Raw genomic sequence first — 55231 nt, forward strand, 5'->3', positions numbered from 1 at the left:
GATTATATATAGGACTTATCTATGAAATTTTTTGATGAAAATTACTCACAAGAAAGACCTACTCGTAGCAAATGTTTAAGAAAAAAGTATAATTTAAAGCAAACCGACTTGGACTATAAAGAAATTATTTTCTAAGATATTACCAAGTTTGTTGATGATTTGTTTTACCACTGCTTCAGCTCTATTATATTTAGAGATTTAGAAACTGTAGATAGAAGTGAAATAATTGAGATAAAGAAAAGCCTTTGAAATCAGTATTTCAAAGGCTTTTTTTCTTTTATTCGTTCTTAAACAAAAAATCGATCTTCTGTTTTTATGAGATTCACAGTTTCTCTGATATCTAACTGATCCGTATAAAGGAAATGCTCCTGAGTAATATTTTTAGCTAGAAACTCTTTTCTAGATTTGATTGATAAGTCACCCGTTCTTTCTATTTCATTTCTGGATAGGTCCCTTTCTTTAAGCTTTTCTTCTTCTGCCAGCAATACACAGTATTTTAATCTTGTTTGTCTGGCCTTTAAAAAATCTGTAATTTTTTTGATTTGTTCCTCGAATATGACATAGTCTATGATGATAGTCATGCTTCTATTAAGTAAATTGCTGGTAAGACTAATGATATTGTCCCAGAATAAATCCATGTAGTAGCCATCGTCTTCCCAAGGTGCTACTAAGCCGCTTTTAACCATTAAATAAATCATGTCGCCTTCTATCACAGCACTCTTGTCAAAAGAATAGGCTAATTCTTTACTGACACTACTTTTTCCAACACCTGGAGGACCCGAAATGATATAAACACAATTTTCCAACCTAATACCTCTATACTCTACATACTTGCTCATATTATAGCATTTTTTGGAAAAAGATAAAAACGATGATTCATATACAAATTGAATACTCTAAGCAGCAAACTGCCTAGAGTATTCTGGTTTATGTCACTAGCAGGTCTCGAAAAGAATTATGCCTCCTCTTTCTGTCTGAGTTCAAAGAGATCTTCCACTTTAAGGTTAAAAACTTGAGCAATTTTGAGAGCCATTTCCAGCGAAGGATTGTAACGGTTATTTTCCAAGTGCAGAATTGTCTCGCGTCGCATGCCGATGAGGTCGGCTAACTCCTGCTGGGTCATGCCTGTCGACTCACGAACAGATTTGAGATTAGTAATAATCTTGCTTTCTTTGGCCATGCTTATCCTCTCCGTTCCAAGATAAAATAGACAACCGCAAAGATGAAAATCAAGGCAGCTATGCTAATAAAGATCTGGCCCATGTAAAGAGTGAGAGACCCCATATACCCAATGATAACTGCTAGAATCATCAGTGCGCCTAGTATAAAAACAAACATCAAGCTAGCTGCCTTGGCTAAATTAGCATAAAAGCGTTCGTCCGGAGTTTCCTTGACATTTTTCAAACAGAAAAAACCAAATACAATCACTTCAATAACGAGGCCAATTCCCAAAATCCATTCTTTAATACCAGAACTTTCGCTTGGGTTCGCAACCCAAATTCCTACTGTATAAAAAATGCTTGCTGCCAACACAAGTATCGCGTAAAGCTTAGCAGACAAGTCAAAAATAATCTTTCCCTTACCTTTCTGACTCTTATGAGGCCGTGGTTTCTTATGTAGCCAGCCCCAAATAGCTACAATTTGACCTAACACTGAAATACCAGTAATAACTAACTTGGGTCCCCAACTAAGATTAGAACCAAATAAAACAGTAAAATCAATAAAGAGAGCTGCGGCAATCATTGCAATGAGGCCACCCGTTTTTTGACTTTTTTTCATGATAGACTCCTTTCCTTGTGTTAGAAATATTTAACACTCTTTATGTTATAAATATATCACATTTCAATTTGGAAAGCAAGAATTTATGTGCCAAGGTGGCAATTATTTGAAAAAATTCTATATTAAAAGCCCTCGCCAGATAAATAACTAGCAAGAGCTTGTGTTTCTTTTGATTATTCAAGAGTAGCAGACTCCCTTATTCCATCTCTCTGAGATAGTTCAAAGCTTCGTTGAAAGTTTTGACAGGGACGATTTTCATTTTACTCTTGATTTTGATAGAAGCACGAAGTGCCTCATGGTAGTTAGAGCGCAGCTTGGGATTGTACTGGGCAATATCGGCATCAATGGTGTCATCAGGGACAAAGAAAATCTCAGCGCCTGCCTTATCTGCAGCCATGACCTTCATCTCTATCCCGCCAATCCGGCCAACATTTCCCTTGTGGTCAATCGTTCCAGTACCAGCAATAGCTTTTCCTTTGGTAATGTCTTCAGACACGAGCTGATTGTACAGCTCTAGACTGAACATGAGTCCACCAGAAGGACCTGCTACACCGTTGCTCTTAAACTTCGTCAGAGGATTCATGGCAACACTGGCTTTAGAACCCAATGCAATCCCCAAACCAGGCTTACCAGTTGTCTCATCCACAATCACAGGACCGCTAGCCAAACCGATTACACCATTACGGCTGTACTCAATTGATACCACATCGCCGACTGGCCGCTGCTCCATCTGATCAACGATGTCGTATGGGCTAGTGTAAGTCTGATTGTCAATCTTTAAAATCACATCACCTTTCTGCAGCTCCTGAGCTAACGGCGTCTCTTGGCTGACAGCATCCACAAAAATCTCTTTATGTCTAATCTCAACAGTACGACCAGCCGCTTGATAAGCTACCTGCAAGGCATTGAGATGGGAAGACCCCATAGTGCTGTTCTCTCGCTCTTCCCGTCCCTTCTCCTTATCAAAATAGTTTTCAGGTACAGAAACATACTCTGTTTCCAGCCTGTAATTAGGCAGCAAAGTCAAAAAGAGACTGAACACCCGGGCATCGGAAACACCGACAGCCATGACATAGATTTGACCTTTTCCTTGACTAGTTCCTCCTTGAACTTGGACAAAGTCTTTGGCATTCAAAGCCGGTCTCAAGGTCTCCACTTGATAAGGCAGGGGGATAAAGCCAATCCCAGTTAGCACCAAAGCTGTTATTAAGATTCTTGTTACTGATTTCATATCCTTCCTCTTGTTTCTATAAAGTTATTGTCTGGACTTGCGACTTCCTGACTTAATCACCAAAATCCACCACCTCTGTGTCATTTTCCATCAGAGTATCGGCAAAAACTGTCCGAACAACCAGAACAAATACACAGTAAAAGCTACTGAAAACTAGGACAGGAATCATCTGAATCAGGCCGAGTAAATCATCCAGTTCCCCCAGCAAGGGACCAATATACTGCCTTATCAGATCCATCAGGAGATGAGTACCCAAGCCAATCAACCCACCAAAAGAAGCGAGAAAAAAGCTGAGCAGAACATAACGACCCCTGCGCTCCTTCATCAGTAGGACTGACTTTCTCAAACAGCCATAAAAAGAAAGCGGCTTGGCCAGATTGTCCCTGGAGCTAGTATCCTGAATGATATAAGACAGCAAAAAGAAGTGCGAATCAACCAGATAAGTGAAGAGCAGGTAAAAAACCATGAACAAGAAAGGAAAGAGAAACTGGAAAATCACAATGGCCTCTGGACTTACTGCTCTCCGATAAAAAGCAAAGAGACTAGCCACCCCAAGATTGATGCCGATTGCCGACCAACCCATGTACAAAATCAGAACCTGGACTGCACTGACAATGAAGGAATAAAAGAGGCGAGTAAGCAAGCCATCTGAGATACTGTACCAAACTGCATAGCCAAAATAGAGCTTAACCATCTGCGGATTTCGTATCACTGTCAAGGCAAATTTATTGACGTAAGCAAAACCGAAGGCAATTATAAATGCCAAACAGGTCAAGACTAAAATGGACCGGTAAGACCAACTCGAAACCAGCGGAAAAAGAAACCAGCCCAGCACTGCAAGCGGGATTCCGACCAGCAAAAGGCCTTTCAGCCAAACAAAATAATACTCTGTAACAAAAATCCAAGCTTCTCTGAAAACCCTTGTTACTTTTACATCATTCATCGTTCATTATCCTAAATCCTAAAACCCTTTCTAATTTTTTCATAAATATTAATCTCCAAAATTAACTATTTCCCGATCATAAGACATCAGGATGTCAGCCATAACCGAGCGAGCTGCCAAGGCATAAATCAGCAAAAAACCATTAATCATGCTAGCAATCATTCCCACAACATTAGACACGCCATCGCCAAAAAGTAAACTCAAAACTTCTATTAGACCCAATACTACAGGAATAAGCTTTAAGACAAGCTCTACCAGTAAGTAACGCCCCCTCTGACCATTCATACGAGAAAAAGACTTGCCCAAGCTACCAAAGGCAGACAGAGGACGCAAAAGGTTATCAGAGGAGTTGGTATCTTGAATAATATAAGGCAACAAGAAGAAGTGAGAGACTATAAAATAGCTGTAAAACAAATGGAATACCAAGTTAAACATTGGTGCTATCAAAAAAAACAGGAAGAGCATGCTAGCTATCTTCTCTTGGTTATTTGCAACCCAAATCATCCAAGTTTCCATAATCTCTTGAAAATTTGCATCTGACATCAAGACATTATAGGAGTATACTAAAAGAAGTAACATAGCCAAGAAAAAGATGAAGACATAAATAGACATAGAAAGCAAACGCCCAAAAAAGCCATCAGAAATACTGTAGCCAACAGCCCTCCAGAAGTTTCGCTGCACCATCTGCGGATTACGAACCATGGTCAAGGAAAACTTATGGATATAAGCAATCACAAAAGAACATAGAAATCCTAGCATAATTATACTTGGAAGAAATGTAGAAGTCAATGGAGAAAAAAATAGAATTAACAGCCCTAGAATAAAAAATGGCAGTTGAATGATAGCAAGCCCTGCTGTCCATACAAAAAAGTAATCAACAGTCAGTCCCCAGGCTTCCTTTAACACATCGCTTACGTCAAACTTTCTTTTCATAAAACCCCTAATTAAGTCATTTTTCGCCATAAAAGACAATGTAGATGTAGCAGAAGCAATTTTTTTATTTTTTAGTCCCGTGAAGATGATTAAGAATTTTTAGAGCCTCAGAGAGCAGCAAAAACTCCGTCAATCGCCTCACCAAAAGAAATTCTTTCTATAATAAAGCAAGCTGAGACACAATTGTCCCAGCCACCTTAACCTTTTTTCAAAAAATTTCGAATACGAATCATAATCTTGCTTGACCAAGTTTTGTCAGATGCGTATCTTACATTGATAGCAGCCATGCTCTTACCATTGTAGAACTGACCGCCAGGCTTGAGATAGTGCTCGCTGAGATAGCGGGCAACTGTATCTATACCATCGTCAAATGTTGCGAAATTTCCTGCACTGGAAAAAGGACTGGAGTCATAAGCCATGAAACCAAACAGGTTGTGCTTGGCCTGAGCAATCTGACTGCGGCCGTAATCCGATTCGTGAATAGCCAGCCCTACGAGAAAAATTGCATTAACTCCATGATCTTTCTCTGCTTTTTTGAAAGCTTTTCCCAATCCAGCCATCGGCGTGCCAGCCAAACGACTATCAATGAAATCGGCTGACACTGTGCTAGGCACTGTTACATCTTCTGAAAAGACGACTGCTCCTGTTTTCTTGGCCTGAAACTGATCTGACACCTGCACTAAAGACGGATCCAGACTGGCCTTTTCATTTGCCTCTAGGCGGCTGACAGGCAGCACACTGCCTGAAAGGACAGTAGCTGTCGCTAATGCTATGATAACTTTTTTCTTCCTAAACATTTTTTCTATCCATTTCTATTGTTGCTTTTGGTTTCCTAGATTCCTCCCCAGAAATATAGGATGACTGCCATGATGCTCATAGCAGGACCAAAAGGGACTTCTTCTTTCAACTTAAATTTGAATTTCTTAAAGATGGTTGCGATTAAGAGAATCGCTCCAGCTACAAAGAAAGAACCATATCCCAAAATCAGCGTATTCAAGGGGCTAAACCAACTGCTCAGGGCAGCCAAGTAAAGAATGTCTCCCATCCCGAAAGCTTCTTTCTTGTAATAAGCCTTGGCCCCAAAATAAATGAGAGAGTAGAGTCCAGCGCCGACTAGCAGCGAAAAGAGCAGTTCCCAATTGAATTCACTGGTAAAAAACGTAACAGCCATGCGGCCCAGCCAGAAAACCAGCAGAACCGAGTCCGAGATGTACTGAGTATCAAAATCGATATAACCGATGATGAGACAAAGCGACACCAAGAGGCAGGCTGAAACAACCATCCATGGCCCCTGATATTGAAAGATCAGATAAGAGGCCAGCCAGAGCATACCCGTCAGGAGCTCCACAATGAGATAGCGCGGTGAAATCGGCTCCTTGCAGTGATTACATTTAAAGCCCTGCATGATAATCGACACAACCGGAATCAGCTCCACCGAAGTTAAGACATGACCGCAGGACGGACACATAGATCGACCCTTGGCAATGCTCTTTTCCAGTGGCACACGGTAGATGACGACATTGAAAAAGCTCCCAAATACGACACCTAATATAAATACTAAACTTGCAATCATAATTTTTCCCTTTTTATACTCTTTGAAAATCTCAGGTGACTATGTCAAACTTCGACCTCCCTTGAGTATCACTTAGATGCCAGAATGATGGATACTTGCCCCTCCTCCAAACTTAATGAAAATACCATATCTGTTTCTGTATTATTTTGAATGGTCAATTCGGTCAAACCTTCAGCAGGCGTTCCGATGTTGAAATACTGTCCTCGATAGGAAATAACATTGGTCCGTGAAAAGGCGAGCTGCTGAATGGCATCTACAATCTGCTCAGCACCCTGACCGTAAACTTCTTTATTATCTTTACCCTTGACTAGCAGATAGCCAGACTCTGCATTCAAAGCGCCCAGCAACTCTGAGATAGACTTGGTCTCGCCAGGAGCCAAGTAAACATTCTGCAGCTTGTAAAAGGCTGTCTTCATGTTTTGAGCTTGGGCAGCGTTAGTCGGCAGTGGTACTTCCTTACGCTCTATAAAGTGCGTATATTGGCTCAGAAGCTCACTTTGATCTTCTGCTTCAACAGGCGTACTCTCAACCTTGACATCATCAAATTTACCAGTCTTGGCAATCTCCTCAGATGCTTGGATAAAAGCAGCAGGGTCAATCTTATAGCCATTAGACTTGTCTCCCACCTTTACATTAGACTCGCCGTCCATGACCAGATGATTGGTCGTTGGAAGCTGACTGAGAACATCAGGATGGGCAGCCAAGACATCATTTAAAGGTCTGAGCCAAAAAAGACGATTAGGATAGATGGAAATCTGCAGGTTTTCCTTGGTATCGAAAAACGGTGTAAACTTATCCCAGACGGTCTTAGCTGAGATATTATCCAGCCGCTTGAGCTCTTCTTCTGTGAAATAGCTCAGTCCTAAAAATCGCATATCTACAGAGAAGTGTTGCCCTGTAGACAGCTGAAATGTAGCCTTATAGGGCAGTTCTCTGTAAACTTCAATCTCAGCTTCGCTCCGAGAGCGTACCTTCATAGAGGGACGGCCATTGATACTCAGGTCAATCGTTGGATTAAAGACAAAAATGACATAAAATAAACTACCCAGCAGAAAGGCAGCAAGTGTCGCTGCTGGAAGTAGTTTTTGATATTTTGATGAAACCTTTCTTTTTCTTCTTGACATGAATCTCATCCCAACCTTATACTACGCATTCAGCTAAGCGGATAAGGAATTTACGGTCGATACGGCGAAGAAAATCAATGATGTCATCTGAAACAGTATCTCCGGCATTCAGGATAACTCCTCCATCTGCATTAACAAGATCTTTTTGCAGTGTTTTGCCTACCAAAAGACGTTTTTGCCGATCGATAAAGTCGTTAACAGCTTTCTTTGCTCCTGATTCTTCTTCAGCAACTGGAGCTGTGCTGATAGTTGTTTCTACTTCCTCAGCAGGGGCTGCCAATACTTCTTCCAAAGCAGCATCCAGACTCAGCGCTGCATCTGTTTCTTCAACTTCTTCTTCAGCTGGAGCTGTTGTTTCTTGTACCAAGTCTTGAACTTCTGGTTCTTCTGCTGTCTCTACGACTGCTTCAGAAAACTCCAACTCAGGAGCAGCAGCTCCTAGACCTACAGCAACCAAGGCCTCTGTCAAATCTGTCGCAGCTTCTTCTTTTACATCTACTTTTTCATCTACAACTGGCTCGAATACAGGTGCTTCAGCAACTACTTCCTCAATTTTTTCGGCAGGTTTTGCAGCTTCAGTCTCATGGAGCAGATCTGCTGCAGCCAGACGGCCCATTTCTACATCTGCTTCAAGATGAGGAGCTGTCTTTTTTTCATCATTGAGGATGATGTACTCTTTACCAATCATCAAGATGCGTGATTTAGGAATCTGAATTTCCTCGCTGGCATCTTCAGAATTAACCACCAAGTAACCAATTTCATTCTTTTCGTCAATATGATAGTCAACAACAGTTCCCACCTTGTTTCCATCAATTGTGATGACGATTTCGTCAAAGACGCTACCCTGCTTGTCGTTTAAGACCTTCAGATCTGCCTCTTCCAGTTCCTGAAAGACTGAGCTGTTCTCTACCATGACCGCAAAGTCACCGATGCCTTGGATGTTCTTGCTAGACAGCAAGGCAAAAGGCTGTTCAGACTGCTTTGACTTAATGACAAAAGTCAGATTGACCCCCTCGTCAACAAAGACTTCATGGACTTCACCCAGTCCCATCCCTTTTTCAATCTCAATGACAACGGTCCCTGTGATTGTTTTACAACTTTTCATAATTTCCCCTAAAACCCTTCTAATTGATTACAATCAATTGTATGTTTATATAGTATTAATTTTTCACGATTTTGTCCAACATGTTGAACGCTTCTTGACGAAGATTTTGATCTGAGCTGCCTTGGACAATTTCTTTCAGATAACTCTCAGCTTCTTGAACTGCATTAGAAGCCAATAATTCCTGACTTTCCAGTAGAAGGAATTGGAAATAGACTTCTTTATCTCCCGCAGTTGCTGCAGCTGGTCTTGCTTCTGCTGCTTCCTCAGCCTTGAGGATGTCAGTGATTTTCTGAAGCAAATCTTCTTCTGTCTCATCTGTAGCCGGAACGACCGGAGCTGCTTTGATTTGTGCTTCCTCAGCTTTGAGGATGTCAGCAATTCCCTTGAGCAGGTCTTCTTCTGTCTCATCTGCAATTGCTTCTTGAACAGGCTCAGCCTGTGTCCAAAGAGCGTCTTCAGAAACTGATTGAACAACTGTTGGTTCAGCAGCTGCTTCAAACTCAAACGTTTCTGCTGCAGGTGCGAAGTTACTTTCTTCCTCCCAAGTCTCTGCCACTTCAGCAGTCAAATCTTCCTCTTCAGATCCCAGCAAATCATGCTGAATCTGACTGAGAATATCTTGATAACCCTGAATATCAGCACGATCACGGCTAACCATAGACTCTTCAGAAGCAGAAAACTCTGGCTCTGCAGCTGCTTGACTGAAGGCGGAATCCATCTTAGCTTGTGGCTCAACATCCGACTCAGCAAAGAAGAGAGATTCTAAGCTGTTTGCTGCTCTCGACTCTTCTGCTCTAACTGGCTTGATATCTCCCGTAGCAGCAAAAACATCTTCCAGGCTGTTGCCTACTTCTTCTGCCACTGGCTGCTGAGCTTGTTCTTGCTCAGTGAAGAATTCTTCCTCATCTTGAGAAACAACACCTGTCACCTCAACCGCCTGCGGTCTGAAGTTGCCATAGCTAGACTCAGTATAGGACATCGGTCTAATCTTAGACAGAACAGCTGTCTCAAAGGCTGGATCATCTATATCTGTATAGCCTTGATTGCCGGCTGCATTTGCTTCCGTAGGCTGAATCAGAGAGTTGGCCACCTTAATCTTAGTAGAGCCCTTGCGATGATGAAGCAGAGACTGCAAAAATTCATCATTGGCCTTTTGTGATCTGTGGTCCATACCCACCATACCGACCTCAGCTGCCGCTAGCTGACTGTTTGGCTCATATTCTCCAAAGGCAGGAGCTGTAGCCAAGTTATCAACAGGGTAGAGAGGTTTTACTTTCTCAAATCTTGTCATATCTTTTTTGATAGAACGGTCTGCTAGAGTGCGACCAGAAGCAGATACTCTCTGCCTTGCCGGACTTTCCTCAGCCTGAACCCTTTCTTTACTTTCCTTTCTCATCCTACCGGTTGAAGCATTGGAAAAGTTCAAATCTCTAGCAGATGACAAGCCTGCGCTCGTCGCTTCCACTTTCTTGCGTGTGCTCTTGGCGTGCTTCTGGCTTCTGCTTCGCGCAGAAGCAGTTGCTCTCTTCTTGACTGGAGCTAGCTCCTGTGAAAAGAGCAGCACCATATAGACAGCCAAGGCCAAGGCACAGAGTCCAACAAAGGCTATGCCGGGAACTTGTTGAAAGAGGAATGGAGCACCAATCGCAAATAGCATGACCCATACTACGAGAAAAAGGCGCTTTATTAAAGAAATCCTAGAAACAAATAAAATGCTAATCGTATGCAGCGCTATAAGCCCTGCTCCAAAAGGTAAAAAATATGCCATTTGAGTATTTTCGACACCCCCCACTTTCTAAATGATATTAAACTTTTTCAATGCAAAACCAGTCTTGATTTTGTTTTTCCATAAACTCCATTAAAACCCAAAATAGACTCGGGCGTCTATTCTGAGTTTGCTTGTATTATACTTCAAATATCTCTATGTTTTAGTTTACTATAAATGCACCGTGAATACTAGTCTAATAACTTGGTTTTTAGCATTTTTTTAAGAAAAAATTTAGTCATGCTCTTGAAATTTTAAATCATAGACTGATTTGGTATTTTTTCAAAGTGTTTTAGCTAACTACCAAGTTATTCACAGATAGGTTATCCAGCTTCATAGTTGTTTCAGGGCTTTCTCCGCTCGGAGTTTCAAAGTAGTAACCCACAATAGTCATTGGATAGCTGAATCCTGGAATGTTTTCAGGATCGAAGCTGACTTCGCGCCAGCCAGTCCAGCTGTTTGGACGAATGACATGAAGGTAAATTTTCTGCCCGCTGGCATTCTTGACAATCAAGCCAATCTTGCCCTGCCATTGATTAGACAGAGATAGAGAGAAGCTGATAGCATCAGGCTTATTGTTCAAGGATACATACGGTGCTGCAAATTCCATTTCATACATAGTAGAAGACTTGGTTGCTGGAATCTTAACCACATTGGAACCTGAACCCTCAAGAAAGTCCGTATTGTCAACTGTCACATCATATTGATTGCTGCCGCCTGACTGAATCAGCTTCAGTGGTGATTCAAAGCGGTAGATAGTTGATGAATTGTAATAAGCTGACAGACCATCGTTCCGACTAGACTGAGTGCTAAGCTGCTCCAGATAAGACGGAGCTAGATTGGTACTGCTGTTAGCATTCGCGCTGCTAGTTGTATTGGTTGTTGCGGCCCCCAAACTGCCCTTATTGCCGGTTGCATCTGTGCCGCCACCAGCTGTTGTTACAGATATAGAGCCTGCCTGCCAAGTCGGAATCGCAAATGGAGACTCCCAGTTAGCAAACTGAATAGGCGTCTTATCGACATTACTCTCCAGAGTCACATAGCGCTCGACGTCTTTAACTTGATAGAAACGCAGCTTGATTTTACCACTGGTTAGATCAGGGTTTTTGTTTTCCTCTGTGCTAGATAGACTTTTCTTTCCGCCCAATTCCAGTTCGCTGGAAACGATTTTTTGTTGATTGCCATCAATCAATTCCAACAATTTCAGAACCTGTGTATAAGTTCCTTCGAACTCAATATCCGCTGTCATCTGAGTGATGTTGGTATTATTGGTCGTTCCGTTCCCTGGTGTCGCTGTATTAGCTGCAGTTGTTGTTGCAGTATTCGCATCTGATGAAGAGCTGCTGCTAGATGAAGATGAGGACGATGTACCAGACGAGCTAGAAGTCGCACTGGATGAAGAAGACGTCTCACTTGAGCTTGAACTGCTAGTCGTACCAGAAGAATTGGAGTTTTGCCCCTTGGACGAAGTCGCAGCCAATCCCTCCTGCTGGAGTTCCAACTCTGTGCTCTCAGTGTAGTTGACAGACTTGAATTTAATACCGCTTTCGTTGACCAACTTATCAATCAAGAAAATGAACTCCCCTTGATTGGTCGTACCATAGTATTTCTTAGCCTGATCCAGAGTCTTAGCATTCAAAGTTTGGAGCTGTTTGGTAAGAGACTTTCTCTGACTAATCTTGGCATTCTTGCCTTCCAACTCTGTCGAGATAGTTGCATGCTCTTCAGCTAACTGCGCCATCCGTGTATAAGAATTTGTTACCAGATACCCTCCACCAGCAAGGACCGCTACTCCTCCGACACAGGCCAACAATTTCTTGTCACGCTCATTTAAATTACTCAGGATTTTTTTCTTTTCTTTCTCATTTTTGCTCTTCATTGAAATCTACATCCTTCGTCAAAATTTTAATGTTAAACTTGTACACTGTATTGTTATCCTTTTCCTCGCGAGTAATGTTGTCCACAAAAATATGGTTAAACTTCTCAGACTTACGAAGCTCTTCCTCAAACTTAGCGATAGAAAGATGCTCTTGAGACGAACCATTGATTTCTACATTGTCGTTATTAATCTTGATATCGTCAAAGACCAGGTTCCGTGTCACGTTTTTATTAAGGAAGTCCATAAAGGCTTTGTTTACTCGATGCAGGCGGCGGAAGTCACCTTCCAGGCTGGTAAAGAGAAGTTCGTCATTCTTGACCGTAACAATCTTATCTTCAGTCTCAGAGACTGCCTTCAGCTCTTGAGCCATCTCTGGACTCTTGAGTGTCTGCTCCGCTCGGTCAATCTCGCCTTGGAGGTGCATAGCGCTAAACTGGAAGAAGCCAATCAGCACAATCATAATCGCTGCAATTCCAGCAAAAGCGGAAATAGCAGCAAGTTTTAGTGGACTGGTTTTAGCCGGTGCCACATGATATTTTGAAAAGTAGTTTAAATCTCTCCGCATTAGTTTGCTCTCCTAATCAACATGGCTGTAGCCGGAATGAACTCCGCATTAAACTCGGCAGAACCTTCCCACAGTACATTCTCATAATCTACGTTATCAATTGAGATGAATTCCCGATTCATGCTCTGCTTCAGAATAGCTGCCAACTGCCAACAGATATCTTGGTCACCAAAGACGTAGAAACTGTCAATGTTGAGACCGGTTGATCCGCTAAAGAAGTTTTCAGTATTGAGAATGTGGTTCTTAGCATCAGCCACCCACTCATCCAAGGCCCTCTTCAAGAGACCTGTATCCAGATCATCTGAAGCCACTGCTGGAAGCTTCTGCAGTAGACTAGCGTCGTCTGCATAGCTCAGGATGTCCTTGTAGCCACGGTTGAGATAGTTGCTGGTCACAAACTTGCCTTCTGAGTAGAGATAAACACCGATGAAGCTCTTGCTCAGATGTACCATGCCGACATTTTCCTTGGTCAGCTTCTTGGCGCGATTGTTAATCGCTTGTACGCGTTCCAGCCATTTTTCAAAGGTATTAGACTGAAGGTCAAAGACATAAGGTGTCAGCTTCAAATTCTCAGCCAAGCCTAGATATTGCTCTACCACGCCTTTTGGCACAGCATAGACCATGAGTGAGCGAGTATCTTCATCAAGCGGAAAAGCTGAATTAGACTCCTGCTCTTGAAATTGAATAACATAAGAAGTCGGATCGATATCCAGATATTGCTGGAGCTCGTAAGATACCAAGCCCTCAATATCCTCATCATTCTGCACACTAGCGGCTACATCAACCGAACGGGCGATGATATTGGTATTGCCAAGTGCAAAGAATGCATACTTAGCAGTGATTGCATGCTGCTCCATCAGGTCACTGATAATGTTTTTGAGAGTAATTGGGTCGATAATCTCACTATTCAGTACAACACCTTCTGGCAGATTGGCAGATGCCATCTTGATAATCTCCAGCTCATTGCGCTTCTGTCTAGCAACAACCAGATAGACTGATTCGTCAGTGAAGTCAATAGCCATCAGATTGCCCTTAATTGGTTTACCAAACATAGTGTAAGGTGCATGCATTCTAGTGACCGGTTGGCTCGCCGCACCACTGCCTTTCTTAGCAAAGAGCGAACGATTTCCAGACTTAGCAGGCATATCATCACTGCCACTATTCTTAGAAAAGAGCGGCTTGTTGAGCTTGGTTAAGAAGCTCCCTTTTGCCGTTGACTTTTCCTCATCGTCAAAGTCTTCTTGACGATCTGACTTGATTTGAACTCCTTGAATAGATAAGTGTTCTTTATGTTTCCCTTTTGATGAGAAGAGCGGTTTATTTAATTTTCCTAAAAATGAGCCTTTTTTCTCATTGTCTTCTTCGTCCAGAGCTCTTCTGCGCCCCTTGGACGAAAACATATTTTTTGCCATAATCTCCTAATCTCCCATATTTTTCTAAAACTTTTTCTTTATTCACTTGCCTTGTATTTCTCACTAAAATATTTAGCAAGTTTTTGTATATCACCGTCGTTTAACGCTGTTTTATAAATCGCGAACTCATTTATATAGGTGTTTCCACCAAATACAATTTGACCTGTTTCAACATTATGACGAACACCATTTTGATTCAAAAATAGTTGCTGTGTATGACTCAATGCTCCGTTGACAAAAATTTCAAGTGTTAGAATATCATTTTTAGTAGAACTACGAACCTGAATAGAATTATCTTTTGTAAAATCTAGTTTAGCATTTGCATACTGCTGACCACCATTATTAGCTGCAGTATTATCTACTGTTTTTATTGCAATTTTACCGCTATCTTCCAAGTTAATTGCCCAACTTAAAGTATTATCCAACTTATAAGTTAACAACGAGCCTATTTGCGTTCTATTCCCAATTAAGATTGATGTCGTATTTGAGTTCCCATTTCTAAAATCTCGTTTTTCAAAAGTCAACGAATACTTATCGCGAGGTGCTATAAACTGTCTTGATTGACGAATCACATCTTCATAATAATTAAGAACAGGCACATTAGAAATCTTAAGTGAATCCAAAGACTTATCATGAGCATAGTCACGTACGTCCGTATTGGTGTAAATTTGAGCATCACTCGGTAGCATTGAAAATGTGCTATTTTTTTTCAGAAGCGCTAAATCGGCGTCCGTATGTATATCTAAATTATTTGTTACAGGCAGTCCCATAACCCAAATACGCTCAGCTTCTTGGTAGTTACCGACACGACCGTAGGAGTTAATAACCCGTGCCGCAAAGGTTAGATAGCGTCCTCGCATGTTATCAGTAATGTAAACTCCATTTCCTTTCTTAGAAAGTTGTCGAAAGTCAGTAGGCATTTCAGGAAGAACGGTCGCGGAACCGATTGTATCACCAACTTGACCAATTGTCCCAACTGGTACAATGCCAGGAAGACCATTCCCAATGCTACGATCACTAAGAAACCATCCAGACTCTGTATAAATCCTCGCTTTGCTTCCTTGCTGACTATCAGCAAGTCCAACGGAGCCAGGTTTAGTAGTTTCCCCAATATAATAAAATCTTTTAGAATCTGGAACTTTTACATCTAAATCTTCTGGAATTTGAAGAACACTCTCTTTTGCATTTGCTGCAAAAAGATGTATATTTTTAGTTTGGTTATTTTTATTATAAGAAAGAGTCTGACCTGTCACTTTTATATTCTGCAAAGAGCCATTTCCAATCCGGTAGGAGAAAGTTTCCACCTCTGTCCCCTTGCCGCTATTCTTCTTAATTTCTGACAAGCGAGTTTCAAAGTCCTGTTGGATATCAAAGTTGATAGTATTTTGCTTGCGTTGCCCCAGAATATTGTGATAACTGCCGGCAAAGAATGTCAAAAGTCCCGCAGCAATGACACCTATTAGAATAAGAGAAATTAATACTTCAACTAACGTTATACCCTTACGTTTCTGTAATCTTTTCATCTCTTCTCCTTTCTATGGACCAGAAACAAACCAAAGATCTTGCTGAATCTGTTTTTTAATATCTGAAAAAGTCTTTTTTAACTCTTCAGCATCAGTAGCCGACACATATTGCGCGTCCACAACACCTTCGCGAATAGCTTCTGTTAGAGCTTCACCATATGCAACCTCTTGCTTTACTCCAGAAAACCCTATAAGATTAACTCGCCTTATGTCTTTGCCAAACTTTTTAGATACTTCCCCAGCGTAGCCGATTGTCTTAGCTCGAAAAGCACTGTCAGAGGAGTCTTGATCATAAGCTAGTCTAGAAAATTGTTCACTGTACTTAGCACCGTCTAAATAACCAACTTGGAAATTATCCACTTTCGTGGACAAATTATATATTGGATTTTGGTAATCTACTATATCTCCTCCTCGAATCCATACTTTATTTCCAGGATAATTAGCACTAGGGTCTACTATATAAGCATTGGGGATACCATCTGTCAGTAAAACGACATACTTAAGTTGGACATGCTGTTGCTGCAAACTAACCATTCCATAACGGAGACCATCACCAGGGTTAGTAACTCCTCGGGTCGGTAAACTGTTAATACTTTTCTCTATTTGTTCTGTTCCTTTATCTAGTTGAGAAAAATCTTTTTGAACATAAAAACCATAATGTGAAAAACCTGATAAGTTAACACTAACATTGCCTATTTCTTTCAGTTCTTTCACCATTTCGATTGCTTTCTCTCGCAAAATGCTAATTCGTCGATCCTTTACTACATTCGTTTTTCTACCTTTCATATCTCTTTCCATCGAGCCAGAACTATCAAAAACAAAAGAAATAGCAACATTCACCTGTCCTTCAATCGGATCGTTTCTATAAGCCAGAGCGATGCCCTTTTTCCCTTTACCGACTTTTGAAAAGACCTGCTTACTGTTGAGGGCTGACATGGCTGTATCTATCGAAAACTTATTATTAGAATCTGGATATTTCCCAGTCAGATTGTAATTAATTAGACGGTTATCTTGATAGGCACCGTCAGTTTTAAATTCTAAGTCCAGCTTCATATTATAAAGGGATTTTGTTCCTAATTCACTGACATTCCAATCTTGTTTCGTCTTATCCCAAACATAGTTAAGAACCTTTTTCCCGTCAGCTGACAGACCGATATAGCTCCACTCCTTAGTCAAGCCCTCCTTGCTACCCTTGTACTTGCTATCATCCAAGATAAAGACTGAGGTTGCCTTGCCAATGGTACGGTCAACATGCTGCATAGACGTTCGCATTTCCGCTTGAATGCTTGCTTCACGCTCAATGAGCTCCCGACCAGAAAACATAGTGTTAAATATAACTCCGATGATGAGCGCTATCATACTCATGAGCATAATAGCCATAATCATCTCCACTAGGGTAAAACCTTTTTGTATTTGTTTCATCATTCCTACCTATTTTTTATTTCTTAGACGAAATCAAGTGGCCTTCTTCTGAACGGATACCACTGCTTGCCCAATTAAATTTAACGATATGTTCATAATAGTCCTCACTATTGGGGAGCTTAGACCTTGACTTAATCGTAATGTAGTAATTTTCTGGTCCACTAGTAGCTCCTACAAAAGCTCCAGTCATCTCGATTTCTGCCTCACCACCATCTTTGAACTTATGTTTTGATCTAATCGGACCTGCTGAGTTCGGCTGCCCCTCTGCTCTCTTCTTGAATTCAGCTTTCAAAGGAGAAGCATCTTCATCCTCAAAATAAGCTCCTAAAGCCAACTGCGTACCAGAAGTCGCTGTGTACTTAGCTTTTAGATAGCTATACATGCGCTGAGTCTGGGTTTGCCCAGTATCGACAATGGAAGCTAGAATCCCAATCATAGCTACCAGCAGAACAATGGTTACAATGACCATAGGCAAGGTTGATCCCTGTCTTTTTTTCCCTTTCATTTTATTACTCTCCTAATACTTCTACTTTTGATATTGCCAAAATAGTTGTCACAGTCTGACAACTACTTTGGTAATATCCGACTGCTAAAGCAGTCGGAGTAGAGAAATCTCTATATTTAGATGATTTGATAATTATGGATTAGCACCACCAGCATTGTTGTTTGCTGCAGCTGTGGTATTAACACCATTAGATGACCAGTCGTACTTCCATACTTTATCTTTTGAAGCATCTTTAGCGCCTGATGGTCTAAAGGTAGAAGTCAAAACTGTACCACTGATTACATGAGCAGTTGTTTCGCCATTCTTAGCCAAAGCTTCTTTAAGATCAGCAGAACCTTTGGCATTTTTAGAAATGTAAGGTGCCAAATCCTGAAGAGTTGGTGGAGTTGGATTTGATGGATCATCTTGCGCTCCAATATAAGACTGGATTGCTGATACCAACTCACGGTGTTCAGACTGAATACGTGAACGACGTGCATTATCTTGGAATGAAGTAATAGCTGGGATCGCTACAGCTGCGATGATAGCGATAATGATGATTACCACGATCAACTCAACCAAGGTGAAACCTTTACCTTTTTTCTTCAGATCCTGACGGAATTTTTGCAATTTGTTTAACATTTAAATAATCTCCTATTTTCTTTTTATCTTTATTTTTAGCTGAATGTCAGCTTATTTTTAAATTTAATTGGGCTAGTTGGTATGTGAACCACTATATCTCCAATCGTAAAGCCAAGTTTTATCCTTGGTTTTATCAGTTCCCGCTCCTGAGGGATGGAAGGTCGAAACCAAAGTTGTTCCATCAATTTTATGAGCTGGCTCCTTATCATTCTTAGCAAGGGCATCCATAATCTTAGCTGAATCTCCCTTGGAATTTTTAGAAATATAGGGTGCCAGTTGCTCCATTGTAATTGACTTTACAGTTTCTGGGTCATCCTGTGATCCGATATAAGACTGAATAGCAGTTGCCAACTCACGGTGTTCTGACTGGATACGACTCTTACGAGCGTTATCTTGGAAGGAAGTGAGGGCTGGAACCGCTACAGCTGTAATGATGGCAATAATGATAATGACCACAATCAACTCAACCAAGGTAAAACCTTTGCTTTTTCTCTTTAAATTACGACGAAATTTTTGCAATTTGTTTCGCACTAACTTCTCCTAATTCTTTTTCACAATGGCTGCTGAGCAGCCTTTTAATATCTCTCAAATGTAGGGTTTTAATTCATCATTTTATAGATGATTTGATGATTATGGATTAGCGCCACCAGCATTATTGTTTGCTGTAGCTGTGGTATTAACACCATTAGATGACCAGTCGTATTCCCACTTTTTAACTCCGCCATCAGTTGCGGTTTTACCAGACGGAATAAAGGTTGAAGTCAGCTTAGTACCAGAAATAGTATGAGCTGAATCCTTACCATTCTTAGCCAAAGCTTCTTTAAGATCAGCAGAACCTTTGGCATTTTTAGAAATGTAAGGTGCCAAATCCTGAAGAGTTGGTGGAGTTGGATTTGATGGATCATCTTGCGCTCCAATATAAGACTGGATTGCTGATACCAACTCACGGTGTTCAGACTGAATACGTGAACGACGTGCATTATCTTGGAATGAAGTAATAGCTGGGATCGCTACAGCTGCGATGATAGCGATAATGATGATTACCACGATCAACTCAACCAAGGTAAAACCTTTACCTTTTTTCTTCAAGTCCTGACGGAATTTTTGCAATTTGTTTAACATTTTGAATAGATCTCCTGTTTTTTCATAATTTTTACTATTTTCGCCCACAGGGGCATTTGTTTTGTTCCTAGCTGGGAGACCCTACAAACTCCCAACATCAGAACGGTTTTCCTAACTTTTTGCAAGGATAGCGCCCTGCTATCTCCTAAACTTTTCTGGGGTGCCGTCCTACTGGTCAACTCCAGAACCTGCATCCACAGCGTGAGCCAGCTCAAACATTGGCAACATGACAGAGGCAACGATACCTCCGATGATAACCCCCATGACGATGATCATGGCTGGCTCCAAGAGTGAGAGCAGCTGCTTGATCGCTGTTTCAAGCTCTTCTTCATAATAATCTGATGTCTTGACCAGCATGGACTCCAGAGACCCGGACTCCTCACCGATCTTGACCATCGAGAGCATCATAGGCGGGAAGAGACCGGTTGAGGTAATCATCCCTGTCAGACGTTCTCCTTTTTGCAGACCTTCATTAGCGATCTTCATCTTTTCAATGACGACAGCGTTGTTGGTCGTTGCAGCAGCAGACTCAATAGCCTCGACCAGAGGGATACCCGCACTGGTCAGGATGGCTAAGGTGCTGGCAAAGCGAGCGGTGACAATCTTCTGCATTGGCCCCTTGATGACCGGCAGATTAAGCTTGAGGCGGTCCAGTTGGTAGCGTCCTGCTTCTGTGCTGCGATAGCGCAGGAAGAGGAAGACCAGAATCCCTGTCACACCGAAGAGGATGTACCATGAAGAGCGGACAAAGTTACTAGCTGCTAGGACGATACGCGTTGGCAGTGGCATGGCCATCCCACTCTGCTCAAAGATTCCTGAAAAGCTTGGGATAACGACATAGAGCAAGGCCAGGACTGCCGCCACAGCCAGAAAGGCCAGAACTGCAGGATAGATCATAGCTCCACGAATCTGGCGGCTGGTCTTGAGCTCTTTATTATAGTGCTCAGACATCTTTTCCAGCACCTCGTCCAGCTTACCAGTCTTTTCACCAGCCTGTACCATACGGATCAGGAGATCGGGAAACATCCCTTCCTGATCCAGCATGGCCTTGGACAGCTGACTACCTTCTTTTAGGCTCTTGCTGACGATTTTAAGACTAGACTTGAGATTCTTTGAAGTAGCCTGTTGCTCTAGGATGTCCACTGCATTATTGAGGGGAATCCCTGACTCCAACATAACTGACATCTGCTTACAGAAGAGCGATATGTCCTTGAGCTTAATCTTCTTACTTTGGAAAAGGACAATCTCCTTAGAGCCCATGACCTTTTCTTCGACACTGATTGGCTTCCCTTTGAGACGGATCCGATTGACGGCGTCCGTCCGGTTAGGCGCATCCACCTCTAGTGTGACGATCCCTTGCCGAGTGTCTAAGTATTTACAAACATATACTGTCATGCTCTAGTACCCCACTATTCCTAGGGATTTTTCAACTTGAGCGCGGTCCACTGAGTAAGACAGCAGCGTTCTCTGATCGATGACATTGCGACGATAGAGTCCCATGAGCGAAGTGTCCATGGTAATCATGCCTAGCTGAGCCCCTGTTTGGATTGGCGTCAGCAACTGGTGGGTCTTCCCTTCGCGAATGAGGTTTCGAATAGCGGGTGTTCCCAGCATGATTTCAAAAGCAGCCACACGACCTTTACCGGTCGCTGTACGCATGAGCTGCTGCGATACAACGCCTTCCATAACGGCTGAAAGCTGTACACGGATTTGCTCCTGCTGCTCGGCTGGAAATACGTCGATAATCCGGTCCATGGTGTTTACAGCACCGACCGTGTGGAGAGTTGACAGGACTAAGTGACCTGTTTCCGCCGCACGCAGAGCGATTTCAATCGTTTCCTTATCCCGCATCTCACCGACTAGGATGACATCCGGGTCCTGACGAAGGGCGCCGCGGAGGGCATTGCCGAAGCTTTGCGTATCCGCTCCCAGCTCACGTTGGTTGACCAAGCACTTATTATGCGTGTGCATGTACTCGATCGGATCTTCAATCGTGATGATGTGCTCGTCCCGCAAGCTGTTCATGTAGTTGATCATGGTTGCCAGGGTCGTTGACTTTCCGCTTCCTGTTGGTCCGGTAACCAATATCAGACCCCGACGTTTCTCAGCTAGCTTTTTGATAACTGGTGGCAATCCCAGAGATTCCATAGATGGAATATCCTTGGGAATGACCCGCAAGGCAATCCCGCAGTTGTTTTTCTGCTTAAAGATATTGACCCGCAAGCGATAGCCATTGTCGACCTCGTAGGCACAGTCCACTTCACCGACTTCTAAAAGATGAGCAATCTGCTTCTCATTTAAAATATGCTTGGTGAAGCGAACCGTGTCTTCGTTGGTCAAAATTGTATTGTTGAGTTGTGTTAACCTCCCGTGCAGACGCATGGTTGGCTCAGCGCCAACCGTGAAGTGGATATCTGATGCACCCGCTTCAATCGCCTGCTTAATTAACTCATCCAAATTCATCCTAAACTTCCCCTTCTAGACTGAAGGCAATCTTCATTGCTTCTTCAATCGTTGTAGTCCCCTGTTTTGCGATATCAATGGCCTCCTCCGCCAAGTCTCGCATACCATTTTTCTTAGCTTCTGCTCGAAGCTGTGACGTTGTTCCACCATCATTAATTAGTGACTTAATCTCCCGTGTCACCGCCATGATTTCGTGGATGGCAATACGTCCATAGTATCCCGTACCGCTGCAGTAGTTGCAGCCGCGTCCGCGATACAAGGTGTCTCCCTTGTGAATACCGATACCTGCATGTTCATTTGTTTCTACAGTGTACTCAGTCTTACACTTAGGACAGATACGCTTAATCAAGCGCTGTGCGATAATACCGACAGTCGCCGTTGAGACCAGATAAGGCTTGATGCCCATATCGACCAAACGGTTGACTGTACTAGCTGTGTCATTGGTGTGGATAGTCGAGAGAACGACGTGACCAGTGATAGCGGCACGAACCGCGATACTAGCTGTCTCTTCGTCCCGAATTTCCCCCAAGAGAACGATGTCCGGGTCCTGACGCAGGATACTTCTCAAACCACTCGCAAAGGTCAGTCCAGCTTTGTTATTTACCTGAACTTGGTTGACCCCTTCCAATCGGTACTCAACCGGATCTTCAACGGTGATGATATTTTTTCCTACATCATTGAGCTCACGGAGCGCTGTGTAGAGAGTGGTTGTCTTTCCGCTTCCCGTAGGACCAGTCAGCAAGATAATGCCTTCTGGCGCCTTAAGAATATCTTCAAAGAGCTTCTGGTTGGTTGGCGAGAATCCCAGCTCCTCTTTACTAAGGAGAGTTGCATTCCGGCTCAAAATCCGAATAACGATTTTTTCACCGAATACAGTAGGCAAGACTGAAACCCGCATATCGACTTCTTTGCCGTCGATGGTTGTCTCAATCCGTCCATCCTGAGGAATCCGCCGCTCGGCGATGTCCAGACCACTCATGATCTTAATCCGTGTCGCAATGGCTGAGTGAGCATTGGCTTTCAACTGCATATTTTCCACCAAGGTCCCGTCAACCCGGAAACGAACACGAACAACTTTTTCAAAGGGCTCAATATGGATATCGCTGGTCCGCGTCTTGATTGCCTGACTGATAATCGAGTCAATCAAACGTACAACCGGAGCGTTTTTAATTTCGAGATCTTCTTCGATGATCTCTTCGTCCACATTAAAACCTTCGATTTCGGTCGCTGCCTGTTGGGCTTCTTCTCCTTTAGAATAGTATTGATCAATATACTTCTCAATATCATCCCGAAAAGTTACATAAGGTTCTACCGCCATCTTAGAAACGATTTTAACGTCGTCTAGGGCGATATAGTTGCTTGGGTCTGCCATCGCAACTACTAACTTGGGTTCTTCTCCCTCTTCCCCATCTGTGAAAGAGATCGGAATCAATCCATGACGTTTAGCAACTTTTTCTGAAACCTTCTCGACAGCTTCCTTTTCTATCACAAACTGTGATAGATTGACATGAGGTACACGGTAATAGTAACTCATGACTTTCAGCATATCTTCTTCTGTCACATAGCCCTTGCTGATTAGATATCTCTCTAACTGCATGTTTGATTGTGGCATATCTTGAAGAATTTCTTCTTTTTGAGCTGCCGTTATCAGATTGAATTGAACCAATATAGCGATTAGTTCCATTTGTTTCTCCTGTCTGTGATTTTTTTGTAAAAATCCTTCAATTCTTTCTATGCGTTAATAGATAACAGCTTTCTTAAAAAAATCTCCCTCGCTTAAAGTTTCCTTTAAGGTTTCTTTAAGCTTTTTAAGTTAGGCTAGTACATGGAAAATTTACCAATAGAACCAAACTTGATGTTTTAAGTTAGATGCTTTGAGCAGTATCTCCATTTGATAAACCTAGCAAACAGTCCTTAAGTCAATCCTAGGATTGATAAGGGACGTTTTAGTTTTGTCAAAAGGGGCGCAAAAAAGCAGATGCCAAAAACATTTGTTCTTGCGTTCTTAAATACTATACAAAGCAAGTTCTCTTGCAAAATTTCTCATGCTTTTAGATGCAGGTTAAACCGTGTGTGTGTGAAGTTGGTTTAACCCGAATCATCAAGCAGCCAGTGCCATAAGATAAGAATTCTTGTCTTATGGTTTTTCTTTTTACCGATATGCATATTTTGGTAGGAAATGCTAGGAACAAAAGCTTTATTTGCTTTAAAAAACATTTACCTATCACAGTATATGACATAATTGACATCTTGTCAACAGGTTTGCCTCAAAAAAAATGATTGCATTTAAAAAAATGTTTAATTTTGATAAAAGCTTGTTATATCAAGCTTTTTGACACTTTTTTAAAGCGTTTTTTTACTTCGAGGATAAAAAAAAGCAAATTTTTTTGAGGAAATTTCCCCTTTACTGCTTCTTTTTCAACCTTCAGATGGACAGTGTGACAGCATCTGTCCTCTTCTGATCGGTAATCGATATGCTTAGGAAAGGCGCTTCAGGACAAGGCTTAGCAAGCTTTGCCTGTTTCTTCCTACCCAATAGTATATGCTAAAGAAAAAGCATTGTCAATGCATTTGCATTTTATTAGATGTAAAACCTATCTAAAAATGCACAATGTACTCAGCTTGTCTATTTTTTATAGAAAAACTACAAAATCAAAAAGGCTAGAATTTTCAGACAAAACTACATTGTTAAATTATAGAAGAAAAAACTCCAGAAAATAATATTTCCTGGAGTTTTTTTAATATGCTACAAACTTATAAGATTACAACTTGAGCCCTTGATACCTTTGAAATAGTATCTTCTGCTTATACACCAAAAGACTGAGATAATTTCATGGCTGGTCTAAAGTTTATATTAAGATAATGGATACCTTGCAAATTAATAAACTTATTCAGTTTCTAGAAAACTAATTCCTTCTTCAGCAGCCCAATCATAACGTCTAACAAATGGCTGCCAAGTTAGGCTTTCCCAATCAACTTCTGGGGCAGTTAGATATATTTTTTCGGCTTGGCTGATTGTCGTTATCTGCTTATCGTTTTTTATATCACCTCTATAGCGGTAAAGCTTTTGGGATCTTTTATTACGAGAAAACGTCGCTACAGTTTCAGGTACTTTAGTTACGGGATCTACTTTGATAATTTCATAATCTATTGGAGATTCTCCTCGAGAAGAGTCCTCTTCTTTTGTTGTTATTATCGTCCCATCTTCTAATATCTTATACTTATACTTATACTTATAATTATAATTATAATTATAGCTGTAACCCTTAGGCAAATGTACTGGTTTTAAACCTACATAAGGCGGAGCATCTGAAGTTTGTCCGTATGCATATAAAATTTCTTCTATTTCACCATTAACTAGATAAACCAATTCTGGGAATCCGTTTTTATCCAAATCATACAATGTATAATAGATAGGTGTGCCATCTGAAACACCAAAATAATGGTAATGACCTTCTCTTAGTAGCTCACCATCTCCATCAGGTCCTGGCATCAATTCAAATTTAAATGCTCGATAATTCTTTACATCATATGGCAACTCACCTATTTTTATATTGGTAATTTTACGTGTGGACTGCAAATTCCTTAAAGAAAAAGTATTGCTGAAATGATTCTCACTATCATCGGAACTATCAGATGTGTCATCATCAGAACTAGTTTCATCAGATTCATCTAATGGCTTGACGTCTTTGAGCTTTCTTTTACCACTGTTTGGTTTGTACTCTCCCTTAGCCATCAGACGCTCAAAGAAACGCTCACTGTCTAAGAATTTTCCTTCCAACTTCAGACCAGAGAAGCCCACTTCATAACCTAGGGTTAAGTCCGCAAAGAGAACAGCACGACCACTGGCTTTTTCTAATTTAGGCGAATCAAGATTTTTCTGAGTGACCTGAGCATTCAGTTCACCTTCTAACCCGAGGCCAACCGCAACATCAAAGGATGCTACAGATAGATTAAGGAATCCTGGTTTAAAGACTGCCATAGGCCCCTCTTTTATTTGACCATAAATGTTTAAGTCTAACTTATTGCTTAATTGAACATTTTGATCAAAGTAAGCTTTCTGATTTTTGACACCTAATTCAGCTGCTACATCAAAATTGCTTTCTGTACTAATATTAAACTTTCCTTCAGCATTGAGGAACACATAGATGTCTACGCTAACTACAACACCGTAATAAGATGAAAAATTGACCGTCACTAGTTTTACCTTGTCTTCAAAACTGGCTTCTTTCTTGAAATCAGTCGTCAACTTAAAGTTAAGAGACGGTTTTACAAAGACATGCGGAGAACGTCCTGGAGCCCAGTCAAGCTTAGCCTCGACCTTTCCGGTAACTTTCAAGCCAACATCAACACCTTTGATTTTCTTCTTCCATGTCTTTCTAGCAGCTGCAGAAGCAGAGACCGAGGCTCTATTACCGAGGTCATCTCCTTCATCTTCTTCTACACTCGTTCCTTCAGCAGGAGTAAAGGTTCCTCCATCAAGATCAAACTCTGTCTGTACATTAATCTCTTTGGCTACCTCTTCTAAAGTAGCCTTTGTGACAGTCAGAACGGTTTTCCCGTCAGCGATTTTTGAAGAAACCACTTTAAAAGCAAAACCTGTAGGATAATTTCCGCTTGCCGGCAGAACAATAACATCCCCTGATTTTAGTTTTTTCTCCTCAGGCAAGATGACCTGACCAGCCTTTTCATCAACCTGATAATCAACAACATCTAGTTGAACAACTGATGGATTGAGAACAACCTTGCCCATAGCATCTGAGTTATTACGTCCCGGAGAGAATTGACCAAGAATATTGTGAACTTGGAAATCATTATTTCCATTTGCAGTAATACTAGCTTCAAAATCCTTCCCATGAAGGGTATAGGTTTTTCCTCTAGTCAGGTGAACATAGAAATAACCATCACTATCCGTTTCAATCGTTTGAATTTCTTTACCATTCTCTTTCAGAGTAACGGTTCCAAATTCTATACCTCTGCCTGTTAGATTTGAAAAAGCGTGACCTGAAAGTAGAACTTCTTCTGCTGACCCTTGTTTTGGGCTATCAGAACTATTTCCTAATTCATCCCCTTGGCTATTTTTCTCCGAGGATGAAGTGTCAGGATTCCTTGATTGATTAGGATTCACTGGTGTTGATGGTTGGGTGCCAACAGAAGATCCAGTATCAGACACTGTCGGAACGGTTCCTGAATCTACAGATGTTACTGGTGAATCTGAATCCGGAACAGTTGGACTTGGAACTAAACCTGAAGCACCGCTATCCAAAGATGGAGTCAGAGTATCCACACTTGGTGACGGATTGGTGACTACTGCCCCATTGTTAGATGCTGTCGGAACAGTTCCTGAATCTACAGATGTCACTGGTGGATCTGAATCCGGAACAGTTGGACTTGGAACCACACCTGAAGCTCCACTATCCAAAGATGGAGTCAGAGTATCCATACTTGATGATGGATCGGTGACTACTGCCCCATTGTCAGACGCTGTCGGAACGGTTCCTGAATCTACAGATGTCCCTGGTGAATCTGCACTTGAAACTGTCGGACTTGAACCACTTCCATCTGAAGATGGAGATGGAATAGCTGTCCCTGGTGATGATTGACTACCAAGCGAAGACCCAGTATCAGACGGTGACGTCACAGTAATGGTATCTACCGGTGTCACTGGTGAATCTGAATTGAGCCCTGTACTTGCACTACTATCTGAAGACGAACTTGGATAGGCTGGCGTCCCAATATCAACTGGTGACGTGCTACCGTTCCCTGATATTCCTTGCGTATCCGTCTGACTTGGCATAGTAGATGAACCTACGTATGCCTCAGTAGCAGGATTGACAGAAGTTTGATTAGTCAGGCTAGATTTCTCTCCAAGAAGAGGATTTTCAACCGAGCGATAATAAACAGTCAGTCGAACTGGTACATCTTTATCAAAGAGCCGAACGCTCTGACTAAACTCAACAAGAGAAGCGACCAAAGTGTCAGCTGATACGAGTGCTGCACCGAAAGCACTGCCTGAAATCACTAAGAAAGTTAATAACAATCTTCTTGAGTAGCTATATCTCAATAAGATGAGACCAAGAAGAAGCACGATAAAACCAATAACTGAGAAAGTGATTATTTTTTCCCCTGTCTTAGGCAAAACTGCCACTTGCTCCTGCTTAATTTTTACCTTAAACTCTTGAGTTTGACCAGGCTGCAGGATTTCCGATGTAGGTAAAGGCCCATCAACTTTATAACCTTGCGGCAAATTTAACTGATAGTTAACATCGTTTATCTCTGAATTGCTTGAATTTCTTGCCTTGACTGACAATTGATTTTGACCATCGCCACTTAGTTCCGCACTAATCTGTTCATTAGCGAAAGCGATTCGGCCAGTTCCAAATATCATTGCTAAGAAAAACAAGATACTAAACAGTTTTTTCCTCATTTTACCTCCTATTTTATTTTATAGGGAAAGGCAGATTTCCCCAAATTTAAGTATAGTATGAGCCAACATATTTGTCAATATTATAATTTATTGATTATATTAATTATGTTTTTGTACAATAAAAGCAGCTCTTAAAAGCTGCTTTAGTATAATAATTTTGAATATAAAGTTTATTTTGATATTAGCTTTTTCATTGCTTATTATATTTTATACGCTGTTGTTTTCTATTTTAAAAACTACTTTAGTATAAGTTTTATTCCATTCCCTCTCCACCCAGGCACCACTCTTCATGCTCTTCCAAGCTGCTATCCGTCTGGATAGTGATTTTGGTGATGCCATAGGCTTGCAGTTCTTGACGCAGAGTAGTTTGAGTCTCAACCAAAAGATCTGGATTTTCAAGACAGATATGAATCATGGCAAATTTTTCCAAACCGTCTGTGGTCCAGACATTGAGCTGGGTAATAGTCTGAACGTTTTCAACCGCCAGAATTTCCTGATAAAGCTGGCTCAAATCAATATCGCTAGGGATATGATCCAGAAAAATCTTGATATTTTCCCAGAACTTAGGCAGGGCCTTGCTGAGGATGAAGCCCGCAATAAGCAGGGAGAGCAGTGGGTCAAGAAAATACCAGTCAGTAAAGCGCAGAACGATGGAGACTAGGATAACAGCTACCCAACCCAGAATGTCCTCTAAGAAATGGAGACTGAGAATGGACTCATTATGACTGTGTCCATGACCATGGCCGACTACCTTGCTGGCTGCTAGATTGACTATAATGGCGAAAATACCCAGCACCAGCATGCCGTCATAATTGACCTTTTCAGGCGCAAAGACCTTGGGTACATTTTCGATAATCACCAAGGTCGAGCCGACTAGCAAGATGACCGAGGTCAGCAGGGCTCCCAAAAGGCTGTAGCGCTTGTAGCCCAGAGTATATTTCTTGTCTTCTTTTTTATTAGAAATTTTTTCAAAAAGGGTGGAAAGTCCGATGGCCATCGCGTCTCCTGTGTCGTGCACAGCGTCGGCTAATACAGCGCTGGAATTGAACATGAAGCCAAAGATAAACTCAAGAATAGCAAAGGAAAAGTTTAATAGAAAAGCAATGGTCATATTTTTACTAGATTTCACGGCAGCCTCCTTTCAGTTTGGCTAAATTTATAGTATAATGTAATCAAAACGGAACACCTTGTTCAGTTTTTCATCTTTATTATCCCTTATTCTCAGAAAGGAAACAAGAAGCAATTGAGGGGCTTTGTCCGTTACTGAACAATCCTGCTCTTTTGTTCCGAAACGCTATGGACAGACGAGTCAAGAAATCACGCGCAGCTATTTACCAAGCTTTTATCAGCCTGCTGCATCAAAAAAGCTATGAAAGCATTACAGTGCAAGAAATCATCGACCTGGCAGACGTTGGCCGGTCGACTTTTTATGCCCATTTCGATACCAAGGAAGCCTTGCTAGAGGAGGTTTGCCAAGACCTCTTTCAGCATACCTTTCTTGAACGCGACGACGGCAAGGATCTCTTTGAAGCAACTGCCCATATTTTCAAGCATTTTCAAAAGAATCAGGACAAGATTGCGACCTTGCTGCTTTCGAAAAATATCTATTTCACCAACCGCTTAAAGATTGAGCTGGAAAACTATCTCTTTCCGATGATTCAGGAACAGCTCCTGCGAAAAAAATCTCAGCTGCCAGAGCCCTTTCTGAGAAATTACGTGACTTCTACCTTTGTGGAGACGGTCAGCTGGTGGCTCCAGCAAAAGAAAACATTGCCAGAAACAGTTATCAGCCAGTATTTTCTGGATTTGATGGACTGATTTTATTTTGATATTTATATAGGAGGAAACTTAACTTTATGAAAAAGCAACATTCGAAATTTTTACTTCCAGGTATTTTGATGGTGGGGGTTGTCCTACGGGCACCTTTTGCAGTGCTGCCCGTTGTTCTGGGCGATATTGCTAAGGGGCTGCAAGTTCCCGTCAACTCACTGGGACTGCTGACTAGCCTGCCCTTGATCATGTTTGCCCTCTGCTCAGCCTTTTCCCCACGCCTAGCTCAAAAGGTCGGTCTGGAAAAGCTCTTTACCATAGCCATGATTGTGCTGACCCTGGGCTCTTTTATTCGTATCTTTAACCTGCCTCTACTCTATGCAGGTACAATCATGCTAGGGGCTGCCATCGCTGTCTTAAATGTGCTCCTGCCTAATGTCATTCAGGCCAATCAGCCAGAAAAAATTGGATTTCTAACCACGCTTTATATCACTTCTATGGGACTGGCCATCTCAGTCATGTCTCCCTTGGCTGCGCCTATTGTCCGCTTAGCTGGCTGGAAAGGACTGATTCTCGTCCTGACCCTCATCTGCTTACTGGCTTGCTTGATTTGGCTTCCCAACAGCCGGCATAATCACCAACTGACTAGCAAAAGCCGCGAGCATCAAATGGGCTCCCTGCTAAAAAATCCTAGAGTATGGGCTCTGATTGTTTTCGGTGGCCTGCAGTCTTTACTCTTTTATACGGCTATCACTTGGCTGCCGACTCTTGGTCAGTTGGCAGGACTTTCCAATGATGCTACTGGATTCTTGGCCTCTATCTTTTCCTTTATCAGCCTTCCTTTGGCCATGACGATACCTAGTCTGACAACGCGTCTATCCGCTAAAAAACGCTTGGGGATGATTGCTCTCTTTTCTGCAACCGGTATGGTTGGTCTGGGTATGCTGCTGGTCAAGACAGATTCCTTTGTCTACTGGCTCATCCTCAATCTGCTAATCGGTATGTCCGTCAGCGCCCTCTTCCCCTACCTCATGGTTACTTTCTCGCTGAAAACCAGTACTCCTGAGCAAACCGCTCAGCTATCTGGCTTAGCCCAGACTGGTGGTTATATTCTGGCCGCCTTTGGACCTAGCCTCTTTGGATACAGCTTTGATTTATTCCATTCCTGGACTCCAGCCATCCTCATTCTCATTGGCTTGGCTGCCATCGTGACACTAACACTCTTTTACATTGAGAAGTTTGACAAGATATAGTAAAGACGAAAAAACGCTTAGAAATCCTAAGCGTTTTTGCAATAGTTGAGGCACTCTTCCAGGTCCACATCCCGCTCTAAGTGCTCTGGTGTCCAAGGAATCAAGATATCCGGTTCAACTCCCCTGTCATTCATGCCCTTTCCTTGATCAATTCTAGTGTCACGTGAAGTGGGAAACAGGAGCTCATAGTCACCAAAATCCTTCACGCAGCAATTGGAATAATCTAAAATTCCCATAGTCGGACGCCCTAGGACCGTAACTTTGGGCATCTTTTTCATAGTATCAACAAAATTATCACCTGAAGACCCACAGGTAACATCTGCTAGTACAAAGACTTTTTCAGGTCGAGCTAGGCCTAGGACGTCTGGCAGAAAGTTTTGATTGCTATCCTCATCGCCATAAAGGACATAACCTTTTCCCCGATTCTCTTCCAACTCTTTTAGAAATTCTTTGAGAATCTGGTGAGTTTCTGCTGACAAGTTTGGATCTTCTAGGATATTTTGCATCAGTTGCTGACGCAAATCAACATTTCTATCAGTGTAGAGAATCTCCATCCCATCATCGCTCGGCAAATCTAAGTCACTGAAAGCCTTCCCCTGAGGGAGAGTATATTTGAAAAGTGGATAATAAAGCGAGTCCGTCCCGCCATAATTGACTCGAACATCAATGATTAAATACTTGGCCTGCTCAATAGCTGCTTGACTGTCAGAATAAAGCTGAGTGATGGCTGCCTCATCCGTAAAATCTTCTAACTTAAGATAGACGATGTCCTCAGAAAGGCTGCGCCATTCAAACTGCGGTGGCTTCTTTGGGTGGGCAGTCGGCTGAACATGCAGTTGCTCTTCCTTGCCATTGCGTACCACCGTAACTTCTCCGGCATGCTCTACAAAGTAAGCCCACTCCTTGTGCTGTCGCTCTGGTGTGGAACTGACAAAATAAGCCTTGTGTTCTTGATACACCTGATGCAAAAGTTTTCTATCCAAGGCTAGAATCTGGTCGCCACATTTCAGCCCCGTATCACTATTTGCCTGCAGGACGTAGAGGCAGTCTTGGTAATATCTCAGTTTAAAGCCGGGCGGTTGCGTTTCCTTCAGCCCAAACCAAACATGGGACAAAATCCCAAAACTGGCTATATAACAATGCATCTGGTAGAGAAAGTCCTCTTGGCTCATCTGGTCTGTGATACGCGCTCGATATTCTTCGGGATTTGCACCCATGATGTCTTTCTTTGTTGAGGAATCCTCTCGCATAATTTCTACGACTTGCTCAAAAATCTCTGTTTTCTTCATCTTTTACTCCTTCTTCCAAGTGTCCTCATCATCCAGCAGGCCTCGCTTTGGCACTTTTGAGACATGACGATTGCCAGCCACATAAAAGCCTAAGGGCTCCTCCCGCCAGGCATCTGTGCAGGTCACGCCAATCTGCGAACGACTGGCAATCTGATTCGGAGTCAGGTCATGGGCTAATTGCAGACTGGAAGTCGCTAAACTCTGTCCATCAAAGCGCTTATCAATCCCAGCATACTTGGTTAGCTTGCCAGGACCATTAGCTAAAAGTCGGCCATCCGGTAGCTCCAAGGCTCGAATCAGTACGGCTTCGGCCACATTTTCAGCCTTGGTCACCAGATTCAGCATCTGATAACCATAAATCTGATAAACATACCAGTGACCTGCTGGCAGATACATGGATTCATTCTTAGGGGAGCGGCGCCCTCTAGCTGAATGACAGGCACTGTCCTGACTTCCTAGATAGGCTTCTGTTTCGACAATTCGGCCTAACTTCTGGCCATTTAGAATCAACTGCATACCTAGCAAAGCTCGCGCTGCTGCAACTGTGTCTGTCTCGATTAGTTTCTGAAAATCTCTTGATAACATAGGTTGATTATAGCATGATTTCTCCATTTACAGAGGAAAAGAAATGTTGCAAAAATGTTATTTTTCTCCTTCTCATGGACAAGAATTTTGTTACAAAACAATTACGCACTAAATAAGCGGAAAATCGTGAAAAAGCTTATAAAATCTATGTTTTGTCTACTTGTTTTGCATATATTTTGTAACATTTTTATTAACAGAGTATGTTATTTATGTATCAATCCGGTTTTTCATTGCTTCAAATGAAATATTTGTTTAATATTATACTAGAAGGAGGGGTAAGATGAAAAAATTATCTAAAATTTCTTTATTTTTATTACCACTAATTGCACTTTTCTTTTTAGCAGCTTGCGGAAATTCTGCGGATAAGAAGACTGAAGAAAGCTCAAGTTCCAGCTCAAGCGTATCTTCTTCATCTAAAGCTAAGACAAGCTCTAGTAGCACATCTGAAGAAAGCGGCAGTGCCAAAGTCAACGTAAACGGCGGAGATGCTAGCGTTAATGTAAATGGCGGAGACGAAAGCGGAGATGCTTCTGTTGAAACTAACGGAGACGGTAGTGCTAATGTACAAACTGACAACGCTGGTGTTAGCGTAAATGAAGATGGCGTTCATGTTCAAGGCGGCGGTGTTGATGTTAAGGTCGGTAGCGATGGATCTGTCAATATCCAAACACCTTAATTGAAAAATATATTTCGATTATTATAAATAATAAAAACCGAGTTTTGCTCGGTTTTTTGATTTTCTCCTGCGCATTTCAAAAAAACTTGTAAAACATTAAAAAGACTTGTAAAAACTTATTTGCTATGTTATACTCTATTTAGAAAAGCAAGGAGGGCCAAGTATGTACCAAGAACAACGCTTAGCTGAAATCTTAGAGCTCTTGGCTGAGAAAAAACAGCTGTCTGCCAAGGATATGATTGAGCATTTTCAGGTTTCTAAAGATACTATTCGGCGAGATTTTTCGATTTTGAGCGAGCGTAGACTTGTGCAGCGCACCCACGGAGGTATTATCCCGCTAGACACTAGCCGGCAAATCCCCTCCTTTAACGACCGCATCAACCAACTAAATCAAGAAAAAAAGGCTATTGCCCAGAAGGCCCATGACTTTCTCAAGCCGGGGCAGATTGCTTTCTTTGATGTCTCAACCATCGTTCTCCATCTGGCCCAGCGCATCAAGGAGCCTATGACAATCTACTCCCATTCTCTGGATAATGCAATCATGCTGAGCAGTCAGGACAAAGTGGACTTTCACCTCTTAGGCGGGAAATTTTATCCCAAAAACCGATTCTACTACGCGCTCAATGAAGCAGAGCTGCTGGAGCAAATTTCCTTTGACATTGCCTTTATCGGGGCAGCCAGTGTCTCTGATGGTCTAGTCAGCTTTGAAGACGAGGCTGATGCTCACCTTAAAAAACTGGCTTTGAAACACGCCAAGACTAAGATTCTGCTGGCCGAACAAGACAAGTGGCAGAAAGAATCTAAGTACATCCTGGGTCCTGTCAGCGACTTTGACTACTGGATTACGGACCAAGAGCCCAGCCCTGAAGTCCAAAAACTGCTTGGAGACAAGGTTAAAATAATTTATTAAATCGATCCATTAGACACAAAGGAGGAAGAGCTATGACAAACCAACCGATTCGCCTGATTATCAGCGACATTGACGGCACCATTTTGGATGACCAGCATCAAGTAGATCCTAAACTCAAGGACATGATTCCTCTGCTAAGCCGAGAAAAAATCCCTTTCGTTCTCGCTTCTGCTCGCTCTCCTCTAGGCATGGAGCCGATTGCCCGTGAGCTGGGACTGGGAGATAATCCGTTAGCCTGCTACAATGGCGCTCTGGTCATCAAGGGTGATCCGCAAGCTTACGAGACCATTATCGAGCACCCTTTGGACAAGAAAGAAATCCGCACTTTTCTAGAGCTGGTCAAGGCTGAATTTCCTAGCGTGTCCATCAATCTCTATTCCGGTAAGGATTGGATTGCTGACCGTCTGGATAAGTGGGTGCAGATAGAGGCAGCTATTACAGGTGAGCGACCGATGATTCAGAATGTTCTTCTGCCAGTGCTGGATGTGCTAATCCCTATCCATAAGCTACTTCTTATTGATGAAGCGCCTGTCATCCAGAAACTTCACGACTACCTACAGACCTTGGACTTTCCCAAGACGGCCTTCTATCTCTCTAAGGACAACTACATGGAAGTCACGGCCAAGCATGTCTCCAAGGAGCAAGCCTTATACGAAATTGCCCAGCACTATCAAGTGCCTCTAGAGCAGGTTATGACAATCGGAGACAACTTCAATGACCTTCCTATGCTCCGCCTGGCTGGACTTGGAGTCGCTATGGGCAATGCCCCCGAAGCAGTCAAAACCAAGGCAAAAGCCGTCACCAAAAGCAACAATGAGCACGGAGTTGCAGAAGCTGTAGAAAAGTATGTTTTGATATAACGCAAAAAATCTGCTCAAGGGCAGATTTTTTTATTGATGATAATCATAAGCCAGGCGAGGACTGCCGTCAGCCACATAAATAATGCCGCACTCCCTAAAGCCGTAGTTCAGGACAGCAGCCTGCATAGGCTGATTGTCCGCATGGGTATCGATTCGCAAGTAGGGAATCTGCTGGCAGCAAAAATCAAAGACCTGATGAGATAGGCCTCTAACTTGGCCATTTGAAGCGATGCGGTGAATGGTGCCGTAAGGCTCCACAAAATGCCAGGTTCCCTTTTCGATGAGCTGATAGGTCGGGTCTTCTCCAATGATAAAGGCAAAGGTGCCAACCGGCCGCCCTTCTTCCTCGACAACAAAGGAGTGGCCAGTCGCAATGTCATCCTCAATCAAGCTCGCGCTGGGATAGCCTCCATCCCACTGAGTCGGATTGCCTTGGTCTTTCATGAACTGACGAGCCACATCATAAATCTCCATAATGGCTGGGATATCTTCTATTTGGGACAAACGAATTTTCATCTTTCCTCCTTTATAAAAATAAGGCTGGAAAGTCCCAACCTTATTTGAATTCTTCTGGTTTGCCAGTATACTGAGACCATTCCTTGCTGAAGAAGCGGTCATTCATCTGGTAGTTTGGCGCCGGCTGTGGATTGGCTACAAAAGGATCAACCGCCTTGTCAAAGGCCAGCCAGCCATTCCAGCCCATATGAATAGTGTCCTGCATGAAGTAAGGCTTGTCGCCGTCCTTAGAAAAATCAGCAATGTTGGTAAAACCCTGACTTTCCAGCTGGTAGCGAATCTTGGCAACCGTCCGCTGGTACATTTCAGGACTGAGTCCTGTATACTCCATCCACTTAGAATTGACCGGTGGAATGATGAAGATGACATTAGTCTTTGACTTGGCGAACTGGTCCAGAACCAGCTGCAAGTCGTTGTACTCAGGAGATTTTTCATAAGATTGCTTGGTTTGAAAACCTCTGAGCTTGGCAACCTTGCCGGCCAGACGGGTCTTGTAAAATTGATTGTCTATGCCGAATTGATTGTTATTGGTCTTCTTCTTGGCCTCTGCTGTAGCAATCTCTTCCAAAGCCTGATAGGAGAAGGTGTCTGGCAAATCAGCCATATAAGGCAAAATTCGCTGGTCATAATTTTCATTATTGAGGGCAGCAAAGTTGCTAAAAAAAGCATCTTGGCGCTCATTAAGATGAGCCATCATCTCAATATGGCGCTCTTCAAAGCTGCTCAGCTTTTTACCTTCCGACAGCTTCTGGACGCTCTCTGCCATAGCAACATCTGGATAAAGCTGCAGGAGGCGCTGGGCTGCATATTGCGCCGCCGCATCTCCTTGCTGCTGAGACAGATAAGCCGTCAGCTGATCACTGTTGAAGTACTGCTGAAAGGCCGAAGCATCATAGCCAGTCTTGGTAAACCACTGGGGCGACACTACATAGACCGCCGTTTGCCCCTCCAGCTCAGAGGACATCTGCTGCATACCAAAGTACTGATTAAATGATGCTGCCCCGCGCTGGCCTAGAAAATAAGGCCGATAGGAGCGGTTGTATTTCTCGGCCAGCACTGCCGGATGCATGCTATCAAAGCGCAGCCATTCGCTAGAACCAAAGAAGGGAACAAAGCGCATCTTCTTATCGGTCAAGGCTGTCACCTTCTTGCTGCGGCTCTTGAAGTTTTCTGCTGTCAGGGTCACTGCCGAGCGCTTCTCTGCTTCTATATCATGCTTTTTATCAAGCGGATAGAAGAAAAAGAGCAGGGCAACCATGGCCATAGCGCAGAAAACAGGCCCCAGAATCAGCCAGAGTCGTTTAAGCATTGCGAAGCTCCGTTACGCCTTCAACGATTTTATTGGCTGTGTTCCAGTCATCGCGGCCAAACTCTGACACTGGCACGCGGATGTCAAAACGGTTTTCCAGCTCAACAATCAGCTCGACCGTTCCCATGCTGTCTAGGACACCAGCATCAAACAAATCCTCGTCCATCATATCTGACACATCTTCCATAAATAGTTCTTCAATAATTTCAATTACTTCTGCTTTTATATCCATTTTTCTTCCTCATTCATTTTTATTTTTTAAACCAAAGCTCATTTAAAAATCCAGAAAAGATTAAAAATGAGAACATAACCGCGTGAAAGGTCACCACAATCCCCAAAGCTTGAGTCCATTTATTGTCTGGCAGAGGCGGAAGCCCCTTAGCCTTGCGCTCTTTGTTTAGCGTTTTCTTCTTGCGCAGCCAGGCATCATTGACGACTAGCCCAGCTCCATGGAAGAGACCGTAGGCGATATAGTACCAGGTTACACCATGCCAGAAGCCCATAATCAGCATGTTAATCAGATAGGCCACACTAGAGGTCGTGTTGCGGTTTTTAAAGACCTTATTGCGCATCAGGACCATGACCAGCCGCATAAAGACAAAATCACGGAACCAAAAGGACAGACTCATGTGCCAGCGATTCCAAAATTCTTTCAAATCGCGTGAGAGAAAAGGCTTATCAAAGTTGATAGGGCTCTTGATTCCCATGAGATTGGAAATAGCTAGCGCAAACATCGAATAACCGGCAAAGTCAAAGAAGAGATCCAGACCAAAGACATACATGACGCCCAGAGTCCCCAGATTAAAGAAACCGCCGGTATAGAGAGCGTAGGTCTTGACATGACCCAGCAAGAGATGTCCAAAGATATGGGCCAGGATAAACTTATAAAGGAAGCCTAGCATGATATACTTGACAGACTGCTCTAGCATATCCAGCAGCTCATCTCGCTCAGGAATGTTCAAATAGTCTTCATTGAAACGCTTAAAACGATCAATGGGTCCACTCGAAAAGGTCGGCATGAAGAGCAGGAAACGCAAGAACTCCCAGAGCGTGAACTCTGTCAGAACCCCATCGCGCATCTCAATCATCATCCCTACCGAGCGAAAGGTCAGATAGGAAATTCCCAAAAAGCCAAAGAGAGACTGATGACCGCTGATTGCGGGCTCTACCTTAACAAGCACAAGCGGCAGAACCGCCAGCAAGGTATGCAGATAAAAGATCCACTTGCTGTCCCGCGACCGGCGATAGAGCTTGTATGAGTAAACCCAAACTATCTGCCAGATGACATAGCCCAGCAGAGCACAAAGCTGCGCCAGACTAGGGCCTGTCAGCATCAGGACGATAAAGACCAAGCTGACCAAGGCTTCATAAAGGGGGAAGCGTTTCTTAAAGAAAAGTCCAACAAAGATTGGCAGAACTGCTAGAACGATATAGACAAAGTAAACTGGATTGCCGTAGGGTTCCAAGTGAGGGAGCTGTTTCAAGAAATCCATCATCGCTTATTGACCTCGCTAATAAGCCCCTTAATGTCAATCTTGCCATTCGGGGTCAGAGGCAGGGTCTCTCGATAGAGAAACTTGGACGGCATCATATAGGACATCATGATATCCTGCAAGTCTTCCTTGATTGCCTTGGTAATATCAATTTCCCGCTCAAACTGCTCAGCCACACCGTCTTTGAGAATGACATAGGCCAGCAGATTTTGGACCTTGTGGTCCTTATTGTAGCGGGGCACAGCCACCGCAGACTCAACGTATTTCGATTTGTTCAGATTCTGAGACACATCCTCCAGCTCAATACGGAAACCATTAAACTTGATCTGGAAGTCCATCCGGCCGCCGTAAAGCAGCAGACCTTCATCTGTCATCGAGCCGACATCTCCTGTATGGTAGGCTGGCAGACCTTCAAATTCAAAGAAGGCCTCCGCTGTCTTCTCAGGATTATTCAGATAGCCTTTGGATACAGCTGGGCCGCAGACGATGATTTCTCCCTGCTGGCCATTCGGTACCTTCTGCCCTTCTTCGTCAATGACAAAGGTCGGAGAGTCCGCCTTGGTATAGCCAATCGGCAGGCGCTTGCAATTTTGCAGCATCTCATCTGTCACTGCTACTGCAGACAGGGCCACTGTTGCCTCAGTCGGACCGTAAGCATTGATAATGCGAGCTTGAGGGAATCGATCGCGCAGCTTCTGAGCTGTCTTGACTGTCAACTCCTCGCCGTCAAAGTAGAAATGCGTCAGCTGGGGCAGCTTCTGGCTGTTAAAGTCATCTGACAGCAAGGCCATATCCGCGAAGGAAGGCGTCGAAGTCCAGATAGCAATAGGCAGACTGAGAATCGTCTCAAACAGCTGCTTGAAATCCTGAGTCACTGCCGAAGGCAGGGCAAAAAGAGTCCCTCCCAAGGCTAAAGTCGGCGCCCAATACATGACCGACAAATCAAAAGAATAAGGAGGCTGAGCCAACATTTGAGGACGCTCCGGAGTCGCAAACTCCTTATCCGTAATCATCCAATTCGTAAAGCTGAGCAAATTATTGTGGGAAATCTGCACTCCCTTAGGTTTGCCAGTCGTTCCCGATGTGAAAATGATATAGTAGTTATCATCTCCCTGAACTGGATGGCTAAGCTCATAGGATGCTCCCTCTCTGAAAGCTGTCTGAACTTGCTCCGCACTGAAAATAGGAGCTGCCACATCTGCCAGTGGAAAATCATTGATGGCAATAATCAAGCTTGGCTCAGCAACTTCCACAATCGCTGCCACGCGCTCCAAGGCTGAGTGGCTGTCGATAGGAATGTAGGCATGACCAGACTTGGTCAAGGCCACAAAAGTAGCCAGCATTTCGTATTCCTGACCGCCAAAGACCACAACCGGAGACTTGTCAGGAAGTCCCAAACGGTCAATCTGAGCCGCCAACGAATCGGAATCCTTCTTTAAATCGCCATAAGTATGAACTTGACCTAAAATATCATAAACCGGAAAATCCGGCTGCACCTGAGCAAAATGCTCAATCGCTTCAATCATATCATGTATCACTTTATTTGACATTGTTTCCTACTCTCTCACATTAAAATTCATTATAGATAAAGCCGCCCTGACCCTGACCCAGGTAGCTAAAGAAATAAAGCAAGGCCAGAAAGATAACAAAATATAGTAGGGTTTGGCCTAAAAATTTATATAGGGTTTGATGTTTTTTCATTGATCTCTCTTATATTTTTAGTTAGACTTACACCATTTTACCATTTTATGGAAGATGTTTTCAACACAAAAGCTAAGGAAGATGTAAAGTTCTTGTAAGGAAGAAAGGTACTTTGATGTGCCTTATAAACAGCCATTAAAAGACTTTTTCAAAAAATATATAAAAATTTTATATATTTTGCTTGACTTTTTTCCTAAGAGGTTGTAGACTATATATAGAAAGATTATATATAAATATTTTACACAAGGAGGTGGTCCTATGTCTTTCCCCACATCATCGGCTTTGATTGAATTTCTCATCTTAGCCATCCTTGAAAAAGACGATTCCTACGGTTATGAAATCAGCCAGACAATCAAGCTGATTGCCAATATCAAAGAATCAACACTTTACCCTATTCTGAAGAAGCTGGAGCAAAATGACTGCCTCACGACTTATTCGCAGGAGTACCAAGGACGAAAACGAAAATACTATTCACTCACTGCCTACGGGCATGAACATCTACTCACTCTAAAAGAAGAGTGGCAAACTTATACTACGACCATCAGCGGTATCATAGAAGGGAGCATACGTCATGACAAGAACCGAGTATCTAGCTGAGCTAGAAAAATATCTAAAAAAACTGCCACGCAAGGACTATGAAGAAACTATGGATTACTTCACTGAGTACTTCGACGAGGTAGGCCCAGAGGGCGAGGCAGCCGCTATTGCTGATCTAGGCAGCCCTAAGGAAGCGGCCCATGAGATTATGTTGAATCTTTTGGACAAAAAAGTCGAGGAAGATAATCAAGACAGCAGTTCATCAAAAAACACTAAGAACATCGTCCAGATTGCTATCCTATCCATTTTGGCAGCACCCTTGGCTATTCCGCTCTTTATAGTAGCAGCACTTTTGATTATTATTTTCTTCCTCTTAATTTTTAACGTTATTATATTTATGGCTACGGGTGCCTTTGCCTTCTTTATTTTTGGCATCAGCCTGATCTGGGATACTCTAACCCTAGGACTGACGACATCTGTCCCAGCCCTCCTGTTCACCCTAGGTCTCAGTATCCTATCTCTGGGACTGTCAGGCATCTTCTACTCAGGCATTTCTCCTGTTGCTCAGTTTGGCAAGGCCGGCTTTGTCAAACTAGCTCAACTTTTCGCAAAGAAAGGAGCACGTCATGGCTAACATCAAATTGAAAAAACCTCTTTTATCTGCAGCTATTTTAGCCTGTCTCTTTGGTGGAGCCCTGACAACTATCGGCTCCACTACAGGCGGTGTCAACGACTTGGTCAATTCTGCCAAAAGCAAGGTAAAAGTAACGAAAAAAGAAGAAAGCTTCTCTGATCTTTCTTCCCTAAATATTAACTTAGTGGCTAGAAACCTCGTCATCAGCGAATCTCCTGATGACAAGGCTCACTTGACCTATTACCAAATCGACGGCAACTATAAGATTGATGGAGACGCGCTTAGAAAAATTACGACAAGTTCTGAAAACGGAAACTTAAACATCAAGGAAGAAGATGCAGGCTCCTTCCACATAAGCGCTGGCATCCGCTCCTTACTCAGCTTATTTGACCAAGAATCTCAAGGGAAGCGTACTGTGCAGCTTTCCCTGCCTAAGGGGACCAAGCTTGAGACATTCAGCGGCAGCTCGTCACTAGGAGATGTTACGCTGTCCAATCTATCAGCTAAAAATGCTGACTTCTCTCTCTCCAATGGCTCGTTGACTGTGAATGATAGCCAATTTGCATCTGGTAAATTTAAGAACTCTCTGGGAGAGATTGCCTTCAATAACAGTCAGATTAGCTCTGGAAAAATCATTGCTTCTTCGGGTACCATCACTCTGAGCAACAGCCAGTTCGCATCGGGCGAAATAGCAAACTCTCTAGGAGAGATCAACCTAAACTCGAGCAAAATCTCCGACAGCACTCTGAAAATCTCAAGCGGCTCACTGAATTCTGAACAGTTGGAATTAGCTGGTACAATCTCTATCACTGACCAACTGGGCGATATTAATCTGCATCTGGTTTCTGGCAGTTTGTCGCAGTTATCCTTTGATCTGAAAACGGATCTAGGTGAAATTGACATCCCTAGTGGTATGAGTGTAGAGCACTCCAAAGGCGATGAACTTGGCGACTCTGCCATCCGTAAAGTCGAAAATCCGACAACTACACTTTCTGCCAGCGCCCAAAGTGGCAGCATTAAGCTCAGCGAATAAATCATAGAAAAAAATATATACAATCAGGGAGTCCTCAGCGGCTCCCTTTTTTGATAAAAATTCCCGCAATGCCCTAAGATTGCTTTACAGGCCTTGGCCTTTGTGCTATGATATTCTATAAAAATTTATCATAAGGAGGTCCCTATGAAAAAACTCACACCTGGTATGCACATTCGGGTCGTCAGCCCCTCAGCGTCAATCGAACACATCGGTGGCTTTGAGGCCAATCTAACCGCCAAGGAGCGCTTGGAAAAGCTAGGATTTACCGTGTCTTTTTCGGAGCATTATCTGGAAAATGATATGTTAGATTCTGCCTCCATCGAAAGCCGGGTGGCAGACATCCATGCTGCCTTCGCAGATGACTCCGTTGATGCTATTCTGGCCACTATCGGCGGTTTCAACTGTAATGAGCTCCTGCCCTATCTGGACTTTGAGTTGATTGCTAGAAATCCTAAGATTTTCTGCGGCTACTCAGACACAACAGCCTTGCTCAACGCTATTTATAGCAAGACCGGTATGAAAACCTACATGGGACCGTCTTACTCTAGCTTTAAGATGGATGCCCTGCAGGACTATCAGACTGAGAGCTGGCTCAAGGCCGTCAGCCAGACTTCTTATGAATTGACTCCTAGTGAAAAATGGGGCGACAATGCTTGGTATTTGCCTGATGCGCCACTGACCTTCCATAAGACGGAGTGGAAAGTCTATCATCACGGACAAGCCCAAGCCACTGTTATCGGCGGTAATCTCTCCACCTTCTCACTTCTGCGTGGAACACCCTATGCCCCAACAGATGAAAACTATGTCCTCTTTGTTGAAGAGGCCGAAGAAGATGATTATGTGGAGTTTGACCGCAATCTAGCTGCCCTCCTTCAGGCCTATCCTAACCCGCAGGCCCTTCTCATCGGCCGCTTTCCAAAAGAATGTCAGATGACAGAGGAGTTGCTCCTTTATATCTTGGACAAACATCCAATTCTAAAGACGATTCCCGTCCTCTATGACTTGGACTTTGCTCATACTCAGCCACTCTTTACCATCACCATCGGTGCTCAAGTGACGGTGGATACGGAGAAGATGTTGATTAAGATAGATGAGTAAGACATATCATAATTATTGTGGAGGTAGTAAAATGTCAGCTCATAAATGGTTATTTTTTGACATTGGCTCTACTTTGATTGATGAAAAAGAAGCCTATCAAGATAGAATTAGGAGAGCAATTACAGGGACAAATATTAACTACGATATTTTTTATGCTCGTATGGTTGAACTGTTTAAAGAAGGCAAAAAGGGAGACTTGGAGACAATAAAAGAATTTAACTTAGAACGCCCCATTTGGAACTCTAATTTGGAGAAATTATACCCAGATGCCCAAGTGGTCTTAAAAGAATTGCACAACCGATATAAAATTGGAATCATCGCCAACCAACTACCTGGCCTAAAAGAACGTTTGAAAAAAATGGGACTATATCAATGGATTGATTTAGTTGTCTCTTCTGCAGAGTTCGGACTTTCCAAGCCTTCCCCTGCCATTTTCACTTTAGCTTTAGAGAAAGCTCATTGCCTTGCTCAACAAGCTGTTATGATTGGTGATCGAATAGACAATGATATCATACCTGCTAAAGCACTAGGAATGACAACTATCTGGTTAAAACAAGGTTTTAGTGCTTATTACCAACCCCAACGACTAGAAGAAAAACCTGATTTCACTATAGAAAATTTATCGTCTCTCTTAAGTCTTCTATAAAAGATTACTTTGCAGAAACATAGCTGCATCCCCGTCTTTTTCATAAATTAATAAGGCAGTTCAATTTGAACTGCCTTATTTTCTTATCGTCCACCAAAACCTCCTTGGCCGCCTGGGGCACCGCCGCCACCAGGTCCACCAGCGCCAGGTCCGTCTGCCGTGATTTCTGTTCGGCTTTCACCATTGACCGTGATGGTGCCGCCAGTGTAGGTAGCCGTTCCATCAAAGTCAAAGGCAGATACCGTAGAAGTAATATCCAAGTTTCCTCCTGACATAATGACATCGCCGTTGGAGTCGATAGCGTCTGTATCACCTTCACCGACCTCGACCTTGATATCGCCACCAGTAATCTTGATAAAGATATCAGCTCCAGTTACATCACTAGCTGCATTGATACCATCATCTGTCGCATAAAGGTCCAGCTTGCCTCCGTTAATGGTAACATTGGTTCCTTCCAGAGCTTCTACACTCTTGGAAACTGTAACCGTTCCACCATCAATCAAAGCGATATTGCTAGCGTGTAGACCATCATCACCAGCATTAATCGTGATAGTGCCTGACTGAATATAGAGATTTCCCAGAGAAGTATCTTCATCATTGTCCGCGTGGATAGCATCTTCTGTCGCTGTGATATCGATAGTAGCGTCCTTGATATTGATGGCTGAAGCTGCTGACAGACCATTCTTAGCTGCCTTGAGTGTATAGATACCACCTGTCACCCGCAAGGTCTGCTCAGACTTAATCGCTGTTTCATACTTGCCGTCAACTGTCAGACTTCCAGATCCCTTGAGAGTCAGGTCGGAGTTACTATAGATAGCTGCATCTGCATCCGTATTACTGTGATTTGATGAGTCTGAGATTGTGTTTTGGCTGCCGTCAGCCAGAGTTAGGCTTGTTTTACCCGCATTTTCTACTAGAATAGCTGCGTCTGTCCCGCTCATGGTTACGCCATTTAGGACGATTTGAACCTTGTCGCTATCACCTGCTTTGACAATAATCTGCACATTTTCACTCGTTCCGGAAACGACATAGGTCCCAGCTTCTGAGATTGTCACAGTAGAGCCAGAAACACTAGCACCGTCACCAGAAGTCTTAGCGCTAGAGCCACTCAGGTTGATGGTCGTCGCCTTGGACTCATCATAAGAAGCGTCTGAGTCCTCCGAGGCAAAGTAATCAGAAGTATTGGTCTTAGTCTGACTGGTGCTTGTAGCATTAGCAGCCTGGGTAGTGCTTGAAGTTGTAGAACTGCTGGCGTTTGAGCTGCAGGCTCCCAGCACTGCTGTCATCAAAACCAGTGGAATCATCAATTTAATTTTTTTAAGGGTTGATTTTGATTGTTTCATTTTTATTTTCCTATCTATTCTATTTACTGCTGATACAGTTTGCCTTTTTGTAGGCAAAGCCGTATTTGGAGAAAGAGCTTGGAGACAGCTGGTAGCGATCCATGATCTCGCTGAGCCATAACGGACAAGCTTCTGGAATCTTAACTTCCATGATGACGTGATTGGCTGGCAGGAGATGACCTCCATGGCGACCAGCCAAGAGACTCAAATCATAAGGACGGTAGGTCAGGTCGTGATCAAAGGTAATCCGAATCCGCTCGTCCTCAATCCCTTTCATCGAATAACGATTGTAGCCGATATACATCATAGGCTGAATATGACCAAAATGTTGAGTCAGCCAAGCCATTTCCTTATCTATCTGAAGGTCAGTCAGCTGACTGTAATCACCGTCCAGATAGGCTTCCGCTGTCAGCAAATCTGCTGCAAGCCGGCGTTTGGTGACCAGATTCTCCGTCTTTTTCTTAATTTCCAAAAAGACTTGACTATCCTCAGCCGGATGCTCTTGATAGGTTCGCAAACGAACTTTCTCATCAAAGCAAGGATTTTCCAAAGACTCACGAATGAGCTGATAAGACGGCGTATCGTAGTAGAGATTGTTAATGGTCGAATAAGCTCGCTCATCCTCCACCAGATAGCCTTCAAACTCTAGTAATAAATCCAATAAGGTTTCCTTGGAAATGATGTATTTGGTTTCAAAGCGCTGAAAATGATTTTGAAAAAATTTTTCTGTCATGGGCTTCTCCCCTCTCTATCTTTCTTGAATGTAATGCAATTTTAAAGATGAAAACTTAAAAGAAAGATAAAGAAAACTTAAAGAAAACAAAACATCTCCCTTTTCAGGAGATGTTGATTAGATAAAAAGTAAAAGAATTACAGATAGACTTTTCATCTACATTTTTACAAATTCATAAAAGTACGAGCCCTAAGCTAACTGTTTTTTATCTGTTCGATAGACCAGAGTACCAAGTGCCATGAAAAGAACTAAAACAAAAGCAAGGAAGAGCACCTGACTACCAATTTGGCCGTTCATGGAAATCGTTTGGCGTAAGCCCGATACAGAATAGCTCATTGGCAGCCAAGGGTTGATAACTTGGAAAATCTTACTAGTCAGCTCCAGCGGATAGGTTCCTGCACTAGAAGCCAGCTGTAAGAGCAAAAGAATCAGAGAAGCAAAGGCGCCGAGCTTGCTATCCCAAGTAACCAAAGCTGTCACAAGAGCCATAAAGGTCATGCTGGCTAGGACAATCAAACCAAGGGTTGCCCACTCATGGTTTGCAGATAGGCCTATCAAGTGCACAGCACCATAGACCAAAACACCCGCTACGACAGAAATGACTCCATTTACCTCTATACGAGCCTTCAGCCAATCTCGTTTCGTCTTAGGGGCTTGACCCGATGGAAGTGTGCTAAAGATGATATTGGTTGAAATAGCCGCCACAAATAAAGCTACTGAAATCATATATGGCGCCATCCCAATTCCGTTTTTTTCTACCCTATTCTCATCTGTCTTGCTCAGCGTCAGAGGATCTGCTAGAGTTTTTGCATTGTCGTCCTTGGTTGAAACAGCCGACAATTTATCGCCTGCATCTGAGAGGCCATTAGACAAATTGCTCGTTCCCTCAGTAAGTTTGGAGAGATTATCTGTTAAAGCACTGCTGCCATCAGCCAGCTTTTCTGTACCGCTCGCTAATTGATTGGTTCCATCTGCTAATTTCCCGAAACTAGAGGTCAATTCTGGCGATTTATCTGTTAATTGGGCTGCCCCGTTTGCTAATTTTGTTGTATTTGCTAACAAATCAGGATTCTTACTTGCCAAAGCTGATGTCCCCTCAGATAGCTGACCGACTGCATTGGTATAACTTGTCACCCCTTGTTCCAATTGTGTCGCGCCAGTCGTTAATTTTTCATTTAAGGTATCTACACCTGCGACTAGTTGATTGGCTCCTCCGCTTGCTGAACCGAGGCTAGTACTCACTGTTGATAAGCCATTATAAAGGCCATTGATCATGCTAGATGCCTGTGGCAGAACTTGATTTGATGCACTTTCTAACTGACTTAGTTTTGTTTGACTAGCGCCTTTTATCGTTTCAAGAGAAGCCCTCATCGTATCGATTTCTGATAAAATCGTCTGAGCAGATTGATCACTTCCTGCTTGACTAGCACTGACTGCTGCATCAATCTCTGCCTTAGCCTCACTAGAAAGTCCTTGATAAGCACTCGTCCCTTGGACCCTTGCCAAAGCTGCGGCCCTGGCATCTTGATTATTATTGATAATGGCCCGAGCGGATGCTGCTATGCTAGTCAGTGCAGCTTCAATGCTGTCCGTAGAAACTTCTGTATCACTTGCTGCAGCTTGAATACTAGCATTCAACTGTGTCAAACCATTTGCTAAATCACTCACATTTTGCTGGTTGTTAGCTAAGGTGGTATCTACCGAGGACTTTAATGTGGCCAAGCCAGTATTCAGATTTGTCACACCTGTTGATAAGGCCTGAACTCCATCTCCTGACTGGGTGAGCTGCTGGACTCCACCCAATAAGTCTGCTGATCGACCCGACAGCTGATTTGCACCTGCGGCCACAGTACTTACACCATTAGCATAAGTGTTTATTCCATTTGACAAACTACCAAGTCCAGACGATACTTGTGCAACACTCCCAGTATAAGTCTGTAGTCCTGTGTTAAATTGAGCTGCACCGGACGATAATTTGCTCGTGGCTTGATTCAGAGTTCTTAAGTTATCTGCAATTGTCTGACTGCCTGAACCTAGTTGTTGACTGCCGGATGCTAATTGCTGAGCACCATCGGATGCCTTCACCAAGCCAGTTTTTAGATCTCCCATATTCTTAAATATGACGCTTGTATAAGTATCCGTCACATTTTGCGCCACCGTCTGCTTCAAAGAAGCCATAGCTGAATCACTCATCTTACCAGCAATAAAACTTTGTCCGCTAGACGTTTGATAGTCAATCTTCATTTGCTGAGGATTATCGGTCAAAATACTGGCTGCACGTTCAGATAAATCACTTGGAAGCGTCACAACCATGTAGTAATCACCCTTTTCCAGACCATTTTGAGCATCTTCTTTACTGACGAAGTGAAAATCCAGATTTTTATTTTCCTTGAGGCTGGAAACAACATCCTCGCCTATAGACAAGGTCTTGTCACTAGCAGTTACAGCTTTATCCTGATTGACGACCGCCACTGGCAAGTCCGATACCTTTCCATACGGATCCCACATGGAGCTCAGGAAAATAACATTATACAAGGCAGGAATCAAAGAGACTCCTAACATCACAATGATAAAAGTCGGCTTTTTTAAAATAGCTTTCCATTCTTTTAACATATCTACCTCCTAAAATTATACACAGTGTCCAAATTTCAATAAAATTGATTATACACCAATCAAAAATTAATACAAGCTTATTCTTTAAAAATTGGACACCGTGTCTAATTTTGTTTAAAAAGATTGTAGGAAGCGGAATAAGTTGGTTCTACTGTATTCAAGCTTTCAATCATGTAGATAAAAATTTTTTCCACCAGTAAGTACACAGAAAATCAGCTTTATATTAGAATGATAAGCGAGGTAAATGGAGTCAAGTATCGAGCTTTTAACTTGATGATAGGGTTCCATGTGAAACACTGCTGTCAGCCGATGGTTCAGGAGCAAAAAATAAGCACCGAACAAGCGCATGCCTTTTTAGCAGGTGTAGTTGATATTTCTCAAGCATCAAGGCTACAAAACAAATACATTCTATACTCTTATAAAAATGAACAAATTTCTATTATCTTCTCACAGGAAGGCGAGCTACTTTACGTAACTCCTGACCCTGATTACCTCTACTTCAAATAATGTTCATAACAAAAGCCGAGACTTTACTTTAAGCCTCGGCTTTATTATTTTACCAGTCGACTAAGCCTAATCAGATAAAATTTTGACTATCTATGCTTAATTCCGGAATTTAACTCTTTTCCACTGGAAAAACATTTGATATAATAGTACACGGAGAAAAAGAAAAAGTAGTTTGCTATGATGGCCATTAGCTTGAAGAGCAGACTGAGGCTTAGCCTCAAAGGGAGATTTTATGTTAGAAAGCAATAAACGCCGAAAAACCAAGGCTATTATTGAAAGAGCCATGGTTTCACTACTGCATAAGCAGTCCTTCGACCATATCACTACTGTCCAGCTAGCTCAAGCTGCTGGCATCAGCCGTAGTAGTTTTTATACTCACTACAAGGACAAGTACGACATGATTGAACGTTATCAGCAAAACCTCTTTCATCAGTTGGGATATATTTTTGAGAATAATCAAGAAGATATTCAAACTGCGATTACAGAGGTCTTTCAGTTCCTCCAGCTAGAGCCACTCTTGGCCGCCCTTTTAACAGAAAACGGCACGAAAGAGATTCAAAATTTCCTGCGCCATAAGCTGCAGGTGATGCTGGCGGATAGTCTGCAGGACCGTTTTAGTAGACGTGTTTACAATCATTTTGAAAAAGAATACAGCAGAGTCTTTCTCGCTAATGCCTTCTTTGGTGTCTGCCAAATGTGGATTGCTAGAGGAAAAAAAGAAAGTCCTGAACAAATAGCAGAATTTCTTTTGAAAATGCTGTAAGAAGCTGCTCTAATTCATTGAATTACAGCTCTTCTAATATTTTGAAAAATTAAACAGGGTGTACAAAACCTCTTTTGGTTCTGTACACCCTATTTTTATTGCATTATAGTTTCATAGCCAGCATATTGACCGTCATACCAGCTGCTGTTCCCATCAGAGCGATGGTGTCCCCTTCCTTGACTAGATTGCGCTCCAGAGCATAGCAGAGAGAGAAGGGCACTGCTACTGACACCATATTACCATAGTCTTGCACAATATTAAGGTATTTATCATCAGGAATACCCAAGCTGCGCATGACCATTGGCAGAGCCCGACTCGCCTGATGCGGAATGATATAATCCAAGTCAGATAGGCTGAGACCACTCTTTTCCTTAAACTCTTTAAACATTTCCGGAATTTTTCTGGCAGAGAGCAAGAGTATCTTCTTACCATTCATGTCAAACATGTAGTGAGTCTTGGTAGCGTCCGAATACTCCTTAGGCTGAAACGATGTCAATCCACCGCGAATCTCTGTATCATGAGCTCCTTCAGACCAGGTCCGCTGCAAGCTGGAGATGACCCCTCTTTCTTCCTCTGTTGCTTCAAAAATCAAAGCTGCCGCCCCGTCACTGAACAACTCAAAACTTTCCTTCTGATTAGGATTGAGGCCTAGGCTTCCAACCTCACTGGACACGATGAGAATCCTATGATACTCACCAGCCTCCAACAAATGAGACATGAGACTCAAAGCCGAGATAAAGCTGGTGCAAGTCGTATTGATATCCATGGCTGGAATGGACAAGCCCTTGGCTACCAACTCATGAATCAGGGCCGCAGTGCAGGGAATAGGCTGAACGCCCACCGCACTGGCTGACACGATACAATCGATGTCTTTGATTGTCAAACCCGCTTGCTCTAGGGCTTTTTCAATCGCCTTAACCGCCATGGAAAGCTGGGTTTCTTCATTTTCCACCACTCGATAACGGGTCTGATCCTTAAAAGTCACAGTATTTCTAGGTAGATGCGTACCATAACCAACAATCTTTATATGATTCTTTACTGCTGTCATATTAAACTCCTTCTTGTCAGACTTGGGGCTGCTCAATAGCTAGGTAAACTGCCAAAGCGCTTCAGCCTCTGATTCATATGTTTTTCCACTTGGAGCATTCTTAAGTCCGATAGATACGTTTCAACTTACGGCTTCTGTCCCGCTGGTAATCTTCAAAAGAAATAGCCGGTATAAGAAAGTCTTTATCAGTCGCCAAGTTCTGAAACTGCTGGACAAGCTCGTCTTCTCGCTGCTGACTACGATGTTCGATAGCAATGGTCAGCGAATAGTCCTTTTTCTGAGCTACCTGATATTCTCCAATCCCATCCACTAAGAGCAGACAACGGCGAATAAAGTCTGGAAAGACCTCCACCGACTGACCTGCAGCATTTTCAAAAATGAAAATATCATCTGAGCGCCCCTCGATCCTGTCAATCCGTGTAAAGATCGAACCACAGGAGCAAGGTTCAGGATTTTCCACCAAGATATCATTCAGCTCATATTGAAAAATTGGCTGAGAAGTCCGCTTGAAATCCGTAATTATTGGATAAAAGCGCCTATCATCCAAGTAGTGCTTATCTACATGGACAATATCTTCGTTTAGATGAAGATTCCCATGGACACAAGTGCAAGCTAGAAAGCCCTCGGTCGCTTGGTAGACCTGGTCCACCTTTTTCAGACCAAATCCTGCTTGAATCCTCTGCTGATCCGGCTCTTCCAAAATTTCTGCCACTGATACGACTTTGCTAGGAGCAATCTGCAAATTCCCTGCCTGGACTTGTTTAGCTAGCTCCAAGAGCATTGATGCTGGCGCTACCAAAATCGTTGGCTGGTAAGCATTCAAACGCTCTACATGCTCTTCGGCTCCCTGAAAAGTATCAAAGTACTCCAGAGAAATCAAGCCTGAATTGACAGTCTGATAGAGCTGGTTGTCTGCCCGAAGAAAGAAGGCGATTTTATGTCCAAAGAGTTTGCCTTTAGGCAGCATCTTGGCCAAGATGGCTGCCGCCCACATACTGCGCTCCTTTTCAGTGGTAACAAATAAACCTCGGTGACCAGATGTCCCCGAAGACAAGCCGACAGCAATTTCTCCTATCATGGGGCTGAAATCACGTGTCCGCTCGCTCTCCAGAGCCAAGGCTAACAACTCATCACGATCCAGCCCCTGAGTATTGAGCTCATTGAAATGCTCCATCATAAAGGCCTTATTCATCTTAAAATCTGCTGGAATACCTGATTTAAAATAAGGTGATTCCTGCTGCAGAAATTCCCGATAGGCTGCTAAAGCCTTGATTTGATAGCATTCCAAGGCCTGTCGATCCTTAAATCGATACCCCCAGCGCATGACGCTAAAGGTTTTTAGAAATGTTCCTAGTTTCATACAAAATCTGCTCCGCTCTCTCAGCCGGATCATGACTGACTAGCACCTGATAGCCAACAGCAAGTAACTGCCGAAGCAAGGCCACACCGGCCATGTATTCTTCCTTGCTATCTTGGATCAGTGACGGCAAGAAACGCATCTGCTCCGTATAAGACAACAGATCCACGCCCCAGCACAAATCAGCCCCGATAAACAGATGATAATCAGGTAAAAAGAGACAAGCTTGACCAGCAGCATGTCCATCAACTGAAGCCAGATATATGCTGCCATCCCCAAACAAGTCAACTGTCTTGCGATAGAGGAATGCTGCTTGCACCTGCTGAGGTTCCACTACTTCCAACCGACTCTCAAAATCCTGCGGAAGAAATTCCTTGAAAATCAAATCCTTAAGCTTGGCATGCTGATACGTTTTGAAAACGGTCTTGGTCAGAATGAAGCGGGCCTTGGGAAAGAAAGCGGCTCCGCCGATGTGATCTGGATGCAAGTGCGACAAGATGACATAAGAAATATCTTCTGGCGCAATTCCTTTTTGCTCAAGCAGACGATCTACACGCTCCTCTTCTGGCATATCAACAGGCGTTCCCAGACCATAAAGCCAGTATTTAAAATTGGGCTTCAGAATAGCTGGAGAATAGCCAGTGTCGTAGAGAATATAGCCTTTCTCACGATGCTTCAAGAGGAAAACACCAGCTGGAAAAATCATTTTTTTCTTGGCAACTCCCTTAAACATTTGCTGCAAGTGACTGCTGCAGCGTCCAGGCTGAAGATACTCAATTTTCTCGATAATGTTGGACATATTTTGCAATCCCTTCACTGATTGTCAACTTGGGTTGATAGCCCAAATCTCTTACTGCTGCTGATATATCCAGCGTTTGACTGTAACGCATTAAGTAATAAGTGTAAAGAGTCAGAGGAGGCTCTTTTTCAATGTTAAAAAAGCGATAAAAGCTTTCAAATCCCTGTGCCAGAAGACCTAGAAAAGCAGCAGGAAACTTAACATAACGTTTACGAACTTGTAAACCATCTAAAGCTTCATCCAGCATATCCTTGAAACTACGGGATTCTCCGTTGGTAATGTTGTAAACTTGTCCTTGCGCTTCTGGAATTTCCAAAGCCAGACGAACAGCCAAGGCCACATTTTCCACACAGGTCATGTCCATCATTTGCTGGCCATTTCTGATGAGTGGAATTGCCAATTTTTGGCTCAAGCGCAGAATCCTAGGAAAGATACTGGTATCTCCAATACCAAAAAGCCCTCTAGGACGCAAGATAACCGATGGAACTTGAGGATAACTTCCGACAATCCGCTCAGCCATGAGCTTGCTTTTGATATAGAAATTCAGCTCATTCTCCTGAGGAGCAGCCTCTTCTTTGATAGCGAGTTGATCACGCGCCGCAGCATAAACACTTGGGGAGGAAATATAGACCAGTCTTTGCACTCCAAAATGTCGGCAAGCTTCCATAACCAGCTTGGTTCCTACTACATTAGTCTGATAAAACTGCTCCCAGGGTCCCCAAATCGTTGAAAGAGCACCAGCATGCACCACTGCATCCACTCCTTCGCAGGCTGCAAAAATTTCTTCTTCTCTGGTAAAATCACCAGCAAAAAACTCTACTAAAGGACCCTCTAACTGCCGACCAGCCTTCAGATTACGACCAAAAGCCCGCACCTGATAGCCTTGTTCAGCTAGCTCTTCTACAACATACTTTCCTAGAAAGCCAGTCGCACCTGTCACTAGAACCTTCATCGCTACTCCTTTCATACAATTTTCTGTTTCTGTCTTGTCCCCATTATACACCATTTCAGCAAATCTTCCGTAAAAAAGCTGGAAAAAATCTTTACAGAGTGTCTCACCTGATTGGATAGGAGCAGAAAGAAATCAGATAATTTTCCAAAACAAAGGTCTCCTTTTCCTTGCTCTTAGTTATAAAAAATTGAGCAAACTCAAGCTTTCGTCAACCTTTTTAGTTAAAATCAGCTTTATTAGTTCACTGAGAATATTAAAAAAGAAGCCGGGAAACCGACTTCTGAACAAATACAAATTAAAGCATTTTGTTGTAGAATTCAACGATAAGTGCTTCGTTGATTTCTGGGTTGATTTCATCGCGTTCTGGCAAACGAGTCAATGAACCTTCCAATTTTTCAGCATCGAATGATACGA

General features: G+C 42.9%; 52 protein-coding genes and 1 pseudogene. 12 read left to right on the top strand and 41 right to left on the bottom strand.

All coding sequences use genetic code 11. From position 1 onward, the window contains the following. Positions 1-287: 287 nt before the first annotated feature. The 25 genes from RYK49_RS08495 to RYK49_RS08615 form a co-directional block, all read right to left on the bottom strand. Positions 288-806: an AAA family ATPase gene (locus tag RYK49_RS08495; protein ID WP_173306647.1), complete on the bottom strand. Its 519-nt coding sequence runs from the start codon at positions 804-806 to the stop codon at positions 288-290. 149 nt (positions 807-955) lie between these two features. Then, a complete protein-coding gene (locus RYK49_RS08500) occupies positions 956-1180 on the bottom strand; it encodes a helix-turn-helix transcriptional regulator (protein ID WP_001041097.1) in 225 nt (74 codons plus the stop codon). Between the two features lie 2 nt (positions 1181-1182). Then, on the bottom strand, positions 1183-1779 hold the full coding sequence (locus RYK49_RS08505; RefSeq protein ID WP_314865439.1) for a DUF3796 domain-containing protein: 597 nt from the start codon (positions 1777-1779) through the stop codon (positions 1183-1185). 196 nt (positions 1780-1975) lie between these two features. After that, positions 1976-3010 (bottom strand): SepM family pheromone-processing serine protease, encoded by a 1035-nt coding sequence (locus RYK49_RS08510; protein WP_314830628.1) that lies wholly within the window; start codon positions 3008-3010, stop codon positions 1976-1978. A gap of 52 nt (positions 3011-3062) precedes the next feature. Then, positions 3063-3953 (bottom strand): hypothetical protein, encoded by an 891-nt coding sequence (locus tag RYK49_RS08515; RefSeq protein WP_002901876.1) that lies wholly within the window; start codon positions 3951-3953, stop codon positions 3063-3065. A gap of 48 nt (positions 3954-4001) precedes the next feature. Beyond that, positions 4002-4916 (bottom strand): hypothetical protein, encoded by a 915-nt coding sequence (locus RYK49_RS08520; RefSeq protein WP_314830627.1) that lies wholly within the window; start codon positions 4914-4916, stop codon positions 4002-4004. A 167-nt stretch (positions 4917-5083) separates the two neighbouring features. After that, positions 5084-5683 carry a glucosaminidase domain-containing protein gene (locus RYK49_RS08525; protein ID WP_002922913.1) on the bottom strand — a complete coding sequence of 200 codons (600 nt, stop codon included), beginning with the start codon at positions 5681-5683 and terminating at the stop codon, positions 5084-5086. A gap of 35 nt (positions 5684-5718) precedes the next feature. Beyond that, positions 5719-6459 (bottom strand): A24 family peptidase, encoded by a 741-nt coding sequence (locus RYK49_RS08530; protein ID WP_111676809.1) that lies wholly within the window; start codon positions 6457-6459, stop codon positions 5719-5721. A 68-nt stretch (positions 6460-6527) separates the two neighbouring features. Then, positions 6528-7592 carry a VanW family protein gene (locus RYK49_RS08535; RefSeq protein ID WP_111676811.1) on the bottom strand — a complete coding sequence of 355 codons (1065 nt, stop codon included), beginning with the start codon at positions 7590-7592 and terminating at the stop codon, positions 6528-6530. A 7-nt stretch (positions 7593-7599) separates the two neighbouring features. Next, a complete protein-coding gene (locus tag RYK49_RS08540) occupies positions 7600-8688 on the bottom strand; it encodes a hypothetical protein (protein WP_111676813.1) in 1089 nt (362 codons plus the stop codon). A 55-nt stretch (positions 8689-8743) separates the two neighbouring features. After that, the gene (locus RYK49_RS08545; RefSeq protein ID WP_111676815.1) at positions 8744-10480 is read right to left on the bottom strand and encodes an MFS transporter; all 1737 of its coding nucleotides are present in this window, start codon (positions 10478-10480) and stop codon (positions 8744-8746) included. Between the two features lie 265 nt (positions 10481-10745). Beyond that, positions 10746-12332: a hypothetical protein gene (locus tag RYK49_RS08550; protein WP_111676817.1), complete on the bottom strand. Its 1587-nt coding sequence runs from the start codon at positions 12330-12332 to the stop codon at positions 10746-10748. Further along, the gene (locus RYK49_RS08555; RefSeq protein ID WP_002899352.1) at positions 12316-12897 is read right to left on the bottom strand and encodes a PilN domain-containing protein; all 582 of its coding nucleotides are present in this window, start codon (positions 12895-12897) and stop codon (positions 12316-12318) included. Before RYK49_RS08555 ends, RYK49_RS08550 begins: the two co-directional genes overlap by 17 nt. Further along, the gene (pilM, locus tag RYK49_RS08560) at positions 12897-14309 is read right to left on the bottom strand and encodes a pilus assembly protein PilM (RefSeq protein WP_111676819.1); all 1413 of its coding nucleotides are present in this window, start codon (positions 14307-14309) and stop codon (positions 12897-12899) included. The genes RYK49_RS08555 and pilM overlap by 1 nt, the downstream gene beginning before the upstream one ends. Positions 14310-14347: 38 nt before the next feature. After that, positions 14348-15832: a type II secretion system protein gene (locus RYK49_RS08565; RefSeq protein WP_111676821.1), complete on the bottom strand. Its 1485-nt coding sequence runs from the start codon at positions 15830-15832 to the stop codon at positions 14348-14350. 12 nt (positions 15833-15844) lie between these two features. Further along, the gene (locus RYK49_RS08570; protein WP_111676823.1) at positions 15845-17257 is read right to left on the bottom strand and encodes a VWA domain-containing protein; all 1413 of its coding nucleotides are present in this window, start codon (positions 17255-17257) and stop codon (positions 15845-15847) included. A 13-nt stretch (positions 17258-17270) separates the two neighbouring features. Next, positions 17271-17759: a hypothetical protein gene (locus tag RYK49_RS08575; protein ID WP_314865446.1), complete on the bottom strand. Its 489-nt coding sequence runs from the start codon at positions 17757-17759 to the stop codon at positions 17271-17273. Positions 17760-17891: 132 nt separating this feature from the next. Further along, positions 17892-18380 carry a prepilin-type N-terminal cleavage/methylation domain-containing protein gene (locus tag RYK49_RS08580; protein ID WP_314865448.1) on the bottom strand — a complete coding sequence of 163 codons (489 nt, stop codon included), beginning with the start codon at positions 18378-18380 and terminating at the stop codon, positions 17892-17894. A gap of 72 nt (positions 18381-18452) precedes the next feature. Further along, positions 18453-18911: a prepilin-type N-terminal cleavage/methylation domain-containing protein gene (locus RYK49_RS08585; RefSeq protein WP_314865450.1), complete on the bottom strand. Its 459-nt coding sequence runs from the start codon at positions 18909-18911 to the stop codon at positions 18453-18455. A 99-nt stretch (positions 18912-19010) separates the two neighbouring features. Continuing rightward, a complete protein-coding gene (locus RYK49_RS08590; RefSeq protein WP_314865452.1) occupies positions 19011-19550 on the bottom strand; it encodes a prepilin-type N-terminal cleavage/methylation domain-containing protein in 540 nt (179 codons plus the stop codon). Positions 19551-19670: 120 nt separating this feature from the next. Continuing rightward, positions 19671-20897, bottom strand: a complete 1227-nt coding sequence (locus tag RYK49_RS08595) for a type II secretion system F family protein (protein WP_314865454.1) — start codon at positions 20895-20897, stop codon at positions 19671-19673. 3 nt (positions 20898-20900) lie between these two features. Further along, the gene (locus RYK49_RS08600; RefSeq protein WP_002899359.1) at positions 20901-21965 is read right to left on the bottom strand and encodes a type IV pilus twitching motility protein PilT; all 1065 of its coding nucleotides are present in this window, start codon (positions 21963-21965) and stop codon (positions 20901-20903) included. Between the two features lies 1 nt (position 21966). Beyond that, positions 21967-23649 carry an ATPase, T2SS/T4P/T4SS family gene (locus RYK49_RS08605; RefSeq protein WP_314865455.1) on the bottom strand — a complete coding sequence of 561 codons (1683 nt, stop codon included), beginning with the start codon at positions 23647-23649 and terminating at the stop codon, positions 21967-21969. A gap of 1203 nt (positions 23650-24852) precedes the next feature. After that, a complete protein-coding gene (locus RYK49_RS08610) occupies positions 24853-28392 on the bottom strand; it encodes an LPXTG cell wall anchor domain-containing protein (protein WP_111676833.1) in 3540 nt (1179 codons plus the stop codon). 253 nt (positions 28393-28645) lie between these two features. After that, entirely contained in the window at positions 28646-29521 is an 876-nt protein-coding gene (locus tag RYK49_RS08615) for a cation diffusion facilitator family transporter (protein WP_268688833.1), read from the bottom strand. Between the two features lie 167 nt (positions 29522-29688). On the opposite strand from RYK49_RS08615, the gene RYK49_RS08620 reads away from it, so the two are divergent. Both RYK49_RS08620 and RYK49_RS08625 read left to right on the top strand, forming a co-directional pair. After that, a complete protein-coding gene (locus RYK49_RS08620; protein WP_002894195.1) occupies positions 29689-30210 on the top strand; it encodes a TetR/AcrR family transcriptional regulator in 522 nt (173 codons plus the stop codon). Between the two features lie 38 nt (positions 30211-30248). Next, positions 30249-31415, top strand: a complete 1167-nt coding sequence (locus RYK49_RS08625; protein WP_049547762.1) for an MFS transporter — start codon at positions 30249-30251, stop codon at positions 31413-31415. A 26-nt stretch (positions 31416-31441) separates the two neighbouring features. Here RYK49_RS08625 and RYK49_RS08630 read toward each other — a convergent pair whose 3' ends face one another. Both RYK49_RS08630 and RYK49_RS08635 read right to left on the bottom strand, forming a co-directional pair. Beyond that, positions 31442-32704: a S41 family peptidase gene (locus tag RYK49_RS08630; protein ID WP_111676837.1), complete on the bottom strand. Its 1263-nt coding sequence runs from the start codon at positions 32702-32704 to the stop codon at positions 31442-31444. Between the two features lie 3 nt (positions 32705-32707). Continuing rightward, positions 32708-33289 carry a DNA-3-methyladenine glycosylase gene (locus RYK49_RS08635; RefSeq protein WP_172454774.1) on the bottom strand — a complete coding sequence of 194 codons (582 nt, stop codon included), beginning with the start codon at positions 33287-33289 and terminating at the stop codon, positions 32708-32710. Positions 33290-33569: 280 nt separating this feature from the next. On the opposite strand from RYK49_RS08635, the gene RYK49_RS08640 reads away from it, so the two are divergent. From RYK49_RS08640 to RYK49_RS08650, 3 genes are all read left to right on the top strand, one after another. Then, positions 33570-33965 carry a hypothetical protein gene (locus RYK49_RS08640; protein WP_002917987.1) on the top strand — a complete coding sequence of 132 codons (396 nt, stop codon included), beginning with the start codon at positions 33570-33572 and terminating at the stop codon, positions 33963-33965. A gap of 163 nt (positions 33966-34128) precedes the next feature. Continuing rightward, positions 34129-34875 (top strand): DeoR/GlpR family DNA-binding transcription regulator, encoded by a 747-nt coding sequence (locus tag RYK49_RS08645; RefSeq protein ID WP_111676841.1) that lies wholly within the window; start codon positions 34129-34131, stop codon positions 34873-34875. Positions 34876-34907: 32 nt separating this feature from the next. After that, complete coding sequence (locus tag RYK49_RS08650) at positions 34908-35735, top strand: Cof-type HAD-IIB family hydrolase (RefSeq protein ID WP_111676842.1); 828 nt, start codon at positions 34908-34910, stop codon at positions 35733-35735. A gap of 30 nt (positions 35736-35765) precedes the next feature. On the opposite strand, the gene RYK49_RS08655 is transcribed toward RYK49_RS08650, so the two are convergent. The 6 genes from RYK49_RS08655 to RYK49_RS08680 are packed head-to-tail and all read right to left on the bottom strand — an operon-like array spanning position 35766 to position 40754. Further along, positions 35766-36251 carry an N-acetyltransferase gene (locus RYK49_RS08655; RefSeq protein ID WP_111676845.1) on the bottom strand — a complete coding sequence of 162 codons (486 nt, stop codon included), beginning with the start codon at positions 36249-36251 and terminating at the stop codon, positions 35766-35768. Between the two features lie 40 nt (positions 36252-36291). Then, positions 36292-37560: a D-alanyl-lipoteichoic acid biosynthesis protein DltD gene (gene dltD / locus RYK49_RS08660; RefSeq protein ID WP_111676847.1), complete on the bottom strand. Its 1269-nt coding sequence runs from the start codon at positions 37558-37560 to the stop codon at positions 36292-36294. Next, positions 37553-37792 carry a D-alanine--poly(phosphoribitol) ligase subunit DltC gene (dltC, locus tag RYK49_RS08665; protein WP_002894204.1) on the bottom strand — a complete coding sequence of 80 codons (240 nt, stop codon included), beginning with the start codon at positions 37790-37792 and terminating at the stop codon, positions 37553-37555. The genes dltD and dltC overlap by 8 nt, the downstream gene beginning before the upstream one ends. Positions 37793-37811: 19 nt before the next feature. Beyond that, a complete protein-coding gene (gene dltB / locus RYK49_RS08670) occupies positions 37812-39056 on the bottom strand; it encodes a D-alanyl-lipoteichoic acid biosynthesis protein DltB (protein ID WP_002899375.1) in 1245 nt (414 codons plus the stop codon). Further along, positions 39053-40603, bottom strand: coding sequence for a D-alanine--poly(phosphoribitol) ligase subunit DltA (gene dltA, locus RYK49_RS08675; protein ID WP_009659554.1), 1551 nt, complete (start codon positions 40601-40603; stop codon positions 39053-39055). Before dltA ends, dltB begins: the two co-directional genes overlap by 4 nt. 19 nt (positions 40604-40622) lie before the next feature. Further along, positions 40623-40754 (bottom strand): teichoic acid D-Ala incorporation-associated protein DltX, encoded by a 132-nt coding sequence (locus RYK49_RS08680; RefSeq protein WP_002894209.1) that lies wholly within the window; start codon positions 40752-40754, stop codon positions 40623-40625. Positions 40755-41012: 258 nt separating this feature from the next. Here RYK49_RS08680 and RYK49_RS08685 point away from each other — a divergent pair, with 258 nt between their 5' ends. From RYK49_RS08685 to RYK49_RS08705, 5 genes are all read left to right on the top strand, one after another. Next, on the top strand, positions 41013-41351 hold the full coding sequence (locus RYK49_RS08685; protein WP_002913906.1) for a PadR family transcriptional regulator: 339 nt from the start codon (positions 41013-41015) through the stop codon (positions 41349-41351). Continuing rightward, positions 41326-41925 carry a DUF1700 domain-containing protein gene (locus RYK49_RS08690; RefSeq protein ID WP_111676849.1) on the top strand — a complete coding sequence of 200 codons (600 nt, stop codon included), beginning with the start codon at positions 41326-41328 and terminating at the stop codon, positions 41923-41925. The genes RYK49_RS08685 and RYK49_RS08690 overlap by 26 nt, the downstream gene beginning before the upstream one ends. Next, a complete protein-coding gene (locus RYK49_RS08695) occupies positions 41918-42958 on the top strand; it encodes a DUF4097 family beta strand repeat-containing protein (RefSeq protein WP_111676851.1) in 1041 nt (346 codons plus the stop codon). The genes RYK49_RS08690 and RYK49_RS08695 overlap by 8 nt, the downstream gene beginning before the upstream one ends. A gap of 144 nt (positions 42959-43102) precedes the next feature. Further along, complete coding sequence (locus tag RYK49_RS08700; RefSeq protein ID WP_111676853.1) at positions 43103-44056, top strand: S66 peptidase family protein; 954 nt, start codon at positions 43103-43105, stop codon at positions 44054-44056. Next, complete coding sequence (locus tag RYK49_RS08705) at positions 44049-44702, top strand: HAD family hydrolase (protein ID WP_002922869.1); 654 nt, start codon at positions 44049-44051, stop codon at positions 44700-44702. The genes RYK49_RS08700 and RYK49_RS08705 overlap by 8 nt, the downstream gene beginning before the upstream one ends. 83 nt (positions 44703-44785) lie before the next feature. Here the strand turns inward: RYK49_RS08705 and RYK49_RS08710 are convergent, their stop codons facing one another. From RYK49_RS08710 to RYK49_RS08720, 3 genes are all read right to left on the bottom strand, one after another. Then, on the bottom strand, positions 44786-46045 hold the full coding sequence (locus RYK49_RS08710) for a carbohydrate-binding domain-containing protein (protein WP_004184934.1): 1260 nt from the start codon (positions 46043-46045) through the stop codon (positions 44786-44788). A 19-nt stretch (positions 46046-46064) separates the two neighbouring features. Then, positions 46065-46778, bottom strand: coding sequence for a polyphosphate polymerase domain-containing protein (locus RYK49_RS08715; RefSeq protein WP_004184936.1), 714 nt, complete (start codon positions 46776-46778; stop codon positions 46065-46067). 189 nt (positions 46779-46967) lie between these two features. Then, positions 46968-49391 (bottom strand): YhgE/Pip domain-containing protein, encoded by a 2424-nt coding sequence (locus RYK49_RS08720; RefSeq protein ID WP_111676855.1) that lies wholly within the window; start codon positions 49389-49391, stop codon positions 46968-46970. 309 nt (positions 49392-49700) lie between these two features. Between RYK49_RS08720 and RYK49_RS08725 the strand changes: the two genes are divergently transcribed. Further along, positions 49701-49898: a DUF4947 domain-containing protein gene (locus RYK49_RS08725; protein ID WP_050540654.1), complete on the top strand. Its 198-nt coding sequence runs from the start codon at positions 49701-49703 to the stop codon at positions 49896-49898. Between the two features lie 232 nt (positions 49899-50130). Further along, a complete protein-coding gene (locus tag RYK49_RS08730; protein ID WP_002899570.1) occupies positions 50131-50661 on the top strand; it encodes a TetR/AcrR family transcriptional regulator in 531 nt (176 codons plus the stop codon). A 103-nt stretch (positions 50662-50764) separates the two neighbouring features. On the opposite strand, the gene RYK49_RS08735 is transcribed toward RYK49_RS08730, so the two are convergent. From RYK49_RS08735 to RYK49_RS08755, 5 genes and pseudogenes are all read right to left on the bottom strand, one after another. After that, positions 50765-51709, bottom strand: a complete 945-nt coding sequence (locus tag RYK49_RS08735; protein ID WP_002894224.1) for a 3-oxoacyl-[acyl-carrier-protein] synthase III C-terminal domain-containing protein — start codon at positions 51707-51709, stop codon at positions 50765-50767. 100 nt (positions 51710-51809) lie between these two features. After that, on the bottom strand, positions 51810-53069 hold the full coding sequence (locus RYK49_RS08740; protein WP_004184943.1) for a F390 synthetase-related protein: 1260 nt from the start codon (positions 53067-53069) through the stop codon (positions 51810-51812). Continuing rightward, the gene (locus RYK49_RS08745) at positions 53038-53865 is read right to left on the bottom strand and encodes an MBL fold metallo-hydrolase (protein WP_004184945.1); all 828 of its coding nucleotides are present in this window, start codon (positions 53863-53865) and stop codon (positions 53038-53040) included. Before RYK49_RS08745 ends, RYK49_RS08740 begins: the two co-directional genes overlap by 32 nt. Next, positions 53840-54871: an NAD(P)-dependent oxidoreductase gene (locus RYK49_RS08750; protein ID WP_004184946.1), complete on the bottom strand. Its 1032-nt coding sequence runs from the start codon at positions 54869-54871 to the stop codon at positions 53840-53842. Before RYK49_RS08750 ends, RYK49_RS08745 begins: the two co-directional genes overlap by 26 nt. Positions 54872-55112: 241 nt before the next feature. Further along, a pseudogene (locus RYK49_RS08755) lies at positions 55113-55231 on the bottom strand (30S ribosomal protein S4); the annotation flags it as partial.

Source organism: uncultured Streptococcus sp., assembly GCF_963525625.1.
Classification (GTDB): domain Bacteria; phylum Bacillota; class Bacilli; order Lactobacillales; family Streptococcaceae; genus Streptococcus.

What these genes read in the sequence shown, in the direction of transcription:
- RYK49_RS08500 (WP_001041097.1), bottom strand. Translation starts at nt 1,180, where the DNA reads ATGGCCAAAGAAAGCAAGATTATTACTAATCTCAAATCTGTTCGTGAG.
- RYK49_RS08505 (WP_314865439.1), bottom strand. Translation starts at nt 1,779, where the DNA reads ATGAAAAAAAGTCAAAAAACGGGTGGCCTCATTGCAATGATTGCCGCA.
- RYK49_RS08510 (WP_314830628.1), bottom strand. Translation starts at nt 3,010, where the DNA reads ATGAAATCAGTAACAAGAATCTTAATAACAGCTTTGGTGCTAACTGGG.
- RYK49_RS08515 (WP_002901876.1), bottom strand. Translation starts at nt 3,953, where the DNA reads ATGAATGATGTAAAAGTAACAAGGGTTTTCAGAGAAGCTTGGATTTTT.
- RYK49_RS08520 (WP_314830627.1), bottom strand. Translation starts at nt 4,916, where the DNA reads ATGGCGAAAAATGACTTAATTAGGGGTTTTATGAAAAGAAAGTTTGAC.
- RYK49_RS08525 (WP_002922913.1), bottom strand. Translation starts at nt 5,683, where the DNA reads ATGTTTAGGAAGAAAAAAGTTATCATAGCATTAGCGACAGCTACTGTC.
- RYK49_RS08530 (WP_111676809.1), bottom strand. Translation starts at nt 6,459, where the DNA reads ATGATTGCAAGTTTAGTATTTATATTAGGTGTCGTATTTGGGAGCTTT.
- RYK49_RS08535 (WP_111676811.1), bottom strand. Translation starts at nt 7,592, where the DNA reads ATGAGATTCATGTCAAGAAGAAAAAGAAAGGTTTCATCAAAATATCAA.
- RYK49_RS08540 (WP_111676813.1), bottom strand. Translation starts at nt 8,688, where the DNA reads ATGAAAAGTTGTAAAACAATCACAGGGACCGTTGTCATTGAGATTGAA.
- RYK49_RS08550 (WP_111676817.1), bottom strand. Translation starts at nt 12,332, where the DNA reads ATGAAGAGCAAAAATGAGAAAGAAAAGAAAAAAATCCTGAGTAATTTA.
- RYK49_RS08555 (WP_002899352.1), bottom strand. Translation starts at nt 12,897, where the DNA reads ATGCGGAGAGATTTAAACTACTTTTCAAAATATCATGTGGCACCGGCT.
- pilM (WP_111676819.1), bottom strand. Translation starts at nt 14,309, where the DNA reads ATGGCAAAAAATATGTTTTCGTCCAAGGGGCGCAGAAGAGCTCTGGAC.
- RYK49_RS08565 (WP_111676821.1), bottom strand. Translation starts at nt 15,832, where the DNA reads ATGAAAAGATTACAGAAACGTAAGGGTATAACGTTAGTTGAAGTATTA.
- RYK49_RS08570 (WP_111676823.1), bottom strand. Translation starts at nt 17,257, where the DNA reads ATGATGAAACAAATACAAAAAGGTTTTACCCTAGTGGAGATGATTATG.
- RYK49_RS08575 (WP_314865446.1), bottom strand. Translation starts at nt 17,759, where the DNA reads ATGAAAGGGAAAAAAAGACAGGGATCAACCTTGCCTATGGTCATTGTA.
- RYK49_RS08580 (WP_314865448.1), bottom strand. Translation starts at nt 18,380, where the DNA reads ATGTTAAACAAATTGCAAAAATTCCGTCAGGATCTGAAGAAAAAAGGT.
- RYK49_RS08595 (WP_314865454.1), bottom strand. Translation starts at nt 20,897, where the DNA reads ATGACAGTATATGTTTGTAAATACTTAGACACTCGGCAAGGGATCGTC.
- RYK49_RS08600 (WP_002899359.1), bottom strand. Translation starts at nt 21,965, where the DNA reads ATGAATTTGGATGAGTTAATTAAGCAGGCGATTGAAGCGGGTGCATCA.
- RYK49_RS08605 (WP_314865455.1), bottom strand. Translation starts at nt 23,649, where the DNA reads ATGGAACTAATCGCTATATTGGTTCAATTCAATCTGATAACGGCAGCT.
- RYK49_RS08610 (WP_111676833.1), bottom strand. Translation starts at nt 28,392, where the DNA reads ATGAGGAAAAAACTGTTTAGTATCTTGTTTTTCTTAGCAATGATATTT.
- RYK49_RS08620 (WP_002894195.1), top strand. Translation starts at nt 29,689, where the DNA reads ATGGACAGACGAGTCAAGAAATCACGCGCAGCTATTTACCAAGCTTTT.
- RYK49_RS08625 (WP_049547762.1), top strand. Translation starts at nt 30,249, where the DNA reads ATGAAAAAGCAACATTCGAAATTTTTACTTCCAGGTATTTTGATGGTG.
- RYK49_RS08630 (WP_111676837.1), bottom strand. Translation starts at nt 32,704, where the DNA reads ATGAAGAAAACAGAGATTTTTGAGCAAGTCGTAGAAATTATGCGAGAG.
- RYK49_RS08635 (WP_172454774.1), bottom strand. Translation starts at nt 33,289, where the DNA reads ATGTTATCAAGAGATTTTCAGAAACTAATCGAGACAGACACAGTTGCA.
- RYK49_RS08640 (WP_002917987.1), top strand. Translation starts at nt 33,570, where the DNA reads ATGAAAAAATTATCTAAAATTTCTTTATTTTTATTACCACTAATTGCA.
- RYK49_RS08645 (WP_111676841.1), top strand. Translation starts at nt 34,129, where the DNA reads ATGTACCAAGAACAACGCTTAGCTGAAATCTTAGAGCTCTTGGCTGAG.
- RYK49_RS08650 (WP_111676842.1), top strand. Translation starts at nt 34,908, where the DNA reads ATGACAAACCAACCGATTCGCCTGATTATCAGCGACATTGACGGCACC.
- RYK49_RS08655 (WP_111676845.1), bottom strand. Translation starts at nt 36,251, where the DNA reads ATGAAAATTCGTTTGTCCCAAATAGAAGATATCCCAGCCATTATGGAG.
- dltD (WP_111676847.1), bottom strand. Translation starts at nt 37,560, where the DNA reads ATGCTTAAACGACTCTGGCTGATTCTGGGGCCTGTTTTCTGCGCTATG.
- dltC (WP_002894204.1), bottom strand. Translation starts at nt 37,792, where the DNA reads ATGGATATAAAAGCAGAAGTAATTGAAATTATTGAAGAACTATTTATG.
- dltB (WP_002899375.1), bottom strand. Translation starts at nt 39,056, where the DNA reads ATGATGGATTTCTTGAAACAGCTCCCTCACTTGGAACCCTACGGCAAT.
- dltA (WP_009659554.1), bottom strand. Translation starts at nt 40,603, where the DNA reads ATGTCAAATAAAGTGATACATGATATGATTGAAGCGATTGAGCATTTT.
- RYK49_RS08680 (WP_002894209.1), bottom strand. Translation starts at nt 40,754, where the DNA reads ATGAAAAAACATCAAACCCTATATAAATTTTTAGGCCAAACCCTACTA.
- RYK49_RS08685 (WP_002913906.1), top strand. Translation starts at nt 41,013, where the DNA reads ATGTCTTTCCCCACATCATCGGCTTTGATTGAATTTCTCATCTTAGCC.
- RYK49_RS08690 (WP_111676849.1), top strand. Translation starts at nt 41,326, where the DNA reads ATGACAAGAACCGAGTATCTAGCTGAGCTAGAAAAATATCTAAAAAAA.
- RYK49_RS08695 (WP_111676851.1), top strand. Translation starts at nt 41,918, where the DNA reads ATGGCTAACATCAAATTGAAAAAACCTCTTTTATCTGCAGCTATTTTA.
- RYK49_RS08700 (WP_111676853.1), top strand. Translation starts at nt 43,103, where the DNA reads ATGAAAAAACTCACACCTGGTATGCACATTCGGGTCGTCAGCCCCTCA.
- RYK49_RS08705 (WP_002922869.1), top strand. Translation starts at nt 44,049, where the DNA reads ATGAGTAAGACATATCATAATTATTGTGGAGGTAGTAAAATGTCAGCT.
- RYK49_RS08710 (WP_004184934.1), bottom strand. Translation starts at nt 46,045, where the DNA reads ATGAAACAATCAAAATCAACCCTTAAAAAAATTAAATTGATGATTCCA.
- RYK49_RS08715 (WP_004184936.1), bottom strand. Translation starts at nt 46,778, where the DNA reads ATGACAGAAAAATTTTTTCAAAATCATTTTCAGCGCTTTGAAACCAAA.
- RYK49_RS08720 (WP_111676855.1), bottom strand. Translation starts at nt 49,391, where the DNA reads ATGTTAAAAGAATGGAAAGCTATTTTAAAAAAGCCGACTTTTATCATT.
- RYK49_RS08725 (WP_050540654.1), top strand. Translation starts at nt 49,701, where the DNA reads ATGGTTCAGGAGCAAAAAATAAGCACCGAACAAGCGCATGCCTTTTTA.
- RYK49_RS08730 (WP_002899570.1), top strand. Translation starts at nt 50,131, where the DNA reads ATGTTAGAAAGCAATAAACGCCGAAAAACCAAGGCTATTATTGAAAGA.
- RYK49_RS08735 (WP_002894224.1), bottom strand. Translation starts at nt 51,709, where the DNA reads ATGACAGCAGTAAAGAATCATATAAAGATTGTTGGTTATGGTACGCAT.
- RYK49_RS08740 (WP_004184943.1), bottom strand. Translation starts at nt 53,069, where the DNA reads ATGAAACTAGGAACATTTCTAAAAACCTTTAGCGTCATGCGCTGGGGG.
- RYK49_RS08745 (WP_004184945.1), bottom strand. Translation starts at nt 53,865, where the DNA reads ATGTCCAACATTATCGAGAAAATTGAGTATCTTCAGCCTGGACGCTGC.
- RYK49_RS08750 (WP_004184946.1), bottom strand. Translation starts at nt 54,871, where the DNA reads ATGGTGTATAATGGGGACAAGACAGAAACAGAAAATTGTATGAAAGGA.